Source organism: Stenotrophomonas sp. CASM101 (assembly GCF_049384845.1).
Classification (GTDB): Bacteria; Pseudomonadota; Gammaproteobacteria; order Xanthomonadales; family Xanthomonadaceae; genus Stenotrophomonas; species Stenotrophomonas hibiscicola.
Map to the genome: position 1 here is coordinate 56,968 of NZ_JBMRFR010000012.1, position 54,134 is coordinate 111,101.

Consider the following 54,134-nt stretch of genomic DNA (forward strand, 5'->3'; position numbering starts at 1 on the left):
CAGCACCAGGGTGGTGCCGCTGCCGGCGTTGAGTTCGAACAGCAGGTCGCTGATGTGCTGGCCGGTGGCGTGGTCCAGCGAGCCGGTCGGTTCGTCGGCGAACAGGATGCGCGGGCGGGTGACGAACGCACGCGCCAATGCCACGCGCTGCTGCTCGCCGCCCGACAACTGGCGCGGATAGTGGCGGGCGCGATGGGCCAGCCCGACCTGGGCCAGCACTTCATCGACCCGCGCACGGTCTTCGCGCCCGGCCAGTTCCAGTGGCAACGCGACGTTTTCGGCGGCGGTCAGCGCCGGTAGCAGGTGGAAGCTCTGGAACACGAAGCCAACCTCACGCGCGCGCAGCTGGGCCCGCGCTTCTTCATCGAGGTCGCCCAGGTCCTGGCCCGACAGCGCAATGCGGCCGCGGCTGGGCAGGTCCAGCCCGGCCAGCAGCCCGAGCAGGGTGGTCTTGCCCGAACCGGAGGCGCCGACGATGGCCGCGCTGGTGCCTTCATGGACGGTCAGGGTGATGTTGTCCAGTATGTGGACTTCACCCTCCGGGCCCTGCACGGATTTGCCGACCTGGTCGACGGCGATGGCGACGGGCGCGCTGCGGGGGGACAGGCTGTCGATGAGGAGACTCCAATGCGCAAGACGGGATGGAGCCGGCGAGCCGGCGCGATGGTGGTGCTGCTGCTAGGGTTCCTGCTGTTGCCGGGGCTGGCCTGTGCCAAAGGTCCGGCCCGCACCGTGCTGGTGCTCGGCGACAGCCTCAGTGCCGCCCACAATATCCCTGCCGACGCCGGCTGGGTCAGCCTGCTGCAACAGCGGGTCAGGCAGCAGTCGAAAACCCCGGCGCGCATCGTCAACGCCAGCATGAGCGGGGAGACCACCGCCGGCGCGCTGACCCGCCTGCCGGGCCTGCTGGCGAAGGAAAAGCCGACGGTGGTGGTGATCGCGCTGGGCGGCAATGACGCATTGCGTGGGCTGACCCCGGCGCAGGTGCAGGGCAACCTGGAAAAGATGGTGCAGGCCAGCCAGAAGGCCGGCGCGAAGGTATTGCTGCTGGGCATCGACGTACCGCCCAACTACGGGCCGGCCTATCGCCAGCGCCTGGCTGCGGCTTACAAGGCGCTGGCCACGCGGTACGAGGTGCCGCTCCTGCCCTTCCTGCTGGAAGGCGTGGCCCTGCAGCCGGGCATGATGCAGGCCGACGGCCTGCACCCGACCGCAGAGGCGCAGCCGAAGCTGCTGGACAACGTCTGGCCGCTGCTCAGGCCGCTCCTCTGAACCGTTTGTGTACCTCTTGACGGAACTTCACATCGCGTCCACCGTCGATCCGGCATGTTTCACAAAGCTGAAGTTAGAGGGAATCACATGCGTCAGACGAAGGAGACCTCCGGCTTGGTGCTGGTGGTCGAAGACAACCGCAACATCTCCGAGATGATCGGCGAATACCTGGAAGGTCGCGGCTTCGAAGTCGACTATGCACAGGACGGCCTGGATGGCTACCGCCTTGCGGCGGAGAACAGCTATGACGTCGTGGTGCTCGACTTGATGCTGCCGCGCCTGGATGGCATCGAAGTGTGCCGTCGCCTGCGCAACGATGCGCGCAAGTCCACCCCGGTGCTGATGCTCACGGCACGCGACACGCTGGACGACAAGCTCACCGGCCTCGGGTTCGGCGCCGATGACTACCTGACCAAGCCGTTCGCGATCCAGGAGCTGGAAGCCCGCCTGCGCGCGCTGATCCGCCGCGAACGTCGCCAGGTGGGTTCGGAGGTGCTGAAGGTCGCCGACCTGGTGCTCGATCCGGTCAGCATGCGGGCCACCCGTGCCGGTACCGAGCTGCAGCTGTCGCCGATCGGCCTGCGCCTGCTGACCATCCTGATGCGCGAATCGCCGCGCGTGGTCACCCGCCAGGAGATCGAACGCGAGATCTGGGGCAATGGCCTGCCGGACTCGGACACGCTGCGCAGCCATCTGTACAACCTGCGCAAGATCATCGACAAGCCGTTCGACCGTCCGCTGCTGCACACCGTGCAGAGCGCCGGCTACCGCATTGCCGATATCGCACAGCCGATGGCCTGATCGGGGCCGGGCCGGTGCAGCATCAGGCCCGGCCGGGCAACGACCCCGCATCGGGCACGGATGACCGGCCGGCGCTGCCGCCGGTCAGCGTCCGTGCACGACTACGGCGCAGCGCGCTGCCTATAATCGCAGCGCTCTGACCGGGACCCCGCAATGCCGCACGGCCTGCCGCGCAAGATCCGTATCGCCTTCATCCTGCAGGCAGTCCTGGCCAGCCTGGGCATCCTGCTCGGTGCCTGGCTGGTGTCGCTGGTGATCAAGCACAGCCTGGTCGGCGCCGCCCTGCGCGAGGAAGCGGCCTATTACTGGACGCTGCACGAGGCGTCGCCGGTGCAGCCGCCGCCCAACACCCAGAACATCCGCGGCTACCTGCTGGAAAGCGGGCAGTCGGCGCTGTCATTGCCAGCCAACCTGCGCAACCTGGAGCCCGGCTTCCACGAACTGCCTCAGGATGACCAGCTGGTGCTGGTCGATGTGCGCCCCGCCGGTCGCCTGTACCTGGTGTTCCTGCGTTCGCGTGCGGAGATGCTGGCGTTCTGGTTCGGCATCGTGCCGGTGCTGCTGACCCTGTTGGCGGTGTATGGCGCCAGCTGGGTGACCTATCGGGCTTCCAAGCGCCTGGTGTCGCCGGTGAACTGGCTGGCACGGCGCGTCTCGCGCTGGGACCCGGGCCACCCCGAAGCGGCCGATCTGGAGCCGAACAAGCTGCCGGCGGACATGCAGGGCGAGACCCGCCAGCTGGCGGCCGCACTGCATTCGCTGGCCAACCGGGTCAGCGCGCATGTGGCGCGCGAGCGCAATTTCACCCGCGACGCCAGCCATGAACTGCGCACACCGCTGACCGTCATCCGCGTCGCCAGCGACATGGCCCTTGGCGATGAAACCCTGCAGCCGCGCCTGCGCCGCAGCCTGCAGCGCATCCAGCGGGCTGGCCGCGACATGGAGGCGGTGATCGATGCGTTCCTGATCCTGGCCCGCGAGGCCGATGTCGAACCGCAGATCGAGCTGTTCGACGTCAACGACATCGTCCGCTACGAGGTGGACAATGCCAACGAACTGCTGGGGTCTCGCCCGGTGTCGGTGCACCTGCACAGCGACGGCCCGGTGCAGTTGCATGCGCCGCCGCGGGTGCTGCAGGTGGTGATCAGCAACCTGGTGCGCAATGCCTGCAGCTACACCGACGAGGGGCGCATCGACGTGCATGTGCACAACGACCGGGTGGTAGTGCGCGATACCGGTATCGGCATGTCTGCCGACGCCCTGTCGCGGGCCTTCGAACCGTTCTACCGCGCCGAGCCGAGCCGCCCGCAGGGCACCGGCCTGGGCCTGTCGATCGTGCGCCGGCTGTGCGACCGCTTCGGCTGGAAGGTCAGGCTGGCCAGCGAGCCGGGCAAGGGCACCGAGGCCACGGTGATCTTCCGCTGATCCTCCGACCCCATTGCCCGTGATTCAGTAGATCCACGCCATGCGTGGATGGGGTTGCGGTAGCGCCGGGCCATGCCCGGCGTCCGCAGTCCCTCAGTTGCAGTTGACCTTCGGCGCCAGCGCCTTGGTCCAGATCGCATAGCCGGCCGGGGTCATGTGCAGCATGTCCTCGCGGAACAGCGTTGCATCCGGCTGGCCATCGGTGCCCAGCATCGGCGTGTAGATGTCGGTGAAGCCGGTGTTGGGCAGCGTGGCCAGGGCGGCCTTGATCAGCGTATTGGCCTCGTTGATCGCCGGCAGCAGATGCGCACGCGACGGGCTCGGCTTGATCGACAGGTACTCGACCCGGGTCTTCGGCAGGTCGCGATGCACGCGCTGCACGAAGGCAACCACATCGTCGCGCACCTGCACGGCGCTGCGGCCGCTGTTGAGGTCGTTGTCGCCCGCGTAGAAGAACACCTTGCACGGTGCATACGGCACCACGATGCGATCGGCATACCAGGTGCTGTCACGCACTTCCGAACCCCCGAAGCCGCGGTTGAACACCGGCTGGCCGGGGAAGTCGGTGGCCAGGCTCTCCCACATGCGGATCGAGGAGCTGCCGATGAACTCGATACCGCCACGCGGCGGCGGGCTGGCCTGGTCGGCGCTGGCGAAGTGGGCCATGTCGCTGGCCCAGGCCACGTTGGAGACCTGTTCGGGTACCCGCGGTGACTTGGCCGGGCCCAGGGCCTGGGCAAGGGGGGCGGCGGTCAGCAGGCCCAGCATCAGCAGGCAGGTACGGCGATGGGACATCAGGCGCTCCGGCAGGGTAGGGACGACCATGATAGAAGCTGGGGCAGGTCGAAGCTTGCCCCTGGCAGTCCGTTCACCGGGCCGGTGCCGGGCGGCGGCGGGCGGCCTTGTGGCAAAATGGCGGCCATCTGCCTATTCCTGTGCGCCCATGATCCCCTGCCGTGCGTCTGAGCGGTCGCTGCGCCGCGTCCCTGTTGCTGGATGTTCGCCCCGTGGCTGATCAGTTCGGCCATCTGCCGCGCGGCCCGCGCCGCATCTTCCAGGCCGCCCGCTGGTCCTGGCAGGGCCTGCGCGCTGCCTGGCTGCACGAGTCGTCGTTCCGGCTGGAGGTCTACCTGCTGATCCTGCTGACGCCGCTCGCGATCTGGCTGGGCCAGACGCCGGTCGAACGCGCGCTGCTGATCGGCTCGATGCTGCTGGTGCTTGCGATGGAGCTGGCCAACTCGGCCATCGAAGCGGTGATCGAACGTTACGGCAGCGAGATCCATGAACTGGCCGGCCGCGCCAAGGACATGGGCTCGGCGGCGGTCTTCGTGCTGATGATGAACGTGCTGCTGTGCTGGGCGCTGGTCGTGGTTCCGCACGCGCTGGCCGGCAACTACGGCTGAAACCCCATTTCCCCACACTGCCTTGAAGAGTTTCCATGTCCTTTGAGTTCCTCGCCGACCCCAATGCCTGGGTAACCCTGTTCACGCTCAGCGCGCTGGAAATCGTGCTCGGCATCGACAACCTGGTGTTCATTTCGATCGCGGTCAGCAAGCTGCCGGAAGAGCGTCGCCCGTTCGCCCGCAAGCTTGGCATCGCGGTGGCCTGCATCACCCGCATCGCGCTGCTGGTGTCGCTGGCCTACCTGGCGCACATGGCGGCCAACCTGTTCACCGTGGCCGGCATGGGCATCTCCATCCGCGACCTGGTGCTGATCGTTGGTGGCCTGTTCCTGATCATCAAGGGATGCATGGAGATCAAGGAGCTGATCAGCGGCGGCGAGGATGAAGATCCCAGCACCACCAAGGCCTCGGCCGTGTTCGGCTACGTGATCGCGCAGATCGCGGTGATCGACATCGTGTTCTCGCTGGACTCGGTGATCACCGCCGTCGGCATCGCCGACCACATCCCGGTGATGGTCGCCGCGATCCTGCTGTCGGTGATGGTGATGCTGCTGGCCGCCAACCCGCTGGGCCGCTTCATCGATGCCAACCCGACCGTGAAGATGCTGGCCCTGGCCTTCATCCTGATGATCGGTGCGGTGCTGATCCTGGACGGCCTGGACGTGCACGTGCCCAAGCCCTACATCTACGCCGCGATGGGCTTCTCGGTGCTGGTGGAGTGGCTGAATCTGCTGATGCGCCGCCGCGCCCGCGAGCACAACGTGCCGGGTGCCGGCAACTGGTAAGCGCGCCACAGGCGTGTGAGTCCCTCAGAACCCCCGGCATGCCGGGGGTTCTGCGTTGTGGGGGAGGTTGGCTCTGCAACGGCACTGCGGTTTTTGCACTTTTGGCTGCGTTCCGGCCTCCACTTGTGAATCAGGATCAACAGTGTTTTCCCGGGGCGAGGCTTAATCCGGCGCAGCAAAGCGCGCAGGCTACGCACTCCCGATTCCCGCCCCCCAGGACTCCCCCATGAATTCCAGAGCCGCCTTGCTGGCGCTTGCCGTTGGCGCCTTCGCCATCGGAACCACCGAGTTTGCCCCGATGGGCCTGTTGCCGGTCATCGCCGACGGCGTCGGCGTTGGCATCCCCACTGCGGGCATGCTGATCACCGCCTATGCCGTGGGCGTGATGCTGGGCGCGCCGGTGATGACCCTGCTGATGGGGCGTTTCGGCAAGCGCACCGCGCTGATGCTGCTGATGTCGATCTTCGTCGCCGGCAATCTGTTGTCTGCGCTGGCGCCGAACTACGGGATGCTGCTGCTGTCGCGCCTGGTCACCAGCCTCAACCACGGTGCCTTCTTCGGCATCGGTGCGGTGGTCGCTGCGAGCCTGGTGCCGAAGGAAAAGCAGGCTGCGGCCGTGGCCACCATGTTCATGGGCCTGACCATCGCCAACATCGGCGGCGTGCCGCTGGCGACCTGGGTCGGCCAGCAGCTGGGCTGGCGCCTGTCCTTCGCCGGGACTGCGGCGCTGGGCCTGGTCGCGATCACTGCGTTGGGCTTCGCGCTGCCCGCGTCCGCACCGGGACCGCGCCCGGACGTGCGCCGCGAACTAAAGGCGATCCTGCAGCCGCAGGTGCTGCTGGCCATGGCCACTACCGTGCTTGGTGCGGGTGCGATGTTCACGCTGTACACCTACGTCGCACCAGTACTGACCGAGTTGACCGGCGCCTCCAATACCTTCATCGCGATGGCGCTGGCCCTGATCGGCATCGGCTTCACCTTCGGCAACGGCATCGGTGGGCGCATGGCCGACTGGTCGCTCGATGGCGCCACCCGTATCCTGCTGGCTGCCCTGGCGGTGCTGATGTTCGTGCTGCCGCTGGCTTTCATGAGCCACGCCACCGCGGCGCTGGGTGTACTGCTGTTCGGCGCGGCGACCTTCGCCCTCGTGCCGCCGCTGCAGATCCGGGTGATGCAGGTGGCCAGCGAGGCGCCGGGCCTGGCGTCGTCGATCAACGTGGGTGCATTCAACCTGGGCAATGCGGTAGGTGCTGCGCTGGGTGGTGCGGTGATCAGCTCGGGACTGGGCTACGCCGCGATTCCGGTGGCCGGTGGCCTGCTGGCCGCGTCGGGCCTGCTGCTGGCATGGCTGGGGCGTAGCCGCACTGCGGTGGCTGAGGCCTGCTGAGTGATATGGGGTTCCGGCAGGGCTTGCAGCCCTGCACCCGCCGAATCAACGTCAACGTCAACGGCAAAAGCCTGCATTCCGTGGGTTGGCGGGGTGGGTCCGGTTGAGGGGGACGCTGCAAGTACGTCCATGTAAGCTCGGTCGCCGCATCCATGCGGCTCACGCCCCCTCAACCGGACCCACCTCGCCTTCGACAGATTCCCGCGATCTGTCGTAACGGCGTTCCGCTCTGGTAGGTGTCGACCTTGGTCAACACGAATGCCTGAAGAACCGGCGTTTGCTTTTGATTTTTTCCTTTGATCTTCCCGCGGTGCGCAGGAAACCGTATGAGGCCGGGCGGGTGGGCGTGGCGGGGGTATCTAATCTGGCCCCCTGAAAACGGACGCCATGAAGCCGTTTCAGGCGGCAGCCCGGAGCTGCCGGGCGTAGTTGTTAGGCGAGTGGTAGCCCAGCGCCGAGTGTAGCCGGGCTGGATTGTAGAAGCCGTGGATGTAAGCAGCGATGGACTGGCTGGCTTGTTCCCTACTGGCGTAAGGCTCGGCAGCCTCTTCTGTCTTGAGCGTCGCAAAGAAGCTCTCGGCCACCGCGTTGTCCCAGCAATTGCCAGGCCGGCTCATGCTTTGGACCACGCCATGGGACTGCAGCAGCTGGCGAAACTCGTTTCCCCAGTACTGCCCACCACGATCTGAATGGAAGATCAGGCCGGGTCGTTGTGGATGCAGAGCCCAAGCATTGGCAAATGCCTTCACCACCAGCTCTTCAGTCAGACGCTTGGAAACGCTGTAGCCCAGCACCTGCCGGGTCTGGACGCTGATGACCACGGCCAGATGCAGCCATCCCTGGCGGGTGGGGACATACGTGATATCCCCGACCCACGCCGTCGGTCCGGTTCCGGGGGCAAATTGCCGATCCAGCAGGTTGGGGGCGAGCTGAGATGAGCCGCCAGAGAACTTGGGTCGGAATCGGCCTTTGGTCTTGCCCTGGATTCGCTCCTCGGCCATTAACCGTGCCACGCGCTTGTGGCCGACTGGATGATTCCTGGCTCGTAAGGCCCTGACCAGCCGACGTCGCCCATAACTGCGCTTGCTGATCACATGAATGGCCCGAAGCTCGGTACGGAGGGCCGAATCGACATCGCACGTTTGGGCACACTGCCGGCGCAGGTAGTCATGGAATCCAGAGACAGAAACCCCAAGAACCCGACACAACAACCTGGTCGGGTAGTGAGTCCTTTGACTGGCGACGAAGGCGTACCTCACTTGGACTCTCTGGCAAAGAACGCCGCCGCTTTTTTTAGGATTTCCCGCTCCATCTTCAGATTGGCGTTCTCGGCCCGAAGGCGGCTGATCTCGCTTTCCAGGTCGGTGGCTGGCCTGCGAGCCTCAGAGGTCAACGACCGGCCAGCACGGACCGCGTCAAGCCAATTTGCCAGCGTCTTGACCGACATCTCCAACTGACGGGCCGCTGCGGCAGGCCCGAGCGACTCGGCCAACTCCACGGCTTGGTGCTTGAACTCATCGGTGTAGCTACGACGGGTGATACGGGACATAAGGGACCTCCAAGTGCGATCAAAGTATCGCTTCTTGGCGTCCGCTGACGGGCGGCCAGATCAATCCGCGCCATGGATGGCGCGGCTAAGCCTCCAGGGACGGATTCACGGCGTCCCCCGCCATGCCCACCCGCCCGGACTACCCAGGCGATCCATGAGCACAACCCACCGCGGAGGGGGCGGCGCCCGATGGCCGGTCTTTCACCCGAACCATGGCATGCTCGGCGCCAAGCCCACCCGGAACCTCCGCCATGCGCCTGTTCACCCGTGTCCTGCCCCTGATGCTGCTGGCCTCCCTGCTGTCCGGCTGCGGCTACAACGCCATCCAGCAGAAGGATGAGGCGGTCAAGGCCAGCTGGTCCGAAGTGCTCAACCAGTACAAGCGGCGCGCCGACCTGGTGCCCAACCTGGTGCAGACGGTGAAGGGCTTTGCCAGCCAGGAAGAGCGCGTGCTGACCGAAGTCACCAACGCCCGCTCGCGTGTCGGCCAGATCAACGTCAACGCCGATGACGAAGCCTCGCTCAAGCAGTTCCAGCAGGCCCAGGGCGAACTCGGCAGCGCGCTGTCGCGGCTGCTGGTGGTCACCGAGAACTACCCGGTGCTGAAGTCGGACCAGAACTTCCGCGACCTGCAGGCCCAGCTGGAAGGCACTGAAAACCGCATCACCGTCGCCCGTGGCCGCTACATCCAGCAGGTGCAGGACTACAACACCTACATCCGCTCGTTCCCGCAGGTGATCACCGCCAAGATCTTCGGCTACAAGACCAAGCCGAACTTCACCGTGGACAACGAAGCGCAGATCTCCAACGCGCCGGCGGTCGATTTCGGCAGCGCGCCGCAGCAGCAGCCGGCACCGCAGCCGGGCCACTGACCCATGCGCCTGGCCACTGCGCTGCTGGCCCTGCTGCTATGGCTGCCGCTGGCATCGCACGCCCAGCAGCTGGCGCCGGTTCCGGCGCTGGATTCGCCGGTGGTCGACACCACCGGCACGCTGGATGCCGCGCAGAAGCAGGCGCTGGTACAGCAGGCGCTTGACCTTCAGCAGCGCAAGGGCAGCCAGCTGCAGGTGCTGGTGGTACCCACCACCCAGCCGGAAGACATCGCCCAGTACACCACGCGGGTCTTCGACCAGTGGCAGATCGGCCGCAAGGGCGTGGATGACGGGGTGCTGCTGGTGGTGGCCAAGGACGACCGGCGCGTGCGCATCGAGCCGGGCTACGGCCTGGAAGGCGCGATTCCCGATGCCATCGCCAACCGGGTCATCCAGGAGTACCTGGTGCCACGCTTCCGCAGCGGCGACTACGCCGGGGGCATCACCGATGCCACCGCCGTGCTGGTCAAGCTGATCGATGGCGAAGCGTTGCCGGCACCGGTCAGCGGTCATCGCGGGCGCGAGCCCGGCGGTGGCGGCGACACCTGGTTCCTGGCGCTGTTCATCGGCGTGTTCGCCGGCAGCATCCTGCGCGGCGTGTTCGCGCGCGTGCCGCGCCCGCTGCGTGGCCTGCTCGGCGGTGCCGGCGCAGCCGTGGCGGCGTTCCTGTTCACCTCCACCCTGCTGGCCAGTGGCCTGGCCGGCGTGGTTGGCCTGATCGTGGCGATGCTGTCCGGCCACCCGGGGCGCTTTGCCGGCGGTGGTGGCTGGGGCGGCGGCAGCTGGGGCGGGGGAGGCGGCTTCGGCGGTGGTGGTGGATTCGGCGGCGGAGGCGGCTGGGGCGGCGGCGGTGGCCGTTCCGGTGGCGGTGGTGCTTCGGGAGGCTGGTGATGATCCAACGTCTGTTCCGCCATGTATGTTCGCCGTCGGTACGTCGCGCGTTCCCGCCAGCCACGCTGCAGGCGATCACCGAGGCCATCGCGGCCGGTGAGCAGCGCCACGGCGGTCAGGTGATGTTCGCGGTGGAGGCCGATCTGCCGCTGGCCGCGTTGTGGCACAAGGTCACCCCGAGGCAGGCCGCCGAGCATGCCTTCGCACGCCTGCGCACCTGGGACACCGCTCACAACAACGGGGTGCTGATCTACCTGCTGCTGGCCGACCATGCCATCGAGATCGTCGCCGACCGCGGCCTGCATGGCCGGGTCAGCCCGGCGCAGTGGCAGCGGGTCTGCACCCATCTGCGCGAGGGCCTGCGTGGTTCCAATCCGGTGGAAGCGCTGCAGGATGCCATCGACGAGGTCTCCAGCCTGATCGAAGGGCACTTTCCGGCCTCGACCCGGTCGAACGATGACGCGTTGCCGAACTCGCCCCAGCTCCTTGGTTGAGCCGGGGCGGCACTGGCCCGAGAATAGGCGTTCAACCGCAAGGCACCTTCCATGATCTATTTCCACGACATCGACCCCATCGCCCTCTCGCTGGGGCCGATCAAGGTGCACTGGTACGGCATCATGTACCTGCTCGGCTTCACTGCGGCCTGGCTGCTGGGCCGCACGCGCATCGCCGCCGGGCGCCTGCCGGGCGTCGATGCCAACGGCTTCTCCGACCTGTTGTTCTACGCCATGCTCGGCGTGGTGCTGGGCGGCCGCATGGGCTACATGCTGTTCTACGCGCTGGGCGATTTCCTGCACAACCCGCTGCTGCTGTTCAAGGTGTGGGACGGCGGCATGAGCTTCCACGGCGGCCTGCTGGGCGTGCTGGGCGCCTGCTGGTGGTGGTCGCGCAAGCACCGCCTGCACTTCTTCGACACCATGGATTTCATGGCGCCGCTGGTGCCGCTGGGCCTGGGCTTCGGCCGCATCGGCAACTTCATCGGCGCCGAGCTGTGGGGCAAGTACACCGACGGCACGTGGGGCGTGGTGTTCCCGTCCGGCCTGCCGGCGCCGCTGAACCAGCTGGACCACGCGACCCTGCAGGCGCAGTTCGCCACCGGCGCGCTGAACCAGTTCGCGCGCCATCCGTCGCAGTTGTATGAAGCCTTCCTGGAAGGCCTGGTGATGTTCGTGGTGCTGTGGACGGTCTCGGCCAAGCCGCGCCACCGTTACCTGGTGGGCGGCCTGTTCGCGCTGATGTACGGCCTGTTCCGCTTCGCCGTCGAATTCGTACGCATGCCCGACAACGGCGTCTACGTGGCCTTCGACTGGCTGACCCGCGGCCAGATCCTCAGCCTGCCGCTGATCGCCTTCGGCCTGGTGCTGCTGGTGATGTCGCGCCGCGCACCCGTGCTGCAGCCGCAACCGGTGATGGCTGCGGAGGGCAAGGCATGAAGGCCTACCTGGATCTGCTTGCGCATGTGCTGGAACATGGCGCGGAGAAGAGTGATCGTACCGGCACAGGCACCCGCAGCGTGTTCGGCTGGCAGATGCGCTTCGACCTCAACAAAGGCTTCCCGCTGGTCACCACCAAGAAGCTGCACCTGCGCTCGATCATCCACGAGCTGCTGTGGTTCCTGAAGGGCGATACCAACATCGGCTACCTGAAGGACAACCAGGTACGTATCTGGGACGAGTGGGCCGATGAGAACGGCGACCTCGGCCCGGTCTACGGCAAGCAGTGGCGCAGCTGGGCCACCGCCGATGGCCGCGAGATCGACCAGATGCAGTGGCTGGTGGACGAGATCAAGCGCAACCCCGATTCGCGCCGGCTGGTGGTCAGCGCCTGGAACGTGGGCGAGCTTTCGCAGATGGCGCTGATGCCGTGCCACAACCTGTTCCAGTTCTACGTGGTGGACGGCAAGCTCAGCTGCCAGCTGTACCAGCGCAGCGGTGACATCTTCCTCGGCGTGCCGTTCAACATCGCCAGCTATGCGCTGCTGACCCACATGGTGGCGCAGGCCACCGGCCTGGGAGTGGGCGACTTCGTGCACACGCTGGGTGACGCGCACCTGTACTTGAACCACTTCGAGCAGGCCCGCGAGCAGCTGGCGCGCGAACCGCGCGCGCTGCCCAAGCTGTGGTTGAACCCGGAGGTGACCGACCTGTTCGGATTCCGGTTCGATGACATCCGCATTGACGGCTATGACCCGCACCCGGCGATCAAGGCGCCGGTGGCGGTGTGAGTGCCATGAAGCTGTCGATGATCGTGGCGCTGGACCGCAACCGTGGCATCGGCCAGGGCAATGCCATGCCCTGGCATCTGCCGGATGATTTCAAGCACTTCAAGGCGCTCACCCTGGGCAAGCCGATCCTGATGGGGCGCAAGACGGCCGAATCGATCGGCCGCGTACTGCCGGGGCGCACCAACCTGGTGCTGACCCGCAGCGGCCAGGTGCCGTTCGCGGGCATGCGCGCGGTGGCGTCGCTGGACGAGGCCAAGGCGATTGCCGAAGGCGAGGGCGCCCGCGAGCTGTGCATCATCGGCGGCGGCGAGATCTTCCACCAGCTGCTCGACCAAGCCAGCGACCTGTACCTGACCTGGGTCGATGCCGAAGTGCCTGCCGATACCCATTTCCCCGAAGTCGACATGCAGGACTGGCGGGAAGTCAGCAGCGAGCCGCACCCGGCCGACGAACGCCACGTCTACGCGTTCCGCTTCGTGCATTACGTGCGCCGCTGATCGCGCAAATACCAACGAAAACACCGACGGGGATATCGACGGGGTAGAGTCGACTGTTAGTCGACTGCTCTCGGCGGCCCCCCGAAAAACCCGCGCTGCGCGCGATAGTCGACTGACAGTCGACTCTGCCTGGGCTGTCGCTACGGCATCCGGTAATGCCCGATGATGGCGTGCTGGAACCGCGGGTCCTCTTCGCGCGTGCTGCGCCCAGCGGCGAAGACGCGCAACGGCTGCGATGGACCGTGGGCGGTGCTTCCACCGCCGGTGGTGGCCGGGCCCGGAGTGGGCAGCGGCACCCGTCCATGGTGCCGGGAACGATCAGGTCACGCCTGCGGCGGGGCCCCGTTGTTGCCAGGGCCTGCGGAGCCGCCCCCACCGCCGCCACGGCGACGACGGCGGCGCGGGCCACGGTTGCCCGGGTTGGCGGCCGCGGCGCTGGCCCCGCCCGGATCCCTGCCCTGCGCCGATGCAGCCGGGCGCTCGCGTGCTGGTCGCGCTGGCATGCGTGCGTTGGGCACGGGTGCGGGGACATCGCGGCCCGGCACCTGCACCACGCGCAGTTCATCGGTATCGAGCTCGATCGCGGTCAGCTTGCCGCCCCAGACTGCGCCGGTGTCGATGGCATGCACGCCCTGGGTGATGGTCAGGCCCAGCGCCGACCAGTGGCCGCAGACGATCTTCAGGTCGCGCTCGACCCGGCCTGGCACTTCGAACCAAGGGTACAGTCCCTGTTCCTGCGTGCCCGGCGTGCCCTTGTCCTCGATGCCGATGCGCCCGCGCGGGGTGCAGTAGCGCATACGGGTGAGCACATTGATGATCGCCCGTGAACGGTCGTAGCCGGACAGGTTCGGCGCCCAGCTCGGCTTGTCGCCGTACATGTTGCGGAACAGCTTGCGGTAGCCGGCACCGTGCAGTTGCGCCTCGACCTCGGCGGCATGCTTTTCGGCCATCTGCGTGGTCCACTTCGGCGCCAAGCCGGCGTGCACCATCATCCAGCCCAGCTCGCGGTCCACGTGCACCAGCTTCTGCAGGCGCAGCCAGTCCAGCAGTTCGTCGCGGTCCTCGGCCTGCACGATGCGCAGCAGGTCCGGGTTGACCTTGCGCTGTTCCTCTTCGGTGCGTGCACCGACGGCCAGCAGCGAAAGGTCATGGTTGCCCAGCACCACCACGCTGTGCCCGCGCAGCGAATGCACCAGCCGCAGCGTTTCCAGCGACTGGCCACCGCGGTTGACCAGGTCGCCGCAGAACCACAGGGTGTCCTGCGCCGGGTCGAAGCGGATCTTCTCCAGCAGGCGCTGGGTGACGTCGTAGCAGCCCTGCAGGTCGCCGATCGCCCACACACTCATCGTTCGGCCTCCGTGTCAGTGCAGGGTACGCGGGATGGCCAGCACGAAAGGTGCGACCGGCGCGGCGAATTCGGTGCCGTCGTCGGCGACCATGTCGTAGTGGCCCTGCATGGTCCCGTGATCGGTCCCCAGCATGACACCGGACGTGTAATGGAAGTCTTCACCGGGACGCAGGCGCGGCTGCTCGCCGATCACCCCGTCGCCATCGACATGCTCGACGCGGCCATTGGCATCGGTGATGCGCCAGTGGCGTGCAACCAGGCGCGCGGCAACACGGCCCTGGTTGTGGATGCGGATCGTGTAGGCGAACGCATAGCGCCCGTCTTCCGGCGCGGATTGGTCGTCGAGGAAGCGCGGTGCGACTTCGACGGAAATGGCGTAAACGTCAGCGTCTTCCATACCGGCAGTGTAATCAGGAGGCATTGGCCAAAGCGATGAATTCAGCCACATCCAGCTGTTCGGCGCGGGCATCGGGGCGCACGCCCGCGGCGACGAACTGCTCGGCCGTCACGACGTTGTTGAGCGCATTGCGCAGGGTCTTGCGGCGCTGCCCGAAGGCGGCCTTGACCACCTCGGCGAAACGGGCGTGGTCGTTGATGTTGATCGAGGCCGGGTCACGCGGCACCAGCCGTACCACGGCCGAATCGACCTTCGGCGGCGGCCGGAACGCGCCCGGCGGCACCACGAACAGCGAGGTCACCTGGCAATAAGCCTGCAGCATCACGCTGAGGCGGCCGTACACCTTGCTGCCGGGGCCGGCGGCCATGCGGTCGACCACTTCCTTCTGCAGCATGAAGTGCATGTCGCGGATCACCGCGGCATGTTCCAGTGCATGGAACAGGATCGGCGAGGAGATGTTGTAGGGCAGGTTGCCGACCAGGCGGATCGGCTGGCCGGCAGCCAGCTCGGTGAAGTCCACGCGCAGCACGTCGCGGTGGACGATGGTCAGCTCGCCCAGCGGCTCGGCGGCGGCGGTCAGCGGCGCGATCAGGTCGCGGTCGAACTCGATCACCGTCAGTTTCGGATGCACGCGCAGCAGCGGCAGGGTGATCGCGCCCTGGCCGGGACCGATCTCGACCAGGCGATCGCCTTCTTTCGGGTTGACCGCCATCACGATCTTGTCGATGTAGTGGCGATCGGCCAGGAAATGCTGGCCAAGCTGCTTCTTGGCCGGTGCGGTGAACACCGGGCCGGAGGGGGAATGCGGGGAATTCATGCGCTCAGTGTACGTTGCCGCGCAAGCTGCGCACACAGCGTCGTTGCCGCCTGCAGGCTGGAAGGATCGGCAATGCCGCGGCCGGCCAGGTCCAGCGCGGTGCCATGGTCTACCGCCACGCGCGGGTAGGGCAGGCCCAGGGTCAGGTTCACCGCCTGCTCGAAACCGGAGTACTTCAGCACCGGCAGCCCCTGGTCGTGGTACATCGCCAGCACGGTGTCGAAACCGGCCAGCTTGGCCGGCAGGAACGCGGTATCGGCCGGCAGCGGCCCGACCAGGTCCATGCCCTCCGCGCGCAGGCGCTGCAGCAGCGGGATGACCAGGTCCAGTTCCTCGCGGCCCAGATGGCCGTCTTCGCCGGCGTGCGGGTTCAGGCCGAGCACGGCGATGCGTGGCGCGGGCAGGCCGAACTCGCGGCACAGCGCGGCGTGCACGGTGCGAAGGGTGTGTTCCAGGCTGGGCGCGGTGATCGCATCGGCCACCTCGCGCAGCGGCAGGTGGGTGGTGGCCAGGGCCACGCGCACGATGGGGTTGGCCAGCATCATCACCACCTTCACCCCGGCCTGGTCGGCCAGCAGTTCGGTGGTGCCACTGTAGGCGATGCCGCCTTCGTTGATGACCGCCTTGTGCACCGGGCCGGTGACCACGCCGTGCAGTTCGCCGGACAGGCAGGCCTGACCGGCAGCGAGCAGGGCGCCGATGACGGCCCCGGCATTGGCCGGGTCGGCCTGGCCGAAGTGGCTGGGCATGGCATTGGCCACCGCGCGCACACGCAGGTCGCCCGGGGCGCGGGCTTCGGCGTCCTCGGGCAGCAGCTGCAGGGGCAGGTTCAGTGCGACGGCGGCCGCGCGCAGGGTATCCGGGTCGGCGAAGGCCAGCAGCCGGCAATCTTCACGCGGCTGCTGGACGAGGCGGACACACAGCTCCGGGCCGATCCCGGCGGGCTCGCCCGGTACCAGAGCGAGCTCGGGGCGCATCGGTCAGGACTGCGGCGGCGTGGCGGTATTTTCCGCGCGGTCCCCGCTGCGGAAGCTGACATAGGCTTCGCCACGCAGTTCCTGCAGGAAGCGGTTGTACTCGTCTTCCAGCTTGCGGCGGCCAATGGTCTCGCGGATCTGGGCGCGCTGGTTGTCGTTGGTCACGTCGGTCTGGCGGGTGGCCACGCGCTGCACGATGTGCCAACCGGCATCGGTGCGGAACGGCTGGCTGACGTCGCCGTCCTGGATGCCGGCCACCTGCTGGCCGAACGCCGGACCGAACGCGTCGACCGGGAACCAGCCCAGATCGCCGCCCTGGCCCTTGCTGTTGTTGTCCTCGGAGGATTCCTTGGCCACGGTTTCGAAATCCGCGCCGCCGGCGATGCGGGCGCGCAGGGTATCGATCTTGGCCTTGGCGGCAGCGTCGGTCTGGTGATCGTCCACGCGCACCAGGATGTGGCGGCCGTGGTATTCGGTGACCGTGTGCGCGCCACCGCTGGCGGCGCTGGCATCACGCACTTCCACCAGCTTCAGCAACTGGAAGCCGCTGGGGCCGCGGATCGGGCCGACCACTTCGCCGGGCTTCATCTTTTCCATCAGCTGGGCAAAGGCCTGCGGGATTTCATCCAGGCTGCGCCAGCCCAGATCGCCGCCTTCCAGCGCGTTCGGGCTGTCCGAATAACGCACGGCGGCAGCGTTGAAGTCCAGCTCACCCTTGTCCAGCAGGGCCTTCACGCCCTCGGCCTTCTTCTGGCCGGTGGCGATCTGGTCGGCGTTGGAGCCGTCGGGCAGGGCGATCAGGATGTGTGCCAGGTGGTACTGGTTGCCCACCGTGGCCTGCTGCTTCAGCGCGGCGTCCACTTCACCCTCGCTGACGCTGATGCGGCTCTGCGCGAAGCTCTGGCGCAGGCGCTGCACAGTGATTTCATCGCGCACCGAAGCACGGAAATCGTTGAAATCGATGCCGTCGTGGGCCAGGCGCTGGCGCAGTGCATCCAGGTCCGAGCCGTTCTGCTGGGCGATGGCATTCATCGCCTGGTTCAGCTCCTGGTCGCTGACGCGGATGCCGCTGCCCTGGGCGCGGGCGACCTGCAGCTTGACCAGCACCAGTCGCTCGAGCACCTGGCGGCTGAGCACGTCTTCCGGCGGCAGCTGGTTTTCACGGCCGGCGTACTGCGCCTTGATGTTGGCGATCGCACGCTGGAGCTCGCTCTGCAGGATCACGTCCTCGTCGACGACAGCGGCGATGCGGTCCAACGGCTGCGCCTCCTGCGCGAGCACCTGCAGGGGGGCGGACACGCTGGACACCGCCAGCAGGGAGGCGAGAAGAACGGGGAAGCGCTTGGTCATGGGATCTGATTCGGATCGTAGTCATCGCGGGTCACCCCGGTGTTGCTGGGCGGCACGAGATAGAGGTCGTCGCGGTTGTAGCCGAGGATAGCACGGCGCAGGGTGCGGTCCGTGTCCTGGCCGATGGAGCTCAGGCCCTTCAGGACGAACTCCACCTGGATGGAATTGTTCATCTCGCCCTCGCGATTGCGGACGTAGCGGCGGCCGACCACGCGCACGGCCAGGCAGCAGCTGTCCCACTGCACGCCGCCGATGATTTCCAGCGGCTCCTTGTCCTGCAGCGAGTAGTAATAGCGACCGACCAGGCTCCAGCGCGCATTCAGCGGGTACAGGAACGACAGGTCAGCCTGCTCCAGCAGGGTGCGGTCATGCTTGTTGGCCGTCGCCGGGGCGCCGGCGTTGATGCGGTAGCGGTAGCTCAGGTTGATCACGCCATCGTTGGGCATCAGGTAGCGGGCGCGGACGCTGGCCAGATCCTCGCGCTTGTACTTCGGGTCCCACTGGTAGGTGGCGCCCAGGGTCCAGCGGTCGTTGATCATGTAGTTGCCGTCGGCGATCCACGCCGACTTGCCCTTCTCTACCGGCGCGCCGCCCGGCGTGACGGTCACCCGCGACTCGTCGAAGTACTGGATCTGGCCGATCGAGGCCGAGAACCGCTCCTTGCCGGTGGTCTGGTCGATGAAACGGGTACTCAGTGCCAGGGTCAGCTGGTTGGCATCGTTCTGGCGGTCGGCGCCGGTGTAGCGCGAATCGCGGAACAGCTGGCCCCAGCTGAAGGTGAAGTCACGGGTGTCGAAGATCGGCAGTTCGTCCTGGTTGCGGTACGGCGTGCGCAGGTAGAACAGGCGCGGCTCCAGCGTCTGCAGGAAGGACTTGCCGCGGATGCTGGTCTCGCGGTCGAAGAACAGGCCGGCGTCGATGCTGCCGATCGGCAGGCTGCGGCTGGGCGAGGTGTTGCCGCGCAGCTGTTCCGGGGTGGCGGTGGTCGGGTCGATGCCCTGCGAGCGCAGAATCTGGCCACGGATGCCATTCACGCCGTCGACCAGGCCGCGATCGAGCTGGTAGGCCGTATACCGATACGCCAGGGTCGGCGTGATGTACCAGGCCGCGCCGCTGATGGGGAACGACACGTACGGCTTCACGTCCAAGCGCGAACCACCGCTCACACCGATTCCGGATCTCTGTTGGACGCCATTGCGCGTGTACTGCAGGTCCGGACCGGCATCGGCGCCGTACTTGAAGTTGATGTCGTCGTGGGTGAAGCGCACGGCCTCGGCGTAAATGCCGGTTTCCAGCCACGGCAGGATCGGCTTGTCCCAGTTGAAATACAGGCGCGGCTGGCGGTTGTAGGGCAGCGCGCTCTCGTTGAGGGTGTAGTCGGTCAGTTGCCAGCGGTCGGCCATGATCCCGGCCGTCCAGTTCTGACCGGTGCCGTACAGGCCAATGGTGCTCTGCAGGTTGGAGGCGGTCACGCCCGCCAGGCGGTTGGCGAAGTCCTCGACATAGCGCTCGTCGCTCACCCAGGCCAGGTTGGCGCGGGCCTGCCAGTGGCTGTTCACGTTGTGGTAGCCGTCGAACATCACCCGGCCGCGGTCGCGGTCACGCAGCCTGTCGCTGGGCATGTAGCTGGTCAGCACCTCGCCACGGCCGCCGTTGTAGAGGTAGCGGAACTCGTTGTCGAGCAGCAGGCCGCGCCGGCTCATGTAGCGCGGGGTCAACGTGTCGTCGTAGTTCGGCGCCAGATTGAAGTAGATCGGCTGCGCGTAGTCGAAACCGTTGCGGCCGGACATGCCCAGCTGCGGGAACAGCAGGCCGGTCTTGCGGCGGTCATCGATCGGGAACTTGAAGTACGGCGCCCACAGCACCGGCACCTTGCCGATCCGCAGCACGGCGTTGCGGGCGGTGCCGAAGCCCTCGTCGTTGTCCACTTCGATCTGCGGCGCCGACAGCTTCCACACCGGCTGTGACGGGTCGCAGGTGGTGTAGGTGGAGCGGTGCATCTGGCCGACCGCGCCCTGCAGGTCGACCGACTCGGCATCGCCGTTGCCGCGGCGCGACACCAGCTGGTACTTGATGTCGGTGATCTTGTGGGTGTCGCTTTCCTGGTTGCCTTCGGCGCGCTTGGCGACCATCCGGATCGACCCGTCCTGGTAGCGGACATTGCCGTCGGCGATGTAGTTGCCGGTCTCGGTGTCGAAACTGAGCTTGTCGGTACCGACGAACTGGTCGCCCCGGCGCAGCGCCACGTTGCCCTCGTACTGCGGCACGGTGGTGGTACCCAGCAGCTGGTCGCCTTCGATGTCGGTCGGCTGGTTCTCGCGGGCGGCCGCAGCGGCAGCCTTGTCCTGGCCCGGGACCGGCGTGGGGGCGTCGGTGAACGCGGGAATGACGTCGGTGGCCGGGCACAGGCCCCAGTTGAGCGGCTTATCATCAGCCATTGCCGGAAGGCTGATGGCGATGCTCAGAGGCAGGGGAAGCAGGCGGAGGGCTCGGCGCACGCGGTTCGGATTCGGGCGAAAACGGACGGTAGCTTGCCCCATCCCTTGCATAGGGGCAATGAAGGACGCCGGAGCCTGCCGGTTCGGGTTCATCCGGCGGAGGTGCCGGCGGATGGCGTAAGCAGGGCCTGGACATGGGCCACGCTGCACTCGGCCAGGGCCTGCAGGTCATAGCCGCCCTCCAGCATCGACACCACCCGGCCAGCCGCGTGGCGGCGTGCCAGCGCGTGCAGCTCACCGGTGATCCAGGCGAAATCGTCGGTCTCCAGCATCAGATCCGCCTGTGGATCACGCAGGTGGGCATCGAAGCCGGCCGAGATCAGCAGCAGCTGCGGGCGGAAGTCGTCGATGGCCGGCAGCATTTCGTCGGCCCAGACGTTGCGGAAGCGGAAGCCGCCGCTTCCCGGCGGCAGCAGGATGTTCATCAGGTTGCCGGCACCGCGGTCGCGGCGCAGGCCGGAATTGGGGAACAGCCCGGCCTGGTGGGTGCTGTAGTACGAAACCCGGGCGTCATGCTGGAAGATGTCCTGGGTGCCATTGCCGTGGTGCACGTCGAAATCGACCACCGCGATCCGTTCCAGGCCATGGCGGTCGCGGGCATGGGCGGCGGCGATGGCGATGTTGTTCAGCAGGCAGAAGCCCATGGCGGTACTGCTGGTGGCGTGGTGGCCCGGTGGGCGTACCGCGCAGAAGGCCAGAGGGTCCTCGCCCAGCATCACCGCATCGACTGCGGCGACGCCGGCACCGGCGGCGTGCACGGCGGCGCTGGCCGAGCCCGGCGAGGTCCAGGTGTCCATGTCCAGCTGGCGCAGCGGTGCGGTCTGCGGCTGCAGCACGAAGTCGAGCAGGGCGCTGTCGTGGACCCGGGTCAGTTCGCCGAACTTCGCCGGCGGCGCCTCGCGCCAGTCCAGCTGGCCGGGGAAGGCGGTGTGCAGCGCGTCCAGCACCTGCTGCAGCCGTTGCGGGCATTCGGGATGGCCGGGACCGGGGTCATGCAGCAGGCAGGACGGGTGGGAATAGACCAGCATCGTGCCGACTCAGCGCTGGCGCTGCTGTGGCTGCCACAGCGCTTCGCCATGGCCGTCGGCGCGGGCCAGCACCCGGGCCAGCACGAACAGCAGGTCCGACAGCCGGTTGAGGTATTGCAGCGCCTCGCTGCGGACGGCCTCGTGGCGGGCCAGGGTGACCGTCTCGCGCTCGGCGCGGCGGACGATGGTGCGGGCCAGATGGCAGCGCGCGGCAGCTTCGCCGCCGGCCGGCAGGATGAATTCCTTCAGCATCGGGAGGTTGGCGTTGTAATGGTCCAGCTGCTGCTCCAGGGCCGAGACGTCGGCGGCATGGATCGCGGCGTGGCCGGGAATGCACAGCTCGGCGCCCAGATCGAACAGCTGGTGCTGCAGATGCACCACCAGCGCGCGTACATCCTCGGGCAGGGGCGCGGCCAGCAGCAGGCCGAGCGCGGCGTTGGCCTCGTCGACGGTACCGAAGGACGCCACGCGGGCGTCATCCTTGGCCACGCGTTGGCCGTCGCCAAGGCCGGTACTGCCGTCGTCGCCGGTGCGGGTGTAAATGCGCGAGAGGCGATGACCCATGGCGCGCGGCTCAGTGGCGGATGTCGCGGCGGGCCTGCTGGAGCTTCAACACCTGCTCCACGGCCAGCTGCAGGGCAGCGGCCAGCGCCACATAGATCGCCGTAGTGCGCAGGTAGGGCCCGAACCACTGCGCGTAGTTCTGTGCCCAGCCGGCCAGCGTCGGCTCGGCCACGTTACGGCTGGTCCAGTAGAAGCCGCCCTGCGCCAGCAGGTGGCAGATCGCCACCGACGCGACCAGCAGCAGCGCACCCTTGGCCAGCACCGGCCAGCGCGCGCCCTGGTAGTTGCGGCCCAGCAGCATGCCGCCGGCCCACAGCGAGAAGTACGCCGGCAGCAGCAGCCAGTAACCTGGCGACACGCAGTAGTGCTGCCAGAAATCCAGGCCGCTGCTGCGGATCACGATCCAGTCCACCAGCACGGCGAACACCATCAGCAGCGGAAACGCCCAGCGTGTCCACGTGGCCAGATAGAAGCCACCGATGAAGAACACCGCCCAGGAGGCATCCGGAATGGCCGCGAAGTGGTTGACCCGGGTCGCCGCCAGCAACAGCACGAGGACGGACAGGACGAAGGCGCGGTTGGCGGTGGCGGACATGGCAGCGGGCCCGGAGCGGATTCAGGTTTCATTCTAGCCCGCCGCGCCGGTTGGCGCAGGCGCCGCTTGTTCGGCGTACAGTCGGGGCGAGCGCGTATCATGAACACATGAGTGAACGACATGACGTGCTGATTGTCGGTGGTGGCCTGGTGGGTGCCAGCCTGGCCATCGCCCTGGACCGGCTGGGCCACGACGTGGGCCTGCTCGAGGCCAGCCCGGCCGGCGAGCTGCCTGCGGTGTTCGACCAGCGCAATCTCAGTTTCGCCGCTGCCACCGTCAATGCGCTGACCGCGCTGGGGGTGATGCAGAAGCTGGCGATGGCACCGGGCCCGATCCGGCGCATCCATGTCAGTCGTGCCGGCGATTTCGGCCGTGTGCAGCTCGAAGCGGCCGATTACGACCGGCCGTGGTTCGGCCAGGTGGTGGTCGCGCGCGATTTCGGCCAGGCGCTGGAAGCGCGGCTTCAGGAGCTGCCGCGCCTGCGCCGTTATCGGCCGATGCGGTTCCTGGGACTGGGCGAGGTGGTGGACGGCTACCGCCAGGTGCGGGTGGCTGACGAGGCGGGTGAACGCGTGCTGCTGGCACGTCTGGTGGTGGGGGCCGATGGCACCACCAGCGGCGTGCGTGGCGCGCTGGGCATCGAGGTCGACCGCCATGATTTCCAGCAGACCCTGTTCGTCGCCCGCGTGCGCAGCCAGCGTGCGCCGGATGGCACGGCCTGGGAGCGCTTCACCGATACCGGCCCGACCGCCCTGCTGCCGCGCGGTGACCGCCACTTCGGCACCGTGCATGGCGTGGCCCGCGATCAGGCCGATGCGGTGATGGCGCTGGACGATGCGGCCTGGCTGCAGCGCCTGCAGGACGCGATCGGCTGGCGTGCCGGCCGCCTGCTCGAATCCGGTCCACGCAGCGCTTATCCGCTCATCCAGGTGCTGGCGCGCGCATTGGCCGGTGAACGCACGGTGCTGCTGGGCAATGCCGCGCAGACCATCCATCCGCTGGGTGCGCAGGGCTTCAACCTGGGCCTGCGCGATGCGCTGACCCTGGCCGAACTGCTGGAGAATGCGCATGAGGATGCTGGCAGTGATGCATTGCTGCAGGCCTATGTTGCACGCCGCGAGGAAGACCGCCGGCAGACGGTGGCGTTCTCCGGCGGCCTGGCACGGCTGACCAGCAACCCGGCGCCACTGATGCGGCCGCTGCGCAGCCTCGGTCTGGTGGCCGCACAACGCGCCTCGGTGCAGTCGATGCTGGTCGGTGGTGCGATGGGCTTCCGTGGCGAAGTACCGCGGCTGTGCCGTGGAGAAACCGCATGAGCCGCCGCGCGCGCCTGGATGTGGCCATCGTCGGCGGTGGCGTGGTCGGTGCCGCGTGCGCGCTGGCGCTGGCCGATGCCGGCCTGTCGGTGGCGTTGGTGGAAGGTCGTGAGCCCGCGCCGTGGCAGGTTGCGCAACCGGACCTGCGCGTGTTCGCCTTTGCCGCCGACAACGTGCAGCTGTTGAACCGCCTCGGCGTGTGGCCGGCGATCGCCCAGGCCCGTGCCTGGCCCTACCGGCGTATGCAGGTGTGGGATGCGGCCGGTGGCGAAGATCTGCTGTTCGATGCCGATCGCTTCGGCCGTCGCGAACTGGGCTACATCGTCGAGAACGGCCTGCTGCAGGACCGCCTGTGGGCGGCGCTGCCGGCGGCGGGCGTGCAGCTGCACTGCCCGGCACGGGTGGAAGCACTGGAGCAGGACGAGGATGGCGTGCGCCTGCGCCTGGATGACGGTCGCCGCCTGGAAGCGGCGTTGGCGGTGGCCGCCGACGGTGCCGAATCGACCCTGCGCCAGCTGGCCGGGATCGAGGTTGAAAAGCATGACTACCACCAGCGTGGCGTGGTGGCCTACGTGGACAGCGATCTTTCCAACCAGGCCACGGCCTGGCAGCGTTTCCTGCCGGGCGGTCCACTGGCGCTGCTGCCGGTGGCCGAGCGCCGCAGCTCCATCGTCTGGACCCTGCCCGAGGATGAAGCGGCTCGCGTGCTGGCGTTGGACGAGGACAGCTTCAACCGCGAACTGGCCCGCGCCTTCGCGGCACGCCTGGGCGAACTGCGTCTGGCCTCGCCGCGTGCGGCGTTCCCGCTGCGCCGCCAGCTGGCCCGTCACTATGTGGCCGGCCGCGTGCTGGCGCTGGGCGATGCCGCACATGTGGTGCACCCGCTGGCCGGGCAGGGCGTGAACCTGGGGTTGCGCGATGTCGCTGCCCTGCAGCAGTGGCTGGCGCCGTCGGCCGAGCGCCGCGGCCAGCCGCGGCTGTCGCCGCAGCGCCTGCAACGCTGGGCACGCGAACGGCGCAGCGACAACCACATCGCCGCCTACAGCTTCGATGCGATCAACCGCCTGTTTTCCAACGACGAAATGCACCTGACCCTGGCCCGCGGCCGCGCGCTGGGCTGCGTCGGCAAATGGCCGCCGCTGGTGCAGGCATTCTGGAAGCGCGCCGCCGGGGTCTGAAGCAAAAAGGGGACGGAGGGGATTAAGTCGTTTGTGCACATACGACTTAATCCCCTCCGTCCCCTTTTTCAATCCACCAGCCAGCCGGCCAGGTCGGTGCGGTCCAGCTTGCCGCGGTGCCTGCGGTCCAGCGAATTGAATTCGTCGGCCAGCGCCGGGTTGGCCTGTGCTTCCTCGCGGCTGATGAAACCATCGCCGTTCACATCCAGCGCAGCGAAGTGGATGCGGTACTGGCCGACCACGCTGCTTGGTTCCAGCGAGCGCACGGTCACCTGTGCCTCGCCGGCCTGCTGCGGAATCTCGACGCTGCCGCTGACCCGGCCCGCATCCAGCGGTTGCCGGCGGATCGCGCCGCCGGTGGGGCCCAGCGGCTGGCTCTGCGCAGGAGTGTGCGGCAATTGCTGGGCCACCGCTGGTGCGGCGGCCAGCAGGGTGATCAACATGGCGAGCGAGTGGTATCGCATGGTTCCCTTCCTCGGTAGCGCCGGGCCCATGCCCGGCGGGCATGTTCCTCAGCGCAGCGGCGAGGCCAATACCGTGATCTCCTCACGGTCGTGATAGAGCTGCTTGGCGCGTACCACCAGCGGCTTGCCGGCCTGGTCCTGGAACAGGTCCAGGCACAGGCGGGTTTCGTCCCAGCGCTTCTTCATCGGCAGCTTCAGATTGAAGATGGCGTGCCTGCACCAGCCTTCGCGGAACCAGGTGGCCATGCGTTCGGCCACGCGGCGCGGCTGCTCGACCATGTCGCAGACCATCCAGTCCAGCGGCTGTTCGGGGTGCCAGTGGAAACCATCGGCGCGCAGGTGCTCGACCAGACCGGTGTCCAGCACGTGCTGGCGCAGCGGGCCGTTGTCGATGCTCAGCACGTGCATGTGCTGGCGGGTCAGTACCCAGGTCCAGCCGCCGGGGGCGGCGCCCAGGTCGGCCGCACGCATGCCGGGCTTGGCCAGTGCTTCGCGTTCTTCCGGCGTCAGCAGGGTCAGCAGTGCTTCGTCCAGCTTCAGTGCCGAACGCGAAGGCGCCTCGGGCAGCAGCTTCAGGCGCGGGATGCCCAGTGCCCACGGCGCGCTGTCGGCCGGGTCGGCCACGCAGACGAAGGCATGGGTGCCGTCGACGAACACCACGTGCAGGCGCGGCAGGCGGTTGTTTGGCTTATCAGTGAGCTTGCCGGCCTTGCGCAGCGCCGGGCGCAGTGCATTGCCGAAGGCACGGGCCAGCCCGGACAGTGGCTTGCCAGCGTCCGAATCGGGGTGCTCCACCCACAGGTCGCCGAAGCGCGGCGCATCGGCCAGCACCTCCAGCATCGGGGTGATGCGATCGCTCGGGTCCAGCTGCGGCAGCTCGGCCAGCACGACCAGCTTCTGCCGCGCGAAGATCAGTTCTCGCCAGCGCAGGCGTGGCGCCAGTGCTGCAGCGTCGTCGCACATGAAAAGCACATAGCCGTCATTGCGCTGGGTGCGCGCATAGCCAGCGAAACCGGCTTCACCGGCGCGGAACTGCAGCTCGCCGGCCAGCTCGGGTTCAAAGCCCTGCCGGCACAGGCACAGCAGGCCGATGCCGGTTTCAGTAACGGGCGCCATCGCTTTCCCCATAGGTTCGCAGCACGCTGCGCGCGGCGTCGCGGTCCAAGCCCTGCACCACTTCGATGCCACGCTTGTTGAGCTCGCCGACCCAGTCGGCCGGCAGCGGGCCTTCATCGAACGGGGTCAGTTCCTCGACGTCGGCCGCACTGGCACCGATCAGCAGGCGGTCGATGCCGGCCCACACGGTAGCGCCATAGCACTGGCAGCATGGCTGCGAACTGGTGGCCAGGGTGACCGGCGACAGCACCGCGTTCAGGCGCGGGGTCTGCAGGCGCTGCTGGGCCAGCATGTAGGCCATGTTCTCGGCGTGCGCCAGCGAAGTCGCGTGCGGCATCACCCGGTTCACGCCAGCGGCGATGACCTTGTCGTCCGGGCCGAACACCACCGCACCGAACGGGCCGCCACTGGCGTGCTCGACGTTCAGCCGCGACAGCTCGATCGCCAGCGCGACCTTGGCCTCGTCGCCCGGATATCGACGATCCAGGTCGATCTGGTCGTGGATCCAGGCGGGAAGGGTCAGGTGGACTTGCGCGTACAGCATCGCGGGGGTGCCTCGTGTGGGATGGAAAAAAGTGCGGTTGCTTGGGGAACCGGCGCGCAGTGTAGCCGCACCGGCCTGTATCGGGTGTGGGCGTGGGTCAGCCTGGCGAGCCGGTGCGGACCACCACGTACTGCTTGCGGAATTCCAGCCCTGCCTGCGGCCAGCTGGCCGCGTAGGCGCGCAGCAGGGGCAGGGCGGCGGCGAAGTCGTGGCCGTTGACCCGGCAATCGGCCTCGCACAGGCCATCGGCATCGCGCGAGGCGAACAGGCGGATGGCCAGGAAAGAACGCGTCTTCAGCAGCGCATCGAATGCATCGATGCTGCGCGTGAACAGGCAGCAGGGGCAGGAGCCATGATCGTCTTCGCTGCGGGGGCCGGTGTCCATCTCATGCTCGCGGTAATGCGCCAGTGGACCGAGCACCACGGTGCGTTCGAGTTCCTGGCCGTCAGCGCCGGCCGGATAGGTCAGGCCCATCATCGGCAGGCCCTGCGCGTCTTGGGCGCCGATCGCGGTCTGCAGGGTCACCAGGTCCACCCGGGCCCAGGCCTGGAAGCCGGACAACAGCGATGCCTGCTCATCGGCACCATTTGCGTGCTGGTACTCGAACAGGCCATCGGCGAACAACTGCGGATGCTGGCTTTCAATGACGGTGGAGGTCTGCCAACCACCGTTGTCGCGCGCGTGTGCGGCCATTGCATGCGGGGTCAGGCGCAGGCCGCTGTCCAGCAGCAGCGCGTTGCCGTCGACGCGGCTGGCGGTGCCGGCGTCCTGAAGGACCTGCTGCAGCAGCGGGAGGAGGGCAGCGGAGGTCGTGGTCATGTCAGGCCTGTCGGTGGATGGGGTGGAACATCCAGGCAGGGCCTGGAAAATCTAATGGTCGAGCGCGTCGAGTTCGGCGCGATATCGCTGCGCGTCGGGTTGCTGCTGCGGATCGTTGCCGTGGTCGCGCAGCCAGCTTTCCAGCTCGCGGCGATAGTCGGCGCGGAACTCGGCATTGCCCGGGCTGAAGTGCAGCTTGCGCGCCGCTACCTCCACGCGCTCGCGCGCACTGGCACGGGCCTGGGCGATGCCATGCGGGGATTCGTTGGTGAGGATGACGAAGTTGCGTGGGAAGCCCGGCGTGTACTTGACCACGAACGGCTGGTCGCGCGCCGGGATGCGGATGGCGTTTTCCAGCGGCCACAGCGAAGCGGTGTTGGTGTAGAACACCACGTCCACGTCGCGGCCCTCGGCGGTATGCAGCACCCCTTCGTAGCGCCAGATGTACTGTTCGTTGAGCGTGGAGCTGGTCTGCTCGGCCTTGACGATCACCGCTTCACCCCGCTCGCCCACCATGTTGAGGAAGGTGGCGTTGAGGAAATGGCCGAGGAACATGTTGAGCATCGCCAGCGGGAACACCACGATGGCGTAGCCCGGAAAGCGCCGCCACCACGAGACCAGCCCGGCCAGCACCATCGCTGCAAAGAACGTCAGCAGCGGATGCTGCGAGATGAACCAGAACAGGACGGAGAGGGCGGTGATCATTGTCGATGGCGTGCGGGCGCCATGCTGGCGCCCGCGCAGGTCCTCAGGCCGACCAGGTATCGCGCAGGGTCACGCTGCGGTTGAAGACCGGCTTGGCTTCGGTGTGGTCGCGGCGGTCGGCGACGAAGTAGCCGGTACGTTCGAACTGGAACGACTGCTCCGGCGTGGCGCTGGCCGCAGCCGGCTCGACATAGCCGGTGACGGTGCGGCGCGATTCCGGATTGAGGTAATCGCGGTAGGTCTTGCCTTCCGATTCGTCGTCCGGGTTCGGCACCGAGAACAGGCGGTCGTACAGGCGGATCTCGGCCGGCACGCCATGCACGGCGCTGACCCAGTGGATGGTGCCCTTGACCTTGCGGTTGGCGCCTTCCATGCCCGGGCGCGATTCCGGATCCAGCCAGCCGCGCAGTTCGGTGATGGTGCCGTCGGCATCCTTGATCACTTCATCGCAGCGGATGATGCCGGCGCCGCGCAGTCGCACTTCGCCGCCCGGCACCAGGCGCTTCCAGCCCTTCGGCGGCACTTCGGCGAAGTCCTCGCGGTCGATCCACACCTCGCGTGCGAACGGCACTTCGCGGCTGCCGAAGCTCTCGTCCTTGGGATGGTTGCTGAAGGTCAGCAGCTCTTCGTGGCCTTCCGGCAGGTTGGTCAGCACCAGCTTGACCGGATCGACCACCGCCATGCGGCGCGGTGCTGCGCTGTCCAGGTCTTCGCGCAACGCGCCTTCCAGCACGCTGAAGTCGATCAGCGAATTCTGCTTGCTGATGCCCACGCGCTCGGCAAACAGGCGCATCGCAGACGGGGTATAACCACGGCGGCGCAGGCCCTGCAAGGTCGGCATGCGCGGGTCGTCCCAGCCGTCCACCAGCTGTTCGGTGACCAGCGCCATCAGCTTGCGCTTGCTCATCACCGTGTAGTTGATGTTCAGGCGCGAGAACTCGATCTGGCGCGGCTTGGCAGCTTCGCGCGGCAGGCCGGCATCGACCAGCGGCTGGGTCAGCGCATCGTCATGGGCGAAATCGACGTTGTCCACGCACCAGTCGTACAGCGGGCGGTGGTCTTCGAACTCCAGCGTGCACAGCGAGTGGGTGATGCCCTCGATCGAATCACCCAGCGCGTGGGCGAAGTCGTACATCGGGTAGATCGGCCACGCGCTGCCGGTGTTCTGGTGCTCGACGTGCTTGATGCGGTACAGCGCCGGATCGCGCAGGTTGATGTTGCCGCTGGCCATGTCGATCTTCGCGCGCAGGGTGCGCGCGCCATCCGGGAATTCACCGGCGCGCATGCGGCGGAACAGGTCGAGGTTCTCCTCGACGCTGCGGTCGCGCCACGGCGACGGGCGGCCCGGCTCGGTGAGAGTGCCGCGGTAGGCGCGCACTTCCTCGGCCGACAGGTCGCAGACATAGGCCTTGCCCTGTTCGATCAGCTTCTCGGCGGCCAGGTAATAGGCCTGGAAGTAGTCCGAAGCATGGCGCAGCTCGTTCCACTCGAAGCCCAGCCAGCGCACGTCGTCCTGGATCGCGGCCACGTACTCCGGATCTTCCTTGGCCGGGTTGGTGTCGTCGAAGCGCAGGTTGCAGACGCCGCTGAACTCGCCGGCGATGCCGAAGTTCAGGCAGATCGACTTGGCATGGCCGATGTGCAGGTAGCCGTTCGGCTCCGGCGGGAAGCGGGTCTTGATCGCCTGGTGCTTTCCGCTGGCCAGGTCCTCGCGCACGATCTGGCGGATGAAATCGCGCTTCTCGTGGCTGTCGGCGGGGGTCTCGGGGCTGGCGGGGGTGTGCTCGGACATGAGTCTGGGGCGAAAAAGGGCAGAAAGACCAACAGTCTAGCGCGTACCGGGCGGGGTTGCCCGGTGGGGTGTGGGGATGCCGGCCAGCGGCCGGCACTACCCTTGCCTGCAATGCCGGCCCACCTTCTGGTAGTGCCGGCCGCTGGCCGGCAACTCTCGGATCCCGCCCCCGGCACCATTCAGCCCCCGGGCGTATGCTGGAACCCTGTCCCACGGAGCCGCCGCATGCACATCGTGTACAAGGCCGACAACCTGTTCGACGCGCACCTGGTCAAGCACGCGCTGGAAGATGCCGGCATCCCGGCCTTCGTGTTTGGCGAGCAGCTGCTGGGCGGCATGGGCGAGCTGCCGCTGTTCGGTGTGCTGCGGGTGGGAATCCCCGATGCGGCACGCCCGCAGGCCGAGGACATCGTGGCCGCGCTGGACTTGGGCCACGCGCCGGACGCCCCCATTTCAGATGCAGACGACATAGCCGGCCTTCCGGCGTAGGAGCGCATCATGTTGGGAATTGGCCAGGGCATCCTCGGCATCGGGGCCTTCAAGCAGCGCCTGCCGCGCCCGGAAGAGGCGCTGCCGGGACGCGAGCAGCCGTTGCCGCTGCACAGCAACCAGCACTTCGTGAACAGCCATCCGCTGAAGGACCGTTTCGCCGGCCTGCAGCAGATCCGCTTCGCGCTGGGCTGTTTCTGGGGCGCCGAGCGCAAGTTCTGGACCGAGCCGGGCGTGTACAGCACGTCGGTCGGCTATGCAGGTGGCATCACGCCGAACCCGACCTATGAAGAGGTCTGCTCGGGCCTGACCGGCCACACCGAAGTGGTGCAGGTGGTGTTCGACCCGGCGGTGGTGAGCCTGGAACGGCTGCTGCAGCTGTTCTGGGAAAGCCATGACCCGACGCAGGGCATGCGCCAGGGAAACGACACCGGCACCCAGTACCGTTCGGCGATCCATGCCACCGACGAGGGCCAGTACAAGGCCGCGCTGGCCAGTCGCGAGGCCTACCAGGCGCAGCTGGATGCGGCCGGCTACGGCCCGATCACCACCGAGATCGTGTACCCGGCACCGGCGTACTACTACGCCGAGGACTACCACCAGCAGTACCTGGCGAAGAATCCGAACGGCTATTGCGGCATCGGCGGCACCGGCGTGAGCTGCCCGATCGGGTTGGACGTGGAGGCGCCGCGCTGACGCGCGGTGGTCCGCCTGCGGCGGGCAACGTCAACGGCTGAAAGCCAAAGCCAAAGCCAAAGCCAAAGCCAAAGCGGCTCTGGGTTGCTGCTTGTTGGGTGGGGCGGTGTGGGTTGGCAGGACACGCCGTGAACCCCGCTCCGCGGTCCGGCCCAGCCGCTGGCGGCTGTGCGTTCGGGCGCTTGCGAAGCAGTGCTTCGCAAGCAAAGCGCCCTCACCCCTGGGGGCTCGATGGCGCCTTGCTCGTGTGCGCTGTCCTGCGCACACGGCAAGACCGGGGTTGGGCGTCCTGCCCAACCCGCCCGAGGCATGCCTCGGGCCCGTGGCGCCAACGGTCCTGCCAACCCACACCGCCCCACCCCCGACAGTTTCCCGGTGACGGTAAGAAAGAGCATTGGGTTACTGACGAACTGATGGAAAACAAAAAGGACGCGGCGTTCGCCGCGTCCTTTTTGTTTGGTTCTGCATTGCCCTTGTAGAGCCGAGCCATGCTCGGCTCCGAGCAAGCGAAGCGCGCGACCCGCTGTTGCTCTTCTTTCTTTCTTCCGTGGCGGGCGGCCGCAGGAAACTGTCGAAGGCAGGGTGGGTAGGCCGTGCAGGGGCGTGAGCCGCATGGATGCGGCGACCGAGCTTACAGGGACGTACTTGCAGCGTCCCCTGCACGGCCTACCCACCCTGCCAACCACATGACCCGCTCTTCGCGACCAAGCTCCCCGCCACGAGGGGCTCAGCCGTTGGCCGGAATCCTCACAGTGCCGCGCGGATCCGCTCGCGCAGCGCTTCCAGATCCTTGGCAAACGCATCGATGCCGGTCGCCAGCTTCTCGGTGGCCATCGGATCGGCCGCCAGGTCCGCCGCGAACTTGGCCGCATCGATCGGCGTCACCGCCGCGCCATCGGCGGCGCCGGCCACCAGCTTGCGCGGCAGCTCGCCGTGGTCGGCGTCCAGCTTCTCCAGCAGGTCCGGCGAAATCGTCAGGCGGTCGCAGCCGGCCAGTGCTTCGATCTGCGCGGTCGAACGGAACGAGGCGCCCATCACCACCGTCGGCGAACCGCGACGCTTGAATTCGGCGTACACGCCGCGCACGAACTTCACGCCCGGGTCTTCGTCGATGGTGGCCGGGGTCTGGCCGTTGGCCACGTACCAGTCGAGGATGCGGCCGACGAACGGCGAGATCAGGAACGCGCCGGCTTCGCTGCAGGCCAGCGCCTGGGTCGGGTTGAAGATCAGCGTCAGGTTGCAGTCGATGCCTTCGGCCTGCAGGATGCGCGCGGCTTCCACGCCTTCCCAGGTCGCGGCGATCTTGATCAGGATCTTCTCGCGCGGCACGCCGGCGTCGGCGTACATCTGGATGAACTGGCGGGCCTTGGCCACGGTGGCCGCGGTGTCGTGAGCCAGGTCGGCATCCACCTCGGTGGATACCCGGCCCGGCACCAGCGTGCTCAGCAGCGCGCCGACGCCGATGGTCAGGCGGTCGGCCACCGCGTGCACCACGGCTTCGCGGTCGCCACCCTGCTGGCGGCCCCAGGCCAGTTCGCGTTCGATCAGCTCGGCGTAGACCGGCAGGTCCAGCGCCTTCTTCACCAGGGTCGGGTTGGTGGTGCAGTCCACCGGCTGCAGGCGCTTGATCGCCTCGTAGTCACCGGTATCGGCGACGACCACGGACAGTTCACGCAGCTGGGACAGTTTGGACGGGGTACTCATTGCGGCTCCTGGTGCAAGGGAATCGAATCGCGCGCGGTGCGCAGCGGTAATCAGGGGCGGTCGTTATGGACCGCGGTCACGCGCAGGCGCAGCTTCCGGCCACCGGGCGCGTTCCAGTCGATGCTCTGGCCGATCGAAAGGCCGAGCAGGGCACTGCCGACCGGGGCCAGCACGGAGACCTTGCCTTCATCGACGTTGGCTTCGCGGGGGAAGACCAGGGTCAGGACGTGCTTTTCGCCCGACACTTCATCTTCGCATTCCACGCGCGAATGCATCATGACGATGCCTTCGGGAATCTGGTCCGGTGCCATCACGGTGGCCCGGTTGAGTTCTTCAGCAAGCGCGAGCGCGGCAGGCGTCTGGCTCAGCGCGGGGGATTCGAGCATGGCGTCCAGGCGGTCCATGTCGAAAGTAGAAACGGTGATCGACGGCGGCAGGCCGCTGGCGGTACTCATGGTGAAGCTCCTTGGTTGAAGGCCATGCAAAAGGCGGCACCTGCTGGCGCCGCCTGTCTGTATTGTGGGGACAAATGCGGCCGGAATCGACTCCTGCCGATTCCAGGCCGGTACTGCGGGGGCTCAGCCGTTCAGCGCGGGGCCGGGCAGGGATGCCGCATCGGACGTGGCGTTCAGCGCATCCAAGGTGAACAGCGCCTGCGGCAGGCGCTTGAACTGGTCGGCCAGCTCCATCAGGAAGTCGTTCATGGCCGAGCTGCGGCGCCAGATCATGGCGATGCGGCGGCTGGGACGGCCCTCGCCGGTGAAATCGAGCAGGCGGATGTTGTTCGAGCGTGGCACTGGCGGCTGCACCGACAGGCTCGGCAGCAGGGTGATGCCGACGTCGGCGGCGACCATCTGCCGCAGGGTTTCCAGGCTGGTGGCGCGGAATTCGGACTTCTCATTGGCGCCGAACAGGCGGCACACTTCCAGCGCCTGGTCGCGCAGGCAATGCCCGTCTTCCAGCAGCAGCAGCTTCTGCGTCGCCAGTTCCTGCACGTCCAGATGTTCGCGACGGGCCAACGGGTGACGCCCGGAGACAGCCAGCAGGAACGGCTCCTCGAACAGGAACTCGGCATGCAGCTGGTCGTCCACCACCGGCAGCGCCAGCAACGCAGCATCCAGCTTGCCTTCGCGCAGGCGGTCCAGCAGCACGTCGCTCTTTTCCTCGACCAGCAGCAGTTCCAGCTCCGGGAAGCGCTCGCGGATGCGCGGGATCACATGCGGCAGCAGGTACGGGCCGAGGGTCGGGAAGATGCCCAGGCGCACCGTGCCGGCTTCCGGATCGCGGCTGCGTCGCGCGGCTTCCTTCAGCTGTTCCACTTCGGACACGATCACCCGCGCCCGTGCCGCCGCTTCCTGACCGGCCGGGGTCAGCATCACCTTGCGCGGTGCGCGTTCCACCAGCGGCAGGCCCAGCTCTTCTTCCAGCTTGCGGATCTGCGTCGACAGCGTGGGCTGGCTGACGAAGCAGGCGGCGGCAGCCCGGCCGAAATGCTTGTGGTCGGCCAGGGCTACCAGGTACTTCAGATCACGTAGGTTCATCCTTACACCCCAGGGGTAACGGACCGGCTGACGGCGTGGTTACCCGACAGGCAGACAATGTTCCCGGTGATCTGGGAACGGTGGATCAGGCTGCTTCAGCAACGGCACCGCTGCTGTTGCTCACCGACGAGCGGATCAGGTGGTCGAACGCACTCAGTGCGGCGGTCGAGCCGGCGCCCATGGCGATGATGATCTGCTTGTAGGGCACCGTCGTGCAATCGCCAGCGGCGAACACGCCCGGCAGGTTGGTCTGGCCGCGGTCATCGATGACGATCTCGCCACGCGGCGAAAGCGCCACCACATCCTTCAGCCACTCGGTGTTGGGCAGCAGGCCGATCTGCACGAAGATGCCTTCCAGCTCGACGCGGTGGGCATCGCCGCCGATGCGGTCCTTGTACACCAGGCCGGTGACCTTGCTGCCGTCGCCCAGCACTTCGGTGGTCTGTGCGCTGGTCAGCACCGTCACGTTGGCCAGGCTGCGCAGCTTCTTCTGCAGCACTTCGTCGGCACGCAGGCTGGAATCGAACTCCAGAAGGGTTACATGCGACACGATGCCGGCCAGATCGATGGCCGCTTCCACGCCGGAATTGCCGCCGCCGATCACCGCCACGCGCTTGCCCTTGAACAGTGGGCCATCGCAGTGCGGGCAGTAAGCCACGCCCTTGTTGCGGTACTGGTCTTCGCCCGGCACGTTCATCTGCCGCCAGCGTGCGCCGGTGGACAGGATCACCGAACGGGACTTGAGCACCGCACCGTTCTCCAGCTGCACCTGCACCAGGCCGTCTTCGCCGGCCGGCACCAGCGCGCTGGCACGCTGCAGGTTCATGATGTCCACGTCGTACTCGCGCACGTGCTGTTCCAGCGCCGTGGCCAGCTTCGGGCCTTCGGTTTCCTTCACCGAGATGAAGTTCTCGATCGCCATGGTGTCCAGCACCTGGCCACCGAAGCGCTCGGCAGCGATGCCGGTACGGATGCCCTTGCGCGCGGCATAGATCGCCGCTGCGGCGCCAGCCGGGCCACCACCGACCACCAGTACGTCGAAAGCATCCTTGGCGGCGATCTTCTCGGCATCGCGCTTGCCGGCATTGGTGTCCAGCTTGGCCACGATCTGCTCCAGGGTCATGCGGCCCTGGTCGAACACTTCACCGTTGAGGTACACGGTCGGCACCGACATGATCTCGCGCTTCTCGACTTCGTCCTGGAACAGCGCACCATCGATGGCCACGTGCTGGATGCGTGGGTTGAGTACCGCGGCCAGGTTCAGCGCCTGCACCACGTCCGGGCAGTTCTGGCAGGACAGCGAGAAGTAGGTTTCGAACTTGTATTCACCTTCCAGGTTCTGCACCTGCTCGATCAGCTCGGCGGTGGCCTTGGACGGGTGGCCGCCGACCTGCAGCAGGGCCAGCACCAGCGAGGTGAACTCGTGACCCATCGGCAGGCCGGCGAAGGTCAGGTGGATGTCCTGGCCCGGGGTGCCCAGGTCGAAGGACGGCACGCGGCCCTGCCCATCGCGCAGCACCTGCAGCGAGATCTTGTCCGACAGGCTCTCCAGGGTCTGCAGCAGGTCCAGCATTTCCTGCGACTTGGCGCCATCGTCGGCGTGCGCGGTGATCTGGATCGGGCGGGTCACGCGTTCCAGATAGGTCTTCAGCTGCGACTGCAGGTTGGTGTCCAACATCGGGTCATCTCCTGGCTTCAGGCAAACAGGGGGCGTGGCACCGCTGTAGAAGGTAGCGGACCAGCTGGGGGTAGGGGTGAACCCAAGACAGCGACCGTGGAAGGGGCTGGCTGGCCAAGGCGGGCGAGCGTTGGCTGTCTTGGGTTCACCCCCACGCCGGCGGGGGGACCGGCACGGGGATGAAGGGCGCGCCGTGGCGTGGGGCCACGGCAGGCCGGTAGGGCTTAGATCTTGCCGACCAGGTCCAGCGACGGGGTCAGGGTCTTCTCGCCTTCCTTCCACTTGGCCGGGCAGACCTGGTTCGGGTTGGCGGCGGTGAACTGGGCAGCCTTGAGCTTGCGCAGGGTCTCGGACACGTCACGGGCGATCTCGTTGGAGTGGATCTCCAGGGTCTTGATCACGCCTTCCGGGTTGATGATGAAGGTGCCGCGCAGGGCCAGGCCTTCTTCTTCAATGTGCACGCCGAAGGCGCGGGTCAGCTGGTGGGTCGGGTCGCCGACCAGCGGGAACTGGGCCTTGCCGACGGCCGGCGAGGTCTCGTGCCACACCTTGTGCGAGAAGTGGGTGTCGGTGGTGACGATGTAGACCTCGGCGCCGGCCTTCTTGAACTCGGCGTAATGGTCAGCGGCGTCTTCGATCTCGGTCGGGCAGTTGAAGGTGAAGGCGGCCGGCATGAAGATCAGGACGGACCACTGGCCCTTCAGGCTGGCGTCGGAAACCTTGATGAACTCGCCGTTGTGGTAGGCGTTGGCTTCGAACGGCTGGATCTGGGTATTGATGAGGGACATCATTTTTCCTCTTGGTGAAGGGGAGTGGGTGAATCGACAGGAGCTAGGTTACCCATTCGCTCGCGATAAGAACAATCCATTGATTGCATCTATTCGATAGATGGAGTCTATCGAATGGCCCTTAGCAGACACTGAACCTCGCCATCGCCATCCTGCAATTGCCTGTGTGACAAGGGAAATCTCGGCAGACCGCTGCTTGGGGCCGATAGTCCCTCCTTATCCCGCCCGGCGGAACCTGAACGGATTCCGGTTTTGTAGAGCCGAGCCTGTGCTCGGCTGCTCCAGAAGCAGCCGAGCACAGGCTCGGCTCTACAATTGCAGCATGTCCTTTCAAGCCCAACCCACCCTGCGTCAGGTCGTAGCCGACGCCAGTGCTCGCTTGGGCAGCAGCGACGCCCGCCACGAGGCGGAACTGCTGCTGCTGCATGTACTGGACCGCCCGCGCAGCTGGCTGTTCGCGCACGCCACCGATCCGCTGGCCGCCAATGACCAGGCCGCCTTCGAGGCGTTGCTGGCCCGCCGCGTGGCCGGTGAGCCGGTGGCCTACCTGACCGGCCGTCGCGGATTCTGGACGCTGGACCTGGAGGTCGACCCGGCCACGCTGATCCCGCGTCCGGAAACCGAGCTGCTGGTCGAGCTGGCGCTGGAGCGCCTGCCGCCAGACCAGTCGCTGCAGCTGGCTGACCTGGGCACCGGCAGTGGTGCGATCGCACTGGCACTGGCCAGCGAACGGCCGCAGGCGCAGGTGCTGGCCACCGACGCCAGCCCGGGCGCGCTGGCGGTGGCCGCGCGCAATGCCGCCCGCCATGATCTGCGCAACGTCCGCTTCGCCGAAGGCGGGCACGACTGGTATGCGCCGCTGCAGGGCGCGCGTTTTGATCTGATTGCCAGCAACCCGCCGTACATCGCCAGCGACGATCCGCATCTGGAGCAGGGTGACCTGCGCTTCGAGCCGGCCACCGCACTGGCCTCGGGTCCGGATGGCCTGGATGACATCCGCCGTATCGTCGACGGTGGCCAGGCCCACCTGCGGCCCGAGGGCTGGCTGTTGATCGAGCACGGTTGGGACCAGGGCGCGGCGATCCGTGCGCTGTTCGACGCGGCGGGATTTGTCGAGGTGCAGACCGCACAGGACCTGGAGCAGCGCGACCGCACCACCCTGGGCCGGCGTCCGGCCTAGAATGGAGGTTCTCCTGCCCCGGCAGGGCATCACCCTGGAGCTGCAAGCATGCGTACGCTGTACCCCGCCATCACCCCCTACGACGTCGGCACCCTGAAGGTCGACGACCGCCACACGCTGTACTTCGAACAGTGCGGCAACCCGGACGGCAAGCCGGTGGTGATGCTGCACGGTGGCCCGGGCGGCGGCTGCAGCGACAAGATGCGCCAGTTCCACGACCCGTCCAAGTACCGCATCATCCTGTTCGACCAGCGCGGTGCCGGCCGTTCCACCCCGCACGCCGACCTGGTGGACAACACCACCTGGGACCTTGTTGCTGATATCGAGAAGCTGCGCGAACACCTGAAGGTCGATCGCTGGCAGGTGTTCGGCGGCAGCTGGGGCTCGACCCTGGCCCTGGCCTACGCCGAAACCCATCCGCAGCGCGTGACCGAACTGGTCCTGCGCGGCATCTTCATGCTGCGTCGCTGGGAACTGGAATGGTTCTACCAGGAAGGCGCCAACCGCCTGTTCCCGGATGCGTGGGAGCATTACCTCAAGCCGATTCCGCCGGTGGAGCGCCATGACCTGATCTCGGCCTTCCACCGCCGCCTGACCAGCGACGACGAAACCACCCGCCTGGAAGCGGCCAAGGCCTGGGCGGTGTGGGAAGGCGCGACCAGCTTCCTGCATGTCGATGATGACTTCATCAACAGCCACGAAGACCCGCATTTCGCGCTGGCGTTTGCCCGCATCGAGAACCACTACTTCGTCAACGGTGGTTTCTTCGAGGTGGAAGACCAGCTGCTGCGCGACGCGCACCGCATCGCCGACATCCCGGGCGTGATCGTGCACGGCCGCTACGACGTGGTCTGCCCGCTGGCCAACGCCTGGGACCTGACCAAGGTGTGGCCGAAGGCGAAGCTGGAAATCACCCCGGCCTCGGGCCATTCGGCGTTCGAGGCCGAGAACGTGGATGCGCTGGTGCGCGCCACCGATAGCTTCGCCTGATCGGTAGTGCCGGCCGCTGGCCGGCAATGCTTCACCATCAGCGCCGGGCATCGCCCGGCGCTACCGGCCTCATCCACGCATGGCGTGGATTTACCAGTCCCCGGCCAGCAACGCGTCGGCCAGCACCTGCAGCTTCGGCGAGTGCTGGCGCGACGGCGGGTAGATCAGCGACAGCGCACGGCTGCGGCCCTCGAACGGCTGCAGCACGCGTTGCAACCGGCCGTCGGCCAGCGCGTCGGCCACGGCGAAATCCATCACCTGCACGATGCCGATACCGGCGATGGCCGCTTCCACCAGCGGATCGCCGCTGTCGAACACCATCCGCGTCGGTGGTGTGACCTCACGCAGTTGCCCGTCCTGCAGGAACTGCCAGTCCACCAGCCGGCCACTGCGCAGGTTGCGCACGGCCAGGCACGCGTGGCCCTGCAACGCCGCCACATCGTCCGGTGCGCCACAGCGGGCCAGGTAGCCGGGGCTGGCCACCGTCACCCAGCGCAGCGGCCGCAGTGGCCGCGCGACGATGCGCTGGTCGGCGATGACGCCGGTGCGCAGCGCGGCATCGAAACCTTCCTCGACCAGATCGACCAGGCGGTCGTTGAGCACGGCTTCCACCTGCAGTTGCGGGTGCTGCTGCAGCATCGGCCCCAGCAGCGGTACCAGCACCTTGCGCCCGAACATCGAGGGCGCACTGATCTTCAGGATGCCCGAGGGCGTGCACGGACGGTCGGCCAACTGGCGTTCGGCGTCTTCGAGACCGCACAGCAGGGGCGCGACCTGATCGACGAACTGGCGACCATCCGGGGTCAGTGCCACGTTGCGGGTGTTTCGCTGCAGCAGCTTCACCCCCAGCGTGGCCTCCAGCCGACTGATCGCGCGCGACAGGCCTGACTGGCTCAGGCCCAGCTGCCCGGCGGCGACGGTGAAACTGCGTGCTTCGGCCACCTGCACCAGCATGCGCACGGCATTGAGGTCCATCGAAGTTCCATTCATGCTGAAAATCATGACAGATATGGCTGGAAAGGGGTTTATTGATAGCTCTGCATCAATGAGACTGCGCTCCCCCACAGCACCGGACCGTCGATGCCTCCCCTCAAGTACCCGCGCTGGGCGCTGGCCCTGCTGGCCACCGCCCAGCTGATCATCGCCCTGGATGCCACCATCATCTTCGTCGCCCTGCACGACATGGGGCGCGCGCTGCAGATCAACGCACAGCAGCTGCAATGGGTGGTCAGTGCCTACACCGTGGCCTTTGGCGGCAGCCTGCTGCTGGGGGGCCGTGCCGCCGACCTGATCGGCCGTCGCCGCTTCTACCGGCTGGGCATGCTGCTGTTCGCACTGGCGTCGCTGCTCGGCGCGCTGGCGCCGAACGCCACCCTGCTGATCATCGCGCGTGCGGCGCAGGGCATCGGCGCGGCATTGCTGTTCCCGGCCACGCTGGCGCTGATCAACACGTTGTATGCGGAAGGTCCGGTGCGCAACCGTGCACTTGCGATCTGGAGCATGGCCAGCGCGGTGGGCTTGGCGCTGGGCACGCTGCTCGGCGGCGTGCTGACCCAGGCGTTCGGCTGGCCGGCGGTGCTGGCGGTGATCGTGCCACTGGCCACCACCTGCGCGGTGGCTGCGGGTGCGTGGTTGCCGGCCGATGGCCCGCGTGCGCAGGGCCGCTCGTTCGATCTGGCCGGCTGCATCACCGTCACTGCCGGCGGCAGCCTGCTGGTCACTACCCTCGTGCAAGGGCCGGAGTGGGGCTGGACTGCGCCGGCCACGCTGGGCTGCCTGCTGCTGTCGGTGCTGCTGCTGGTGGCGTTCGTGCAGATCGAACAGCGCAGCCGCGATCCGCTGATGCAGTTCGCGCTGCTGCGCCTGCCGGGCCTGCGCGCAGCGCTCGGCCTCACCTTCGCCTTCATGAGCAGCTATGGCGTGCAGTACTACTTCATGGCGCTGTACTTCCAGGATGGTTACGGCTGGAGCCCGCTGCAGGCCGGCCTGGCGTTCCTGCCAGCCACGGCGGTGTGCACGCTGGGCATCCAGTTGGCCGAGTGGGCCTTGCAGCGCTGGAGCGCACGCAAGGTGCTGGTGCTGGGCCAACTGGCCGGTGCCCTGGGCATCGCCTGGGTGGCGGCCACCCTGCCGCACGGATCGAACTTCTGGCCGCTGCTGCCGGGCGTGGTGGTGTTGAGCATCGGCCAGGGCATGACCTGGACCTCGATGTGGATCGTGGCCGGGCAGGGCGTGCCGGCTGCACAGCAGGGTATTGCATCTGGCATGGCGGCGACCGCGCAGCAGATCGGTGGTGCGCTGGGCCTGGCGGTGCTGGTGATGGTGGCCAATGCCCATGCGGGTGCAGCCGGTTCGCCGAGTGCACTGGCCGGGCTGGTGCGCGCCGAATACGGTGCCGCCTTGTTTTCACTGTTCGGCGTGGTGATCGCGCTGGGCCTGCGCCCGGCGCCGGCCGAATCGGCCGCCACCGTCTGCCCGGCCAACGAGGCATGATTGAAGGCGCTGCCGTGGGTGGATGTGCCGCGCCTGAGCATTGCCGGCCGCTGGCCGGCAAACACATTGATCCAACTACCCTGAGGTTTCCGGCCAGCGGCCGGCACTACCGATCCGGAATGGATCCACGCGCATTCAACCCAGCGCCAGCAACTGCGGCTGCAACGCGCTGAAGATCCGCGCCAGCCGCTCTGCCCACGCCTGCTGCCCGGCGGCATCGGCGATCAGGTCCTGGCGGATCTCCAGCTCCACGTGCACCAGGCCGCGCCCTTCGCCATGCACCGGTACCGCGTAGTCGCTGGTACTGCTGACCGAATACGGTTCGTTGTCACCCACCACCAGGTCGCCTTCATCGCGCAGTGCCTGCAGCAGGGCATGCGCAAAGCGCGTGTCCTGGTGGTACAGCACGCCGGCGTGCCACGGTCGCTGCGCGCCGTTCATCACAGGGGTGAAGCTGTGCATCATCACCAGCAGGGTGGGGCGGCCGGCAGCGCGGCGCGCGTCCAGTTCCGCATCGATGCGGGCGTGGTAGGGTGCGTGGATCGCATTGATGCGCTGCTGCCGCTGCGCCGCCGACAGCGCGGCATTGCCGGGCACCACGGTGTGGTCGCTCACCTCCGGAATCAGCGTGGGCGAGGCCAGTGGGCGGTTGCAGTCGATCAGCAGCCGCGAATAGGTCTGTTCGATCGCCCAGGCATCCAGCCGTTCGGCCAGTGCACGAGTGGTGCCGGCAATGCCGATGTCCCAGCCGATATGGCGGTCCAGTTCGGCCTGCGGCAAGCCCAGGCCTGCGAGGGCACGCGGCACCTGCTGGCCGGCGTGGTCGGCCAGCAGCAGGTACGGCGACGCGCCCTGCGGTTGGTGGACGGTGTAGATCGCCGGGTCGTCGGCGCCGAGCAGCGCCGGCAGCGCATGCAGGTCGGCGTCAGCCACGCGGGCGTCCGTCCAGGTGATGCTCGATCATCCACAGCCCGGCCCAGAGCTTGGCATCCAGCTCGTAGCCTTCGCCCATCTTCTGCACCAGCCAGGCCGCTGCCTCACTGCGCGGAATCTCGTGGACGATGATGTCCTCGCTGTCGTCGCCACCCCCTTCGCCGATCCGGCGCAGGCCGGTGGCGCGCACGAAGGCGATCTTCTCGCTGCTGGCGCCGGAAGAGGTCGGGCCGATCAGCAGCACTTCGGCGTGATCGGCGGTCCAGCCGGTTTCTTCCTCGAGCTCGCGCACGGCCGAGACTTCAATCGATTCGCCGGCGTGGATGTCGCCGACCAGGCCGGCCGGCATCTCGATGGTGGGGGCCTGCAGCGGTACACGGAACTGTTCGACGAACAGCACCTTGTCCTCCGGGGTGACGGCGATGATGATCGCCGCCAGGCCGCCGGCGTGGGTGCGTTCGCTGTATTCCCAGGTACCGCGCACGACCATGCGCTGGTACTTGCCTTCATAGACGACACGCGGGGCTTCGGTATTGCGCTGGCTCATGCGGGCTCGCTGTGGGTGGGAAGAGGGTCGGCCACGCCAGCGGCATCGAACAGCCGGCGGCGGGTCATCGGGCCGAATCGAAGGGTCTGGCACAGGCCACCGAGCAGTTCCGGGTCGGCCGCCTGGCGCAGCAGGCCGGGTTGGCTGCCTTCCAGCGGCGCGTCCAGCGCGATGGTGGTCAGCTGGCGCCAGAGCCGGGCATGCTCGCGCTGCTCGCGCAGGCGCACCGCCATCTGGGCCGCGCCGCGCAGGCGCAGGAACGGCACTTCGTCCAGGCGTTCGTACAGTGCATCCATGCTGCCGAAATGGGCCAGCAGCACGGCGGCGGACTTGCTGCCCACGCCACTGATACCGGGAATGTTGTCCACCGCATCGCCGCACAGCGCCAGGTAGTCGGCAATCTGGTGCGCGTGCACGCCGTGCCGCGCCTTCACCCCGGCCACGTTCCAGCGCTGGTTGCGCGCATAGTCCCACTGCTCGTCATGGTCGGCCAGCAGCTGCGACAGGTCCTTGTCGGCGGAGATGATCACGCCGCGATGGCTGCTGCGGTGAACGTGCAGGGCGCTGCCGATCAGGTCGTCGGCCTCGTATTCGTGGTGCGCCAGCACCGCCAGGCCCAACGCCGCGCATAACGCCTTGCAGTGCACGAACTGCCGCTTGAGTGCTTCCGGTGCCGGATCACGGTTGGCCTTGTAGGCCGGGTACAGGCGGTGGCGGAAGCCGCTGTCTAGCGCTTCATCGAAGGCGATGGCGATGTGCTGCGGGCGCTCGCGCTCGAGCAGGTCCAGCAGGAAGCGGGCGAAACCGTGCACGGCATTGGTCGGCCAGCCCTGCGCGTCCTGGAACTGGTCCGGCAGCGAGTGCCAGGCGCGGAACACGTAGATGCTGGCATCGACCAGGTACAGCGAAGGCGGCGGTGCCGGCAGGCTCATGCCGGCGGCGTCCAGTCGCGCAGCAGCGCGGCCGGGTCCGGACGCTCGCGCTCGGGTACGGCGGCCTTCGGCGTACCGATATGGATGAAACCGGCGACGCTCTCGCCCTCGGCCAGGCCCAGGTAGGCGTGCACGGCGGGGTCGACGGCCATCCAGGCGGTCAGCCACTGCGCGCCGAAGCCCAGCGCCTGTGCGGCCTGCAGCAGGGCGAAGCAGACGCAGCCGGCGGTCATCAGCTGCTCCTGTTCGGGGACCTTCGGGTCCGGGCGCGGGCTGGCCACCACCACGATCACCAGCGGGGCATGACTGAAACGCTGGCGGTCCTTCTCGAATACCGCCTCGCCGGCATGCGGGTCGCGCTGGCGGCTGCGCTCGGCCAGGAAGTTGCCCAGAGTGTGACGTGCATCGCCGGCGATCTTCAGGAAGCGGAACGGTACCCGCTTGCCGTGGTCGGGCACGCGTACGGCCGAGGCCAGCATGCGCTGCAGGGTTGCCGGGTCCGGGCCGGGCTCGCCCAATTGCCGCGAGGGCACCGAGCGGCGGGCATCCAGGGCAAGCAGGGCAAGCAGGGCAGTGGGGTCGGGCATGGAGTCTGAACCGGTCATCACGGGCATTTGATTATAGTCGGGGTGGTCGAAGACGCCGTCTGGGTCGCGTCCAGCCCCTGAATACCAAACTGTGATGAACATCATGCCACTGGCGGGAAAGGGACGGCCGCCTGCTCTCGCCTCGTGGGCCTTGCACGGCTTACGATATCCATCTTGCCGGGCCGCCGGTCATGAGGTTTGAAGTGAGGACTGTTTCACTGTCCGTGACGGGCTGGCCGGCCTACCATCGACGTACCGGTACATGGGGTGTGCCGGCCGCCGCGATGTCCATGCTGACTGTCGTACCAGAGAAGGTGGGGAGCCTTCCCGAATGATGAGCGCGCCCACACCGATGGGATCGCCGGGTCGTGACCCGGTCCAGTTGCAGCGTGCCCGGGACATGGTCCTGCCCGCGCTGTGCCAGGTTTTCGGGGCCGCACTGGCGCGTTTCGACGACGCACTGTTCGACCGCGCCGGCAATGCCGGTTCGTCGCAGCTGCTGTTCCTGGATGCGATGCGTGAACTGCGCCGCCGCCGCGAGGACATCGCCGGTGCCTTCGCCGGCCATCTGCAGCGGGCTTGGGACGCGCTCGCCAGCGGCGAGCCGCTGTCGGCCGAGGCGACCCTGTCCGGTCCTGCCGAAGATGGCCTGAGCCTGCTGGCCGAACATGTACTGGAATCGCGGCTGGCGGTGCGTAATTTCGCCACCGTGCTGCTGCGCGACTTCAAGCCGGTGCTGGCGCGGCTGGACCGGCGCCTGGGCCGCCTGATCGGCGGCGCCGAGCTGGATGCCGACCACAACCCGGTCAGCCCCGAACACCTGGGCGTGGCCATCCACGAGGCCTTTGCCGGCTGCGAGCTGGCGCCGGAAGTGCACCTGGTGCTGATCAAGCTGTGCGAGCGCGACCTGCGCGCGCCGGTGGGCCGCATCTACGAGAAGCTGGACGAGCAGCTGGCCGCCGCTGGCGTGATGTCGCAGGTGGGGGCCCCGCGGCGTCCATTGTCGGCCGCGCCCGACCCGCGCATGGCGGCGGGGGCGGATGATCTGGTCGAGCCGCGCCACGCGGCGGGCTTGGAATCCGAGTTCAGCGATGATGAGCAGGCCGCGCCGGCCTGGGCGCAGCGCTTCGCCGCGCGCTGGTCCGAGCGCCGTGGCCACATGCAGCAGCATCTCGGGGGCGACGATGCCGGCAACGGCGAGGCGTATGCCGGCCAGCAGGGCATGCTGCTGGAGGCCCTGCATGAGCTGCTGCAGCAGACCCGTCACGTTCGCGAGGATGCCACCTCGGCCGCGCAGGTCGCGGTCGGCCAGCATCGCCCGTTGAGCCAGCGCGAGATGATGTCGGTGCTGTCACTGCTGCAGGCCACGCCCAGCGCCACCCTGCGCGCGGCCATCGGCGAGGACGGCGAATCCCTGGCGCAGCGGTTGAAGAGTGAAGTACTGTCCAGCGCGACCCGGCTGGGCGTCGATCCGGGCCAGACCCGGCTGGACCCGCAGGACGAGGATGCGATCGACCTGGTGGGCATGCTGTTCGACGTGATGCTGGACGAGCGCGAACTGGAAGGCCGCTCGCGCGAGCTGATCGGCCGCCTGGTGGTGCCCTTCGTCAAGGTGGCGATGCTCGACCGCCGGATGTTCGTGCAGAAGACCCATCCGGCGCGCAAGCTGCTCAACTCGCTGGCGGAGGCCTGCGAGGGCAACACCGGCGAGAGCCAGGCCGAGCGCATGCTGATGGCCAAGGTCGAGGAGATCATCGAACGGCTGGTGGCCGAGTTCAACGAGAACCTGGCGATCTTCCTGACCCTGGAAGAGGAATTCCGCGAGTTCCTCGTGCAGCACCGCCGCCGCGTGGAAATCGCCGAGCGGCGCGCCGCCGAAACGCAGCGTGGCCAGGAAAAGCTGGAAATGGCCCGCAGCCGGGCAGGTGCCGAACTGGACCGTCGCATCGGCGATGCCTCCCTGCCGCCGGCCATCGCCGAGTTCCTGCGCCAGCCGTGGCAGCACCACCTGACCCTGGCCCTGCTGCGCGAGGGCGAGGAGGGCGCGTCGGTGGCCGAGGCACTGAGCCTGGCCGACGGCCTGCTGGAGGAAGTGGCCGAGGCGCGCCGCCAGATCGTCGGCAAGCCATGGCTGCAGGCCTGGCAGCCGGCGCTGGCCAAGGTGTTCGGCAGCGTTGGCGTGCACGGTGATGCCGCCACCGGCGCCATTGATGCACTGCATGACACCTTGCAGGGCATTGCCGAATCGCGGCCGGAGCTGCAGCGCGCGCTGCCGGAGCTGCCGCAGGTCGCGTTGCCGGTACCGCCGGTGGCTGAATCGCCAGCGGTCGAGCTCGGCGGGCAGATCGACGCCGACGATTTCGACAACGCCGATGCCGACCGCTTCCGCCGCATGGAAATCGGCAACTGGCTGGATTTCGTCGACAAGGACGGCAAGGTCCAGGCCGGCAAGCTGTCCTGGGTCAGCCCGATTTCCTCGCGCCTGTTGTTCGTCAACCGTCGTGGCGTGCGCTTCTGCGTGGCCTCGCCGGAAGAACTGGCGGTGATGGTGCGGCTGGGCCGCCTGCGTGCCCACGTTGACGATGGCGCCTTCGACAGCGCGATGCAGGGTGTGATCGATCGGCTGGACCCGGGCAGCGCAACGCTGCACTGAGCCGTGGCCGCCTGCTAGGATCGGGAAAACTCACCGATCAGCGGGGACCTGCATGGCCGTGGCGTTGCTGGGGATCAAGGAGACCGCGCCGGGCGAACGGCGCGTGGCGCTGACGCCGGAAACCGCGCGCAAGCTCGGGGCCATGGGCATTGCCGTCTGGTATGAGGCGGGCGCGGGTTTGGCCGCTGGTTTCACCGACGCCGCCTATGACGATGCCGGTGCACGCGTCTTCGACACGGGCCGCTGGGCCGAGATCGACATCCTGCTGTGCGTGCAGGCCCCCCCTGCGGCGGTGCTGGAACAGCTCAAGCCCGGCGCCAGCGTGGTCGGCCTGCTGGCCCCGTCCAGCGATCCGGCGCTGGCCGCGCTGGCGACCGATGGTCGCCTGCAGCTGTTCCCGCTGCAGCAGCTGCCGCGCACCACCCGTGCGCAGGCGATGGATGTACTCAGTTCGCAGGCCGGCATGGCCGGCTACAAGGCGGCGCTGATCGCTGCAGAACGTGCACCGCGTTTCTTCCCGATGCTGACCACCGCCGCCGGCACTGTGCGCCCGGCCAAGGTGCTGGTGATCGGTGCCGGCGTGGCGGGCCTGCAGGCCATTGCCACCGCGCGCCGCCTCGGTGCACAGGTGGAAGGCTTCGACGTGCGCCCGGAAACCCGCGAGCAGATCCAGTCACTGGGTGCACGCTTCCTCGATCTTGGCGTGAGTGCGGCCGGCGAGGGCGGTTATGCGCGCGCACTGAGTGATGAGGAGCGCGCCGAGCAGCAGCGCCGGCTGGCCGACCACCTGCGCAGCGTGGATGTGGTGATCTGCACCGCAGCGGTGCCGGGGCGACCGGCGCCGACGATCGTGACTGCGGCAATGGTGGAGGGCATGGCTGCTGGCAGCGTGATCGTGGATCTGGCTGCCGAGAGCGGTGGCAACTGCGCTCTGACCCAGCCGGGGCAGTGCATCGAACACCAGGGCGTGACCATTGATGGCCCACTGGGCCTGGCCAGCCGCGGCGCGACCCAGGCCAGCGAGATGTATGCGCGCAACCTGCTCAACTTCGTCGCGCTGTTCGTGCGCGAAGGGCAGCTCGGTTTCGACTGGGAAGACGAGTTGCTGGCCAAGACGCGCTGGCAGGCGTGACCTGACCTGCATGCTGTAGAGCCGAGCCCATGCTCGGCTTGCGCAGACGCGATGAAGCAGCCGGGCGTGGGCTCGGCGCTACAGAGGATTGAATCTGGCCTTACCGGGGCTTCGCCGGCGGCGGGTTGTCGCGCACCCAGTCCTTGCGCTGTTCCGGCGTCATCTGTGACCAGCGCTCGCGCAGGGCATCGCGCTGCGCGGGGGGCAGCCCCCGCATCTGGCCGAACAGGGCGCGGGCCTGCTCGCGCTGTTCCGGGCTCATGTGCTCGAAGCGGCGCAGGCCGCGGCGGGCCTTGTCGCGCTCTTCCGGACTCATCGATTGCCAGCGCTGGCCGTGCGAGAGCATGCGCTGGCGCTGGCCGGCATCGGCGCTGTTCCAGCGGTCGCGTAGCGGCGCCAGCAGGGACTCCCGCTGCGCTTCACTCAACTGTTCCCAGGCCGGCAGCGGTGCGGCCGGCGCAGGGCGTGCGGCAGGGGCGGGCGCGGCGCTCTGCGCCACCGCCGGGACGGCCGGCAGCAGCAACAGGGTCATCAGCAGGGGCAGGGTGTGCAGTCGGGGCATGATTCACTCCATCGCCAGGTCGGTATCGCCCAGCCACAGGTACAGATCGGGATTTTCGTCGTAGAGCGCGCTGTTGTCTTCCACCGCGGCAAGCACAGGTGCCGGCGCAGGGCCCGTCAGCGTGCCATGGCCGGTGAACTGCAGGCCTATCCCCAGCGCCACCACCAGCGAGCATGCACTGGCCAACCACCAGCGCCAGCGCCCCCGGTGGGCGGCCGTGGCGCCGTGGCGAGCGTGGCGCAGCCGGGCCAACGTTGCAGGCGACAGCGCCTGCAGCGACTGCGCATGCAGGCTGCGCAGGGTGTCGTCGGAAGGCAGGGAGCGTTTCACGGGTGGATCTCCAGATAATCCTGCAGCGCCTGCCGGGCGCGTGCCAGATGGGTTTTTACCGCGCCTTCGCTGCAGCCCATGGCGCGGGCAGTGGTGGCCCCGTCCAGGTCCTGCAGCACGCGCAGGGTGAAGGCCTCGCGCTGGCGGGCGGGCAGGCGGCGCAACGCGTCCACCAGCTGCTGGTACTGCTGGCGCTGTTCATGCGCCTGTGCCGGGTCGGGGCCGGGATCGGCCCAGTCGATCCCGCCGCCTTCCGCGTCCTGGTTGTCGCGCCAGAACGGCAGGCGGAAGCGGCGCCGGCGCTGCACGTCGATCACGCGCCGGCGCAGGATGCTCCAGAACAGCGGCGCCCATTCGGCCGCCGGCTTGTCGGCGTAGTCCAGCATGCGCATCAGCGCGTCCTGCACCGCATCCATGGCGTCTTCGCGCTGGCGCAGGCCGGCCTCGGCGAAGCGGAACGCACGCGGGCCGACGCTGGCCAGGAACGCCTCCAGCGATGCCGGCGGGGCATCGGTCTCGGCGCTCGGGGGGACGGGGCTGCTCACCAGCACAGGGTACGGTTCCTCGCTCGGGGTCACCATCGACAACGCGTGAGCGCCGCTTCGGTTGACGCCGGGTGCACGCGGGGTTCAGCCCATGGTTATGATGGGACGACGAAGACAGAGCAGGAGCGTTGCCAGTGAGTGACGGGTTCGTGGCGCTGTACATCTTCATGCTGGCGGCCATCGCCGGCCACGTGATCATTTCGCGGGTGCCGGTGATCCTGCATACCCCGCTGATGTCGGGCTCCAACTTCATCCACGGCATCGTGCTGATCGGCGCGATGGTGGTGCTGGGGCATGCGCATACGCCGCTGGAGAAAGCCCTGGGCTTCCTCGCCGTGGTGCTCGGTGCCGGCAACGCCGCCGGTGGCTACGTGGTCACCGCGCGCATGCTGGAAATGTTCAAGCCGAGCGCGCCCAAGGGGGGCCAGGACGAACCGAAGGAGCCGCAGGCTTGAACATCAGCACCGTCGAACTGCTCGATTGGCTGGTCAAGGCCAGTTACCTCGCTGCCGCCACGCTGTTCCTTCTGGGCCTTCAGCGCATGGCCTCGCCGCTGACCGCGCGCAGCGGCATCCGCTGGGCCGGGCTGGGCATGCTGCTGGCCACGGTGGCGACCTTCTTGCTCCCCGAACTGCACAACGTGCCGCTGATCCTGGTGGCGCTGCTGCTCGGCGCCGGCCTTGCCTGGTGGTCGGCCGGCAAGGTCGCCATCACCGACATGCCGCAGATGGTGGCGCTGTACAACGGCATGGGCGGTGGCTCGGCGGCGGCGATCGGTGCGGTGGAACTGCTGCGCTACGCCTTCCTGGCCCATCGCGATACCCGCCACTGGAGCGCGCAGGCGCTGGCCGACCTGGCCGCGCGCCAGCCGTCGGGCACGGTGCTGCTGCTGGCGGTGGTCGGCGCGACGATCGGTGCCGTGTCGCTGTCCGGTTCGGTGATTGCCTGGGCCAAGCTGGATGGGCGCCTGGACAAGCGCGTGACCTGGCCCGGCCAGCAGGTGATGAACCTGCTGGTGGCGCTGGCCGTGGTGGTGCTGGCGATCATCGCCGCCAGCACGCTCAGCACCTGGGCGATCGTCGCCTTCTTCGTACTGGCGCTGGCGCTGGGCGTGCTGATGACGCTGCCTATCGGTGGCGCCGACATGCCGGTGGTGATCTCGCTGTACAACGCGTTCACCGGCCTGGCGGTGTCGTTCGAAGGCTACGTGCTGGGCAACGAGGCATTGATCATCGCGGGCATGATGGTCGGCGCCGCCGGCATCCTGCTGACCCGGCTGATGGCCAAGGCGATGAACCGGCCGATCCGCAATGTGTTGTTCTCCAACTTCGGTGGTGGCGCCGGCGGGGAAGCGCAGGCGATCAGCGGTGCGCAGAAGCCGATTGAAGCGTCGGATGTCGCGGCGATGATGGCCTACGCAGAACGCGTGGTGATCGTGCCTGGTTACGGCATGGCCGTGGCGCAGGCCCAGCACAAGATCTGGGAGCTGGCGCAGCGGCTGGGCCAGCGCGGGGTGAAGGTGAAGTTCGCCATCCATCCGGTGGCCGGGCGCATGCCCGGGCACATGAACGTGCTGCTGGCCGAAGCGGGTGTGCCCTACGACCTGATCGCCGACATGGACGACATCAACCCGGAGTTCGCCAACACCGACGTGGTGCTGGTGATTGGTGCCAACGACGTGGTCAATCCGGTGGCACGCACCGACCCGGCCAGCCCGATCTACGGCATGCCGGTGCTGGACGTGGTCAATGCGCGCAACGTGGTGGTGATCAAGCGCGGCAAGGGCACCGGTTTTGCGGGCATCGAGAATGCGCTGTTCTACGCCGACAACGCCCGCATGCTGTACGGCGATGGTGCCGAAGCGGCAGCCTCGCTGGTCAGCGAGTTGAAGGCGCTCGACGGCGGGCATTGAGGCCCGGCTGCATCCGTGGGTGCGGACCTTGGTCCGCACGCTTCTGCCGGCCAGCGGCCGGCACTACCATCCCATCCACGCATGGCGTGGATCTACCTGCATATCCCCGGCGGACGTGGCAACCGGCGTGCTCAGCGCGCCAGCCAGGCGCCCACGGCCACGCCCAGCGCCAGCCACAGCCATTCCACCGCGCCATTGGCGAGGGCGATCAGGGTCCAGGCCAGGTGCGGGCCCATCCGCAGGGTCGCGTCCCACAGGTCCAGCCCGATCGAGCCGCCCATCCAGGCGCTGGCGATGGTCCAGTTGGCGACGGCGGTCACCAGCAGGGTGCCCAGCACGACCAGTGCAATGCGCAGCCGGCCCGGGCCCAGCGTACCCATGCGCAGCATGAACACCAGTTCCAGGGCGGTCACGACCGCCATCCAGCCGACCTGCCGGCCGGTCATCAGCGCCAGCACCATCCAGGCGAGGGGAGCAACAAGCAGGCCCAGCAACAGCATGATGGGCCAGAGCCAGGTCACGGTCCTGGCACGCGCGGCATTGGAGGACATCGAAGCTCCCTGAAGATCACCCACAGGATACTGTGGTTTGCCGCAGTGCACCGGCGGCGGCAGGGCGGCTGGGCTAGAATGCCGTCTTGCGTGGCCCCGGCCACGGCCCCATATCGGTCCCCATGTATTCCCGTAGCAGCGAACCTGTCCACTTCGAACGCGATTGCGAGGCCGTGATGGTCCCGCAGGGCGACACCGTGACCCTGCCCGCCGGCAGCTATGGTTACATCACCCAAGCGCTGGGCGGCAGTTATTCGGTGTTCGTCGAGGGCAACCTGTTCCGCATCGCCGGCAAGGACGGCGACGCCATCGGCAAGGAAGCGCCGGCACCGCTGGAACTGCCGGCCGACGCCACCGATGAACAGGTGGAACAGCTGGTATGGCAGCAGCTGCGCACCTGCTTCGACCCCGAAATTCCGGTGAACATCGTCGAACTGGGCCTGGTCTACGAGGTCGAGATCAAGCACCTGGACGAAGGCAAGCGCGAGATCGATGTGAAGATGACCCTGACCGCACCGGGTTGCGGCATGGGCGAGATCCTGGTCGACGACGTGCGCAGCAAGCTCGAAATGATCCCGACGGTGGCCGAGGCCGACGTCGACCTGGTGTTCGACCCGCCGTGGAACCAGCACATGATGTCCGAGGCGGCCCGGCTCGAGACCGGCATGCTTTGACCCACGGCCCGCAGTGACGCGGGCCCGGCAATACCCGCAACCAGAACAGGAAATCTCCGGTGTCCCAGTCCATTCCCAGCTTCGCCGTCACCCGTTCGGACCACCCGCGCAGCGCTGAAGAGCGCGCCAAGATCCTGGAGAAGCCGGGCTTCGGCCTGCACTTCACCGATCACATGGTGGAAGTGCGCTGGGACAAGGATGCCGGCTGGCACAACGCCAGCGTGCGTGCCTACGGCCCGCTGCAGCTGGACCCGGCCGCGGCCGTGCTGCACTACGGCCAGGAGATCTTCGAAGGCATCAAGGCCTACCGCCATGCTGACGGCTCGATCTGGACCTTCCGCCCGGATGCCAACGGCCGTCGCCTGCAGCGTTCGGCGCAGCGCCTGGCGCTGCCGGAACTGCCGGTGGAGATCTTTGTCGAATCGCTGAAGCAGCTGATCGCCGTCGACAGCGACTGGGTGCCGTCGGCCGACGAGTCGAGCCTGTACTTCCGCCCGTTCATGATCGGCGATGAAGCCTTCCTCGGCGTGCGCGGTGCGCACAAGGCCGGCTACTACGTCATCGCCAGCCCGGCCGGCCCGTACTTCGCCAAGGGCGTTGCC

The 54,134-nt window shown here is 67.7% G+C and carries 58 protein-coding genes (2 of these 58 only partly in view); 25 read left to right on the forward strand and 33 right to left on the reverse strand.

The features are described 5' to 3' along the window. On the reverse strand, window positions 1-552 hold the 5' portion of the coding sequence (locus tag VG543_RS15610) for an ABC transporter ATP-binding protein (protein WP_019661104.1). 96 nt of this gene lie to the left of the window's left edge; only the first 552 of its 648 coding nucleotides appear in the window; the start codon lies at window positions 550-552; its stop codon lies off the left edge, out of view. Between the two features lie 75 nt (window positions 553-627). Here VG543_RS15610 and VG543_RS15615 point away from each other — a divergent pair, with 75 nt between their 5' ends. The 3 genes from VG543_RS15615 (at window position 628) to VG543_RS15625 (ending at window position 3,498) form a co-directional block, all read left to right on the forward strand. Then, window positions 628-1,272, forward strand: a complete 645-nt coding sequence (locus tag VG543_RS15615; RefSeq protein WP_329846522.1) for an arylesterase — start codon at window positions 628-630, stop codon at window positions 1,270-1,272. Between the two features lie 87 nt (window positions 1,273-1,359). Next, on the forward strand, window positions 1,360-2,073 hold the full coding sequence (locus VG543_RS15620; RefSeq protein ID WP_002811889.1) for a response regulator transcription factor: 714 nt from the start codon (window positions 1,360-1,362) through the stop codon (window positions 2,071-2,073). A 153-nt stretch (window positions 2,074-2,226) separates the two neighbouring features. Then, window positions 2,227-3,498: a sensor histidine kinase gene (locus tag VG543_RS15625; protein ID WP_197575281.1), complete on the forward strand. Its 1,272-nt coding sequence runs from the start codon at window positions 2,227-2,229 to the stop codon at window positions 3,496-3,498. A gap of 93 nt (window positions 3,499-3,591) precedes the next feature. On the opposite strand, the gene VG543_RS15630 is transcribed toward VG543_RS15625, so the two are convergent. Further along, the gene (locus VG543_RS15630) at window positions 3,592-4,293 is read right to left on the reverse strand and encodes an SGNH/GDSL hydrolase family protein (protein ID WP_019661108.1); all 702 of its coding nucleotides are present in this window, start codon (window positions 4,291-4,293) and stop codon (window positions 3,592-3,594) included. Between the two features lie 212 nt (window positions 4,294-4,505). Between VG543_RS15630 and VG543_RS15635 the strand changes: the two genes are divergently transcribed. The 3 genes from VG543_RS15635 (at window position 4,506) to VG543_RS15645 (ending at window position 7,073) form a co-directional block, all read left to right on the forward strand. Then, window positions 4,506-4,901 (forward strand): diacylglycerol kinase, encoded by a 396-nt coding sequence (locus VG543_RS15635; protein WP_019661109.1) that lies wholly within the window; start codon window positions 4,506-4,508, stop codon window positions 4,899-4,901. A 35-nt stretch (window positions 4,902-4,936) separates the two neighbouring features. Next, on the forward strand, window positions 4,937-5,686 hold the full coding sequence (locus tag VG543_RS15640) for a TerC family protein (protein WP_019661110.1): 750 nt from the start codon (window positions 4,937-4,939) through the stop codon (window positions 5,684-5,686). Window positions 5,687-5,912: 226 nt separating this feature from the next. Next, the gene (locus VG543_RS15645) at window positions 5,913-7,073 is read left to right on the forward strand and encodes an MFS transporter (protein WP_180877911.1); all 1,161 of its coding nucleotides are present in this window, start codon (window positions 5,913-5,915) and stop codon (window positions 7,071-7,073) included. A 398-nt stretch (window positions 7,074-7,471) separates the two neighbouring features. Here VG543_RS15645 and VG543_RS15650 read toward each other — a convergent pair whose 3' ends face one another. Then, window positions 7,472-8,332, reverse strand: coding sequence for an IS3 family transposase (locus tag VG543_RS15650; RefSeq protein ID WP_134731269.1), 861 nt, complete (start codon window positions 8,330-8,332; stop codon window positions 7,472-7,474). Further along, complete coding sequence (locus tag VG543_RS15655) at window positions 8,329-8,622, reverse strand: transposase (RefSeq protein WP_006388655.1); 294 nt, start codon at window positions 8,620-8,622, stop codon at window positions 8,329-8,331. Before VG543_RS15655 ends, VG543_RS15650 begins: the two co-directional genes overlap by 4 nt. A gap of 251 nt (window positions 8,623-8,873) precedes the next feature. Between VG543_RS15655 and VG543_RS15660 the strand changes: the two genes are divergently transcribed. Genes VG543_RS15660 through VG543_RS15685 form a run of 6 tightly spaced genes read left to right on the forward strand, consistent with a single transcriptional unit; the run spans window position 8,874 to window position 13,106 of the window. Beyond that, the gene (locus VG543_RS15660) at window positions 8,874-9,494 is read left to right on the forward strand and encodes a LemA family protein (protein WP_012510094.1); all 621 of its coding nucleotides are present in this window, start codon (window positions 8,874-8,876) and stop codon (window positions 9,492-9,494) included. Window positions 9,495-9,497: 3 nt separating this feature from the next. Further along, on the forward strand, window positions 9,498-10,385 hold the full coding sequence (locus VG543_RS15665; protein WP_346474835.1) for a TPM domain-containing protein: 888 nt from the start codon (window positions 9,498-9,500) through the stop codon (window positions 10,383-10,385). Next, window positions 10,385-10,879 (forward strand): TPM domain-containing protein, encoded by a 495-nt coding sequence (locus VG543_RS15670; RefSeq protein WP_005415340.1) that lies wholly within the window; start codon window positions 10,385-10,387, stop codon window positions 10,877-10,879. The genes VG543_RS15665 and VG543_RS15670 overlap by 1 nt, the downstream gene beginning before the upstream one ends. A 51-nt stretch (window positions 10,880-10,930) precedes the next feature. Continuing rightward, window positions 10,931-11,818: a prolipoprotein diacylglyceryl transferase gene (lgt, locus tag VG543_RS15675; protein WP_423178748.1), complete on the forward strand. Its 888-nt coding sequence runs from the start codon at window positions 10,931-10,933 to the stop codon at window positions 11,816-11,818. Continuing rightward, window positions 11,815-12,609 carry a thymidylate synthase gene (locus VG543_RS15680; RefSeq protein ID WP_329843550.1) on the forward strand — a complete coding sequence of 265 codons (795 nt, stop codon included), beginning with the start codon at window positions 11,815-11,817 and terminating at the stop codon, window positions 12,607-12,609. Before lgt ends, VG543_RS15680 begins: the two co-directional genes overlap by 4 nt. A 5-nt stretch (window positions 12,610-12,614) precedes the next feature. Next, complete coding sequence (locus tag VG543_RS15685; protein WP_155028976.1) at window positions 12,615-13,106, forward strand: dihydrofolate reductase; 492 nt, start codon at window positions 12,615-12,617, stop codon at window positions 13,104-13,106. 323 nt (window positions 13,107-13,429) lie between these two features. Here the strand turns inward: VG543_RS15685 and VG543_RS15690 are convergent, their stop codons facing one another. From VG543_RS15690 to VG543_RS15730, 9 genes are all read right to left on the reverse strand, one after another. Then, window positions 13,430-14,452, reverse strand: a complete 1,023-nt coding sequence (locus VG543_RS15690) for a symmetrical bis(5'-nucleosyl)-tetraphosphatase (protein WP_423178747.1) — start codon at window positions 14,450-14,452, stop codon at window positions 13,430-13,432. 15 nt (window positions 14,453-14,467) lie between these two features. Beyond that, on the reverse strand, window positions 14,468-14,851 hold the full coding sequence (gene apaG, locus VG543_RS15695; protein WP_005412297.1) for a Co2+/Mg2+ efflux protein ApaG: 384 nt from the start codon (window positions 14,849-14,851) through the stop codon (window positions 14,468-14,470). Window positions 14,852-14,864: 13 nt separating this feature from the next. Beyond that, complete coding sequence (gene rsmA, locus VG543_RS15700; protein WP_021203187.1) at window positions 14,865-15,668, reverse strand: 16S rRNA (adenine(1518)-N(6)/adenine(1519)-N(6))-dimethyltransferase RsmA; 804 nt, start codon at window positions 15,666-15,668, stop codon at window positions 14,865-14,867. Further along, window positions 15,665-16,645 (reverse strand): 4-hydroxythreonine-4-phosphate dehydrogenase PdxA, encoded by a 981-nt coding sequence (gene pdxA / locus VG543_RS15705; protein ID WP_019661120.1) that lies wholly within the window; start codon window positions 16,643-16,645, stop codon window positions 15,665-15,667. The genes rsmA and pdxA overlap by 4 nt, the downstream gene beginning before the upstream one ends. A 3-nt stretch (window positions 16,646-16,648) precedes the next feature. Next, a complete protein-coding gene (locus tag VG543_RS15710; RefSeq protein ID WP_423178746.1) occupies window positions 16,649-17,995 on the reverse strand; it encodes a peptidylprolyl isomerase in 1,347 nt (448 codons plus the stop codon). Continuing rightward, complete coding sequence (gene lptD / locus VG543_RS15715; RefSeq protein WP_423178745.1) at window positions 17,992-20,493, reverse strand: LPS-assembly protein LptD; 2,502 nt, start codon at window positions 20,491-20,493, stop codon at window positions 17,992-17,994. The genes VG543_RS15710 and lptD overlap by 4 nt, the downstream gene beginning before the upstream one ends. Before the next feature lie 89 nt (window positions 20,494-20,582). Then, window positions 20,583-21,521: a histone deacetylase family protein gene (locus VG543_RS15720; RefSeq protein ID WP_019661122.1), complete on the reverse strand. Its 939-nt coding sequence runs from the start codon at window positions 21,519-21,521 to the stop codon at window positions 20,583-20,585. Window positions 21,522-21,530: 9 nt separating this feature from the next. After that, window positions 21,531-22,085, reverse strand: coding sequence for a cob(I)yrinic acid a,c-diamide adenosyltransferase (locus VG543_RS15725; RefSeq protein ID WP_019661123.1), 555 nt, complete (start codon window positions 22,083-22,085; stop codon window positions 21,531-21,533). A 10-nt stretch (window positions 22,086-22,095) separates the two neighbouring features. Then, window positions 22,096-22,680 (reverse strand): hypothetical protein, encoded by a 585-nt coding sequence (locus tag VG543_RS15730; RefSeq protein WP_019661124.1) that lies wholly within the window; start codon window positions 22,678-22,680, stop codon window positions 22,096-22,098. A gap of 107 nt (window positions 22,681-22,787) precedes the next feature. Between VG543_RS15730 and ubiH the strand changes: the two genes are divergently transcribed. Together ubiH and VG543_RS15740 are read left to right on the forward strand one after the other, a co-directional pair. Continuing rightward, window positions 22,788-23,996: a 2-octaprenyl-6-methoxyphenyl hydroxylase gene (ubiH, locus tag VG543_RS15735; RefSeq protein WP_423178744.1), complete on the forward strand. Its 1,209-nt coding sequence runs from the start codon at window positions 22,788-22,790 to the stop codon at window positions 23,994-23,996. Continuing rightward, a complete protein-coding gene (locus VG543_RS15740; protein ID WP_423178743.1) occupies window positions 23,993-25,174 on the forward strand; it encodes a UbiH/UbiF family hydroxylase in 1,182 nt (393 codons plus the stop codon). Before ubiH ends, VG543_RS15740 begins: the two co-directional genes overlap by 4 nt. Window positions 25,175-25,242: 68 nt before the next feature. Here the strand turns inward: VG543_RS15740 and VG543_RS15745 are convergent, their stop codons facing one another. From VG543_RS15745 to VG543_RS15770, 6 genes are all read right to left on the reverse strand, one after another. Further along, complete coding sequence (locus tag VG543_RS15745) at window positions 25,243-25,638, reverse strand: EF-hand domain-containing protein (RefSeq protein ID WP_134732195.1); 396 nt, start codon at window positions 25,636-25,638, stop codon at window positions 25,243-25,245. Window positions 25,639-25,686: 48 nt separating this feature from the next. Further along, complete coding sequence (rlmM, locus tag VG543_RS15750) at window positions 25,687-26,754, reverse strand: 23S rRNA (cytidine(2498)-2'-O)-methyltransferase RlmM (protein ID WP_019661128.1); 1,068 nt, start codon at window positions 26,752-26,754, stop codon at window positions 25,687-25,689. After that, entirely contained in the window at window positions 26,738-27,298 is a 561-nt protein-coding gene (locus tag VG543_RS15755; RefSeq protein ID WP_019661129.1) for a nucleoside deaminase, read from the reverse strand. Before VG543_RS15755 ends, rlmM begins: the two co-directional genes overlap by 17 nt. A 97-nt stretch (window positions 27,299-27,395) precedes the next feature. After that, entirely contained in the window at window positions 27,396-28,118 is a 723-nt protein-coding gene (locus VG543_RS15760; RefSeq protein ID WP_021203194.1) for a DUF6348 family protein, read from the reverse strand. Between the two features lie 51 nt (window positions 28,119-28,169). Further along, window positions 28,170-28,823: a hypothetical protein gene (locus VG543_RS15765; RefSeq protein ID WP_423178741.1), complete on the reverse strand. Its 654-nt coding sequence runs from the start codon at window positions 28,821-28,823 to the stop codon at window positions 28,170-28,172. Window positions 28,824-28,866: 43 nt separating this feature from the next. Continuing rightward, a complete protein-coding gene (locus VG543_RS15770) occupies window positions 28,867-30,615 on the reverse strand; it encodes a glutamine--tRNA ligase/YqeY domain fusion protein (protein ID WP_423178740.1) in 1,749 nt (582 codons plus the stop codon). Between the two features lie 225 nt (window positions 30,616-30,840). Here VG543_RS15770 and VG543_RS15775 point away from each other — a divergent pair, with 225 nt between their 5' ends. Continuing rightward, a complete protein-coding gene (locus VG543_RS15775; protein WP_005408153.1) occupies window positions 30,841-31,104 on the forward strand; it encodes a DUF2007 domain-containing protein in 264 nt (87 codons plus the stop codon). A gap of 30 nt (window positions 31,105-31,134) precedes the next feature. Next, window positions 31,135-31,800 carry a peptide-methionine (S)-S-oxide reductase MsrA gene (gene msrA, locus VG543_RS15780; protein WP_031270096.1) on the forward strand — a complete coding sequence of 222 codons (666 nt, stop codon included), beginning with the start codon at window positions 31,135-31,137 and terminating at the stop codon, window positions 31,798-31,800. 747 nt (window positions 31,801-32,547) lie between these two features. Here the strand turns inward: msrA and VG543_RS15785 are convergent. From VG543_RS15785 to ahpC, 5 genes are all read right to left on the reverse strand, one after another. After that, the gene (locus VG543_RS15785) at window positions 32,548-33,504 is read right to left on the reverse strand and encodes a transaldolase (RefSeq protein ID WP_423178739.1); all 957 of its coding nucleotides are present in this window, start codon (window positions 33,502-33,504) and stop codon (window positions 32,548-32,550) included. A 50-nt stretch (window positions 33,505-33,554) separates the two neighbouring features. Beyond that, the gene (gene rnk, locus VG543_RS15790) at window positions 33,555-33,959 is read right to left on the reverse strand and encodes a nucleoside diphosphate kinase regulator (RefSeq protein WP_019661134.1); all 405 of its coding nucleotides are present in this window, start codon (window positions 33,957-33,959) and stop codon (window positions 33,555-33,557) included. Between the two features lie 123 nt (window positions 33,960-34,082). Next, the gene (locus VG543_RS15795) at window positions 34,083-35,045 is read right to left on the reverse strand and encodes a LysR substrate-binding domain-containing protein (RefSeq protein ID WP_021203199.1); all 963 of its coding nucleotides are present in this window, start codon (window positions 35,043-35,045) and stop codon (window positions 34,083-34,085) included. Window positions 35,046-35,130: 85 nt separating this feature from the next. Then, window positions 35,131-36,723, reverse strand: coding sequence for an alkyl hydroperoxide reductase subunit F (ahpF, locus tag VG543_RS15800; protein ID WP_423178738.1), 1,593 nt, complete (start codon window positions 36,721-36,723; stop codon window positions 35,131-35,133). A 224-nt stretch (window positions 36,724-36,947) separates the two neighbouring features. Further along, window positions 36,948-37,511 carry an alkyl hydroperoxide reductase subunit C gene (ahpC, locus tag VG543_RS15805; protein WP_005415368.1) on the reverse strand — a complete coding sequence of 188 codons (564 nt, stop codon included), beginning with the start codon at window positions 37,509-37,511 and terminating at the stop codon, window positions 36,948-36,950. 322 nt (window positions 37,512-37,833) lie between these two features. On the opposite strand from ahpC, the gene prmC reads away from it, so the two are divergent. Further along, the gene (gene prmC / locus VG543_RS15810; RefSeq protein WP_312543620.1) at window positions 37,834-38,691 is read left to right on the forward strand and encodes a peptide chain release factor N(5)-glutamine methyltransferase; all 858 of its coding nucleotides are present in this window, start codon (window positions 37,834-37,836) and stop codon (window positions 38,689-38,691) included. 48 nt (window positions 38,692-38,739) lie between these two features. Next, window positions 38,740-39,681, forward strand: a complete 942-nt coding sequence (pip, locus tag VG543_RS15815) for a prolyl aminopeptidase (protein WP_021203202.1) — start codon at window positions 38,740-38,742, stop codon at window positions 39,679-39,681. Window positions 39,682-39,771: 90 nt separating this feature from the next. Here the strand turns inward: pip and VG543_RS15820 are convergent, their stop codons facing one another. Next, on the reverse strand, window positions 39,772-40,656 hold the full coding sequence (locus VG543_RS15820) for a LysR family transcriptional regulator (protein ID WP_423178774.1): 885 nt from the start codon (window positions 40,654-40,656) through the stop codon (window positions 39,772-39,774). Between the two features lie 105 nt (window positions 40,657-40,761). Between VG543_RS15820 and VG543_RS15825 the strand changes: the two genes are divergently transcribed. Next, complete coding sequence (locus VG543_RS15825) at window positions 40,762-42,174, forward strand: MFS transporter (protein ID WP_423178736.1); 1,413 nt, start codon at window positions 40,762-40,764, stop codon at window positions 42,172-42,174. A 135-nt stretch (window positions 42,175-42,309) separates the two neighbouring features. On the opposite strand, the gene VG543_RS15830 is transcribed toward VG543_RS15825, so the two are convergent. The 4 genes from VG543_RS15830 to VG543_RS15845 are packed head-to-tail and all read right to left on the reverse strand — an operon-like array spanning window position 42,310 to window position 45,173. Then, entirely contained in the window at window positions 42,310-43,107 is a 798-nt protein-coding gene (locus VG543_RS15830; protein ID WP_155028989.1) for an N-formylglutamate amidohydrolase, read from the reverse strand. Beyond that, window positions 43,100-43,654 (reverse strand): NUDIX hydrolase, encoded by a 555-nt coding sequence (locus VG543_RS15835; RefSeq protein WP_019661142.1) that lies wholly within the window; start codon window positions 43,652-43,654, stop codon window positions 43,100-43,102. The genes VG543_RS15830 and VG543_RS15835 overlap by 8 nt, the downstream gene beginning before the upstream one ends. Beyond that, entirely contained in the window at window positions 43,651-44,586 is a 936-nt protein-coding gene (locus VG543_RS15840) for a 5'-3' exonuclease (RefSeq protein ID WP_019661143.1), read from the reverse strand. The genes VG543_RS15835 and VG543_RS15840 overlap by 4 nt, the downstream gene beginning before the upstream one ends. Beyond that, window positions 44,583-45,173, reverse strand: a complete 591-nt coding sequence (locus tag VG543_RS15845; protein WP_423178735.1) for a nitroreductase family protein — start codon at window positions 45,171-45,173, stop codon at window positions 44,583-44,585. Before VG543_RS15845 ends, VG543_RS15840 begins: the two co-directional genes overlap by 4 nt. Window positions 45,174-45,504: 331 nt before the next feature. Between VG543_RS15845 and VG543_RS15850 the strand changes: the two genes are divergently transcribed. Both VG543_RS15850 and VG543_RS15855 read left to right on the forward strand, forming a co-directional pair. Then, window positions 45,505-47,826 carry a DUF1631 domain-containing protein gene (locus tag VG543_RS15850; protein WP_021203205.1) on the forward strand — a complete coding sequence of 774 codons (2,322 nt, stop codon included), beginning with the start codon at window positions 45,505-45,507 and terminating at the stop codon, window positions 47,824-47,826. 52 nt (window positions 47,827-47,878) lie between these two features. After that, a complete protein-coding gene (locus VG543_RS15855; protein ID WP_423178734.1) occupies window positions 47,879-48,958 on the forward strand; it encodes an NAD(P) transhydrogenase subunit alpha in 1,080 nt (359 codons plus the stop codon). A gap of 100 nt (window positions 48,959-49,058) precedes the next feature. Here the strand turns inward: VG543_RS15855 and VG543_RS15860 are convergent, their stop codons facing one another. From VG543_RS15860 to VG543_RS15870, 3 genes are read right to left on the reverse strand one after another with little or no spacing between them, the layout of a single operon-like run. Next, entirely contained in the window at window positions 49,059-49,520 is a 462-nt protein-coding gene (locus VG543_RS15860) for a DUF3106 domain-containing protein (protein WP_019661147.1), read from the reverse strand. Window positions 49,521-49,523: 3 nt separating this feature from the next. Further along, window positions 49,524-49,850 (reverse strand): hypothetical protein, encoded by a 327-nt coding sequence (locus VG543_RS15865; protein ID WP_019661148.1) that lies wholly within the window; start codon window positions 49,848-49,850, stop codon window positions 49,524-49,526. Beyond that, a complete protein-coding gene (locus VG543_RS15870) occupies window positions 49,847-50,431 on the reverse strand; it encodes an RNA polymerase sigma factor (RefSeq protein ID WP_019661149.1) in 585 nt (194 codons plus the stop codon). Before VG543_RS15870 ends, VG543_RS15865 begins: the two co-directional genes overlap by 4 nt. Before the next feature lie 98 nt (window positions 50,432-50,529). Between VG543_RS15870 and VG543_RS15875 the strand changes: the two genes are divergently transcribed. After that, a complete protein-coding gene (locus tag VG543_RS15875) occupies window positions 50,530-50,850 on the forward strand; it encodes an NAD(P) transhydrogenase subunit alpha (RefSeq protein WP_423178732.1) in 321 nt (106 codons plus the stop codon). Beyond that, complete coding sequence (locus tag VG543_RS15880; protein WP_423178731.1) at window positions 50,847-52,307, forward strand: NAD(P)(+) transhydrogenase (Re/Si-specific) subunit beta; 1,461 nt, start codon at window positions 50,847-50,849, stop codon at window positions 52,305-52,307. Before VG543_RS15875 ends, VG543_RS15880 begins: the two co-directional genes overlap by 4 nt. Before the next feature lie 131 nt (window positions 52,308-52,438). Here VG543_RS15880 and VG543_RS15885 read toward each other — a convergent pair whose 3' ends face one another. After that, on the reverse strand, window positions 52,439-52,858 hold the full coding sequence (locus VG543_RS15885) for a hypothetical protein (protein ID WP_019661152.1): 420 nt from the start codon (window positions 52,856-52,858) through the stop codon (window positions 52,439-52,441). Window positions 52,859-52,980: 122 nt separating this feature from the next. On the opposite strand from VG543_RS15885, the gene sufT reads away from it, so the two are divergent. Together sufT and VG543_RS15895 are read left to right on the forward strand one after the other, a co-directional pair. Then, on the forward strand, window positions 52,981-53,532 hold the full coding sequence (gene sufT / locus VG543_RS15890) for a putative Fe-S cluster assembly protein SufT (protein ID WP_005415385.1): 552 nt from the start codon (window positions 52,981-52,983) through the stop codon (window positions 53,530-53,532). A 59-nt stretch (window positions 53,533-53,591) separates the two neighbouring features. Then, window positions 53,592-54,134: the beginning of a branched-chain amino acid aminotransferase gene (locus VG543_RS15895; protein ID WP_423178730.1), read on the forward strand. Its footprint extends 552 nt past the window's final position; the window shows 543 of its 1,095 coding nt (coding positions 1-543); the start codon lies at window positions 53,592-53,594; its stop codon lies beyond the right edge, outside the window.

What these genes read in the sequence shown, in the direction of transcription:
- VG543_RS15825 (WP_423178736.1), top strand. Translation starts at nt 40,762, where the DNA reads ATGCCTCCCCTCAAGTACCCGCGCTGGGCGCTGGCCCTGCTGGCCACC.
- VG543_RS15625 (WP_197575281.1), top strand. Translation starts at nt 2,227, where the DNA reads ATGCCGCACGGCCTGCCGCGCAAGATCCGTATCGCCTTCATCCTGCAG.
- VG543_RS15730 (WP_019661124.1), bottom strand. Translation starts at nt 22,680, where the DNA reads ATGTCCGCCACCGCCAACCGCGCCTTCGTCCTGTCCGTCCTCGTGCTG.
- VG543_RS15725 (WP_019661123.1), bottom strand. Translation starts at nt 22,085, where the DNA reads ATGGGTCATCGCCTCTCGCGCATTTACACCCGCACCGGCGACGACGGC.
- VG543_RS15720 (WP_019661122.1), bottom strand. Translation starts at nt 21,521, where the DNA reads ATGCTGGTCTATTCCCACCCGTCCTGCCTGCTGCATGACCCCGGTCCC.
- VG543_RS15840 (WP_019661143.1), bottom strand. Translation starts at nt 44,586, where the DNA reads ATGAGCCTGCCGGCACCGCCGCCTTCGCTGTACCTGGTCGATGCCAGC.
- VG543_RS15685 (WP_155028976.1), top strand. Translation starts at nt 12,615, where the DNA reads ATGAAGCTGTCGATGATCGTGGCGCTGGACCGCAACCGTGGCATCGGC.
- VG543_RS15835 (WP_019661142.1), bottom strand. Translation starts at nt 43,654, where the DNA reads ATGAGCCAGCGCAATACCGAAGCCCCGCGTGTCGTCTATGAAGGCAAG.
- VG543_RS15775 (WP_005408153.1), top strand. Translation starts at nt 30,841, where the DNA reads ATGCACATCGTGTACAAGGCCGACAACCTGTTCGACGCGCACCTGGTC.
- apaG (WP_005412297.1), bottom strand. Translation starts at nt 14,851, where the DNA reads ATGGAAGACGCTGACGTTTACGCCATTTCCGTCGAAGTCGCACCGCGC.
- VG543_RS15885 (WP_019661152.1), bottom strand. Translation starts at nt 52,858, where the DNA reads ATGTCCTCCAATGCCGCGCGTGCCAGGACCGTGACCTGGCTCTGGCCC.
- VG543_RS15680 (WP_329843550.1), top strand. Translation starts at nt 11,815, where the DNA reads ATGAAGGCCTACCTGGATCTGCTTGCGCATGTGCTGGAACATGGCGCG.
- VG543_RS15630 (WP_019661108.1), bottom strand. Translation starts at nt 4,293, where the DNA reads ATGTCCCATCGCCGTACCTGCCTGCTGATGCTGGGCCTGCTGACCGCC.
- VG543_RS15765 (WP_423178741.1), bottom strand. Translation starts at nt 28,823, where the DNA reads ATGATCACCGCCCTCTCCGTCCTGTTCTGGTTCATCTCGCAGCATCCG.
- VG543_RS15660 (WP_012510094.1), top strand. Translation starts at nt 8,874, where the DNA reads ATGCGCCTGTTCACCCGTGTCCTGCCCCTGATGCTGCTGGCCTCCCTG.
- VG543_RS15665 (WP_346474835.1), top strand. Translation starts at nt 9,498, where the DNA reads ATGCGCCTGGCCACTGCGCTGCTGGCCCTGCTGCTATGGCTGCCGCTG.
- VG543_RS15755 (WP_019661129.1), bottom strand. Translation starts at nt 27,298, where the DNA reads ATGCTGTACGCGCAAGTCCACCTGACCCTTCCCGCCTGGATCCACGAC.
- VG543_RS15670 (WP_005415340.1), top strand. Translation starts at nt 10,385, where the DNA reads ATGATCCAACGTCTGTTCCGCCATGTATGTTCGCCGTCGGTACGTCGC.
- VG543_RS15770 (WP_423178740.1), bottom strand. Translation starts at nt 30,615, where the DNA reads ATGTCCGAGCACACCCCCGCCAGCCCCGAGACCCCCGCCGACAGCCAC.
- ubiH (WP_423178744.1), top strand. Translation starts at nt 22,788, where the DNA reads ATGAGTGAACGACATGACGTGCTGATTGTCGGTGGTGGCCTGGTGGGT.
- VG543_RS15710 (WP_423178746.1), bottom strand. Translation starts at nt 17,995, where the DNA reads ATGACCAAGCGCTTCCCCGTTCTTCTCGCCTCCCTGCTGGCGGTGTCC.
- lgt (WP_423178748.1), top strand. Translation starts at nt 10,931, where the DNA reads ATGATCTATTTCCACGACATCGACCCCATCGCCCTCTCGCTGGGGCCG.
- VG543_RS15850 (WP_021203205.1), top strand. Translation starts at nt 45,505, where the DNA reads ATGATGAGCGCGCCCACACCGATGGGATCGCCGGGTCGTGACCCGGTC.
- pdxA (WP_019661120.1), bottom strand. Translation starts at nt 16,645, where the DNA reads ATGCGCCCCGAGCTCGCTCTGGTACCGGGCGAGCCCGCCGGGATCGGC.
- VG543_RS15795 (WP_021203199.1), bottom strand. Translation starts at nt 35,045, where the DNA reads ATGAACCTACGTGATCTGAAGTACCTGGTAGCCCTGGCCGACCACAAG.
- VG543_RS15745 (WP_134732195.1), bottom strand. Translation starts at nt 25,638, where the DNA reads ATGCGATACCACTCGCTCGCCATGTTGATCACCCTGCTGGCCGCCGCA.
- VG543_RS15785 (WP_423178739.1), bottom strand. Translation starts at nt 33,504, where the DNA reads ATGAGTACCCCGTCCAAACTGTCCCAGCTGCGTGAACTGTCCGTGGTC.
- sufT (WP_005415385.1), top strand. Translation starts at nt 52,981, where the DNA reads ATGTATTCCCGTAGCAGCGAACCTGTCCACTTCGAACGCGATTGCGAG.
- VG543_RS15740 (WP_423178743.1), top strand. Translation starts at nt 23,993, where the DNA reads ATGAGCCGCCGCGCGCGCCTGGATGTGGCCATCGTCGGCGGTGGCGTG.
- VG543_RS15860 (WP_019661147.1), bottom strand. Translation starts at nt 49,520, where the DNA reads ATGCCCCGACTGCACACCCTGCCCCTGCTGATGACCCTGTTGCTGCTG.
- VG543_RS15655 (WP_006388655.1), bottom strand. Translation starts at nt 8,622, where the DNA reads ATGTCCCGTATCACCCGTCGTAGCTACACCGATGAGTTCAAGCACCAA.
- VG543_RS15855 (WP_423178734.1), top strand. Translation starts at nt 47,879, where the DNA reads ATGGCCGTGGCGTTGCTGGGGATCAAGGAGACCGCGCCGGGCGAACGG.
- VG543_RS15620 (WP_002811889.1), top strand. Translation starts at nt 1,360, where the DNA reads ATGCGTCAGACGAAGGAGACCTCCGGCTTGGTGCTGGTGGTCGAAGAC.
- rnk (WP_019661134.1), bottom strand. Translation starts at nt 33,959, where the DNA reads ATGAGTACCGCCAGCGGCCTGCCGCCGTCGATCACCGTTTCTACTTTC.
- ahpF (WP_423178738.1), bottom strand. Translation starts at nt 36,723, where the DNA reads ATGTTGGACACCAACCTGCAGTCGCAGCTGAAGACCTATCTGGAACGC.
- VG543_RS15760 (WP_021203194.1), bottom strand. Translation starts at nt 28,118, where the DNA reads ATGACCACGACCTCCGCTGCCCTCCTCCCGCTGCTGCAGCAGGTCCTT.
- rsmA (WP_021203187.1), bottom strand. Translation starts at nt 15,668, where the DNA reads ATGAATTCCCCGCATTCCCCCTCCGGCCCGGTGTTCACCGCACCGGCC.
- ahpC (WP_005415368.1), bottom strand. Translation starts at nt 37,511, where the DNA reads ATGTCCCTCATCAATACCCAGATCCAGCCGTTCGAAGCCAACGCCTAC.
- VG543_RS15845 (WP_423178735.1), bottom strand. Translation starts at nt 45,173, where the DNA reads ATGCCCGACCCCACTGCCCTGCTTGCCCTGCTTGCCCTGGATGCCCGC.
- prmC (WP_312543620.1), top strand. Translation starts at nt 37,834, where the DNA reads ATGTCCTTTCAAGCCCAACCCACCCTGCGTCAGGTCGTAGCCGACGCC.
- pip (WP_021203202.1), top strand. Translation starts at nt 38,740, where the DNA reads ATGCGTACGCTGTACCCCGCCATCACCCCCTACGACGTCGGCACCCTG.
- VG543_RS15615 (WP_329846522.1), top strand. Translation starts at nt 628, where the DNA reads ATGCGCAAGACGGGATGGAGCCGGCGAGCCGGCGCGATGGTGGTGCTG.
- rlmM (WP_019661128.1), bottom strand. Translation starts at nt 26,754, where the DNA reads ATGGCGCCCGTTACTGAAACCGGCATCGGCCTGCTGTGCCTGTGCCGG.
- VG543_RS15645 (WP_180877911.1), top strand. Translation starts at nt 5,913, where the DNA reads ATGAATTCCAGAGCCGCCTTGCTGGCGCTTGCCGTTGGCGCCTTCGCC.
- VG543_RS15870 (WP_019661149.1), bottom strand. Translation starts at nt 50,431, where the DNA reads ATGGTGACCCCGAGCGAGGAACCGTACCCTGTGCTGGTGAGCAGCCCC.
- VG543_RS15640 (WP_019661110.1), top strand. Translation starts at nt 4,937, where the DNA reads ATGTCCTTTGAGTTCCTCGCCGACCCCAATGCCTGGGTAACCCTGTTC.
- VG543_RS15690 (WP_423178747.1), bottom strand. Translation starts at nt 14,452, where the DNA reads ATGAGTGTGTGGGCGATCGGCGACCTGCAGGGCTGCTACGACGTCACC.
- VG543_RS15820 (WP_423178774.1), bottom strand. Translation starts at nt 40,656, where the DNA reads ATGGACCTCAATGCCGTGCGCATGCTGGTGCAGGTGGCCGAAGCACGC.